This window comes from Abyssicoccus albus (assembly GCF_003815035.1).
Classification (GTDB): Bacteria; Bacillota; Bacilli; order Staphylococcales; family Abyssicoccaceae; genus Abyssicoccus; species Abyssicoccus albus.
Genome location: NZ_RKRK01000003.1, coordinates 230,685 through 288,355, shown reverse-complemented (window position 1 = coordinate 288,355; position 57,671 = coordinate 230,685). Strand labels below are relative to the sequence as shown.

At 35.9% G+C, this 57,671-nt stretch carries 59 protein-coding genes, 1 pseudogene and 2 riboswitches (2 of these 62 cut by a window edge); of the genes and pseudogenes, 41 read left to right on the top strand and 19 right to left on the bottom strand.

Going from position 1 to position 57,671, the window contains the following annotated elements:
* The 3 genes from ldmS to EDD62_RS06625 all read right to left on the bottom strand — a co-directional run.
* A protein-coding gene (ldmS, locus tag EDD62_RS06635; protein WP_123808021.1) for an L-aspartate--L-methionine ligase LdmS crosses the window boundary here: on the bottom strand, positions 1–629 show its 5' portion. It extends 580 nt beyond the left edge of the window; only the first 629 of its 1,209 coding nucleotides appear in the window; its start codon is at positions 627–629; its stop codon lies beyond the left edge, outside the window.
* Complete coding sequence (locus EDD62_RS06630) at positions 613–1,803, bottom strand: M20 family metallopeptidase (RefSeq protein WP_123808020.1); 1,191 nt, start codon at positions 1,801–1,803, stop codon at positions 613–615. Before EDD62_RS06630 ends, ldmS begins: the two co-directional genes overlap by 17 nt.
* 71 nt (positions 1,804–1,874) lie before the next feature.
* A riboswitch (SAM riboswitch) is annotated at positions 1,875–1,970 on the bottom strand.
* A 156-nt stretch (positions 1,971–2,126) separates the two neighbouring features.
* Positions 2,127–2,399, bottom strand: a complete 273-nt coding sequence (locus tag EDD62_RS06625) for an FAD-dependent oxidoreductase (protein ID WP_282957926.1) — start codon at positions 2,397–2,399, stop codon at positions 2,127–2,129.
* 123 nt (positions 2,400–2,522) lie between these two features.
* Between EDD62_RS06625 and EDD62_RS06620 the strand changes: the two genes are divergently transcribed.
* Both EDD62_RS06620 and EDD62_RS06615 read left to right on the top strand, forming a co-directional pair.
* Positions 2,523–3,149: a nitroreductase family protein gene (locus EDD62_RS06620; RefSeq protein ID WP_123808018.1), complete on the top strand. Its 627-nt coding sequence runs from the start codon at positions 2,523–2,525 to the stop codon at positions 3,147–3,149.
* A 161-nt stretch (positions 3,150–3,310) separates the two neighbouring features.
* Positions 3,311–3,715: a pyridoxamine 5'-phosphate oxidase family protein gene (locus EDD62_RS06615; RefSeq protein ID WP_123808017.1), complete on the top strand. Its 405-nt coding sequence runs from the start codon at positions 3,311–3,313 to the stop codon at positions 3,713–3,715.
* Between the two features lie 56 nt (positions 3,716–3,771).
* Here the strand turns inward: EDD62_RS06615 and EDD62_RS06610 are convergent, their stop codons facing one another.
* Positions 3,772–5,388, bottom strand: a complete 1,617-nt coding sequence (locus EDD62_RS06610) for a BCCT family transporter (RefSeq protein ID WP_123808016.1) — start codon at positions 5,386–5,388, stop codon at positions 3,772–3,774.
* 115 nt (positions 5,389–5,503) lie between these two features.
* Between EDD62_RS06610 and EDD62_RS06605 the strand changes: the two genes are divergently transcribed.
* The gene (locus tag EDD62_RS06605) at positions 5,504–5,875 is read left to right on the top strand and encodes a DUF1722 domain-containing protein (protein ID WP_123808015.1); all 372 of its coding nucleotides are present in this window, start codon (positions 5,504–5,506) and stop codon (positions 5,873–5,875) included.
* Positions 5,876–6,196: 321 nt separating this feature from the next.
* Here the strand turns inward: EDD62_RS06605 and EDD62_RS06595 are convergent, their stop codons facing one another.
* Complete coding sequence (locus tag EDD62_RS06595; RefSeq protein ID WP_077139553.1) at positions 6,197–7,120, bottom strand: mechanosensitive ion channel; 924 nt, start codon at positions 7,118–7,120, stop codon at positions 6,197–6,199.
* 152 nt (positions 7,121–7,272) lie between these two features.
* Here EDD62_RS06595 and EDD62_RS06590 point away from each other — a divergent pair, with 152 nt between their 5' ends.
* The 3 genes from EDD62_RS06590 (at position 7,273) to EDD62_RS06580 (ending at position 8,217) form a co-directional block, all read left to right on the top strand.
* Positions 7,273–7,461, top strand: a complete 189-nt coding sequence (locus EDD62_RS06590) for a hypothetical protein (RefSeq protein WP_077139554.1) — start codon at positions 7,273–7,275, stop codon at positions 7,459–7,461.
* 178 nt (positions 7,462–7,639) lie between these two features.
* A complete protein-coding gene (locus tag EDD62_RS06585; RefSeq protein WP_123808014.1) occupies positions 7,640–7,894 on the top strand; it encodes a hypothetical protein in 255 nt (84 codons plus the stop codon).
* Between the two features lie 65 nt (positions 7,895–7,959).
* Complete coding sequence (locus EDD62_RS06580) at positions 7,960–8,217, top strand: hypothetical protein (protein ID WP_123808013.1); 258 nt, start codon at positions 7,960–7,962, stop codon at positions 8,215–8,217.
* Between the two features lie 53 nt (positions 8,218–8,270).
* Here EDD62_RS06580 and EDD62_RS06575 read toward each other — a convergent pair whose 3' ends face one another.
* Together EDD62_RS06575 and EDD62_RS06570 are read right to left on the bottom strand one after the other, a co-directional pair.
* Positions 8,271–8,636, bottom strand: a complete 366-nt coding sequence (locus EDD62_RS06575; RefSeq protein ID WP_123808012.1) for a hypothetical protein — start codon at positions 8,634–8,636, stop codon at positions 8,271–8,273.
* Between the two features lies 1 nt (position 8,637).
* Positions 8,638–9,072: a hypothetical protein gene (locus tag EDD62_RS06570; RefSeq protein ID WP_123808011.1), complete on the bottom strand. Its 435-nt coding sequence runs from the start codon at positions 9,070–9,072 to the stop codon at positions 8,638–8,640.
* 255 nt (positions 9,073–9,327) lie between these two features.
* Between EDD62_RS06570 and EDD62_RS06565 the strand changes: the two genes are divergently transcribed.
* The 6 genes from EDD62_RS06565 to tenA all read left to right on the top strand — a co-directional run bounded on the left by EDD62_RS06565 (position 9,328) and on the right by tenA (position 15,930).
* Complete coding sequence (locus EDD62_RS06565; RefSeq protein WP_249037344.1) at positions 9,328–11,007, top strand: DUF2075 domain-containing protein; 1,680 nt, start codon at positions 9,328–9,330, stop codon at positions 11,005–11,007.
* Positions 10,988–11,284: a nucleotide pyrophosphohydrolase gene (locus EDD62_RS06560; protein WP_123808010.1), complete on the top strand. Its 297-nt coding sequence runs from the start codon at positions 10,988–10,990 to the stop codon at positions 11,282–11,284. Before EDD62_RS06565 ends, EDD62_RS06560 begins: the two co-directional genes overlap by 20 nt.
* An 84-nt stretch (positions 11,285–11,368) precedes the next feature.
* Positions 11,369–12,403, top strand: coding sequence for an ABC transporter substrate-binding protein (locus EDD62_RS06555; protein WP_123808009.1), 1,035 nt, complete (start codon positions 11,369–11,371; stop codon positions 12,401–12,403).
* 5 nt (positions 12,404–12,408) lie between these two features.
* Entirely contained in the window at positions 12,409–14,070 is a 1,662-nt protein-coding gene (locus EDD62_RS06550) for an ABC transporter permease (RefSeq protein WP_123808008.1), read from the top strand.
* Positions 14,070–15,083 (top strand): ABC transporter ATP-binding protein, encoded by a 1,014-nt coding sequence (locus EDD62_RS06545; RefSeq protein ID WP_123808007.1) that lies wholly within the window; start codon positions 14,070–14,072, stop codon positions 15,081–15,083. Before EDD62_RS06550 ends, EDD62_RS06545 begins: the two co-directional genes overlap by 1 nt.
* 37 nt (positions 15,084–15,120) lie before the next feature.
* A riboswitch (TPP riboswitch) is annotated at positions 15,121–15,219 on the top strand.
* Positions 15,220–15,261: 42 nt separating this feature from the next.
* Entirely contained in the window at positions 15,262–15,930 is a 669-nt protein-coding gene (gene tenA / locus EDD62_RS06540) for a thiaminase II (protein WP_123808006.1), read from the top strand.
* A gap of 29 nt (positions 15,931–15,959) precedes the next feature.
* Here tenA and EDD62_RS06535 read toward each other — a convergent pair whose 3' ends face one another.
* Positions 15,960–16,472, bottom strand: coding sequence for a pyridoxamine 5'-phosphate oxidase family protein (locus EDD62_RS06535; protein ID WP_170152790.1), 513 nt, complete (start codon positions 16,470–16,472; stop codon positions 15,960–15,962).
* Between the two features lie 313 nt (positions 16,473–16,785).
* Between EDD62_RS06535 and dhaK the strand changes: the two genes are divergently transcribed.
* The 10 genes from dhaK (at position 16,786) to EDD62_RS06490 (ending at position 31,832) form a co-directional block, all read left to right on the top strand.
* Positions 16,786–17,748, top strand: a complete 963-nt coding sequence (gene dhaK / locus EDD62_RS06530; protein ID WP_123808004.1) for a dihydroxyacetone kinase subunit DhaK — start codon at positions 16,786–16,788, stop codon at positions 17,746–17,748.
* Between the two features lie 15 nt (positions 17,749–17,763).
* Positions 17,764–18,324, top strand: coding sequence for a dihydroxyacetone kinase subunit DhaL (gene dhaL / locus EDD62_RS06525; protein WP_123808003.1), 561 nt, complete (start codon positions 17,764–17,766; stop codon positions 18,322–18,324).
* Between the two features lies 1 nt (position 18,325).
* Complete coding sequence (gene dhaM / locus EDD62_RS06520) at positions 18,326–18,685, top strand: dihydroxyacetone kinase phosphoryl donor subunit DhaM (RefSeq protein ID WP_123808002.1); 360 nt, start codon at positions 18,326–18,328, stop codon at positions 18,683–18,685.
* A gap of 229 nt (positions 18,686–18,914) precedes the next feature.
* A complete protein-coding gene (locus tag EDD62_RS06515) occupies positions 18,915–20,057 on the top strand; it encodes an FAD/NAD(P)-binding protein (protein WP_123808001.1) in 1,143 nt (380 codons plus the stop codon).
* A gap of 44 nt (positions 20,058–20,101) precedes the next feature.
* Complete coding sequence (locus tag EDD62_RS06510; RefSeq protein WP_123808000.1) at positions 20,102–20,914, top strand: ZinT/AdcA family metal-binding protein; 813 nt, start codon at positions 20,102–20,104, stop codon at positions 20,912–20,914.
* Between the two features lie 219 nt (positions 20,915–21,133).
* Entirely contained in the window at positions 21,134–21,790 is a 657-nt protein-coding gene (locus EDD62_RS06505; protein ID WP_123807999.1) for a metal-dependent transcriptional regulator, read from the top strand.
* Positions 21,791–21,902: 112 nt separating this feature from the next.
* On the top strand, positions 21,903–23,447 hold the full coding sequence (pruA, locus tag EDD62_RS06500; protein ID WP_123807998.1) for an L-glutamate gamma-semialdehyde dehydrogenase: 1,545 nt from the start codon (positions 21,903–21,905) through the stop codon (positions 23,445–23,447).
* An 84-nt stretch (positions 23,448–23,531) separates the two neighbouring features.
* Positions 23,532–23,690 carry a hypothetical protein gene (locus EDD62_RS09200; protein ID WP_170152789.1) on the top strand — a complete coding sequence of 53 codons (159 nt, stop codon included), beginning with the start codon at positions 23,532–23,534 and terminating at the stop codon, positions 23,688–23,690.
* 445 nt (positions 23,691–24,135) lie between these two features.
* Complete coding sequence (locus EDD62_RS06495; RefSeq protein WP_123807997.1) at positions 24,136–30,105, top strand: collagen-flanked surface repeat-containing protein; 5,970 nt, start codon at positions 24,136–24,138, stop codon at positions 30,103–30,105.
* A gap of 107 nt (positions 30,106–30,212) precedes the next feature.
* Positions 30,213–31,832: a glycoside hydrolase family protein gene (locus tag EDD62_RS06490; protein WP_123807996.1), complete on the top strand. Its 1,620-nt coding sequence runs from the start codon at positions 30,213–30,215 to the stop codon at positions 31,830–31,832.
* A 43-nt stretch (positions 31,833–31,875) separates the two neighbouring features.
* On the opposite strand, the gene nhaC is transcribed toward EDD62_RS06490, so the two are convergent.
* The 3 genes from nhaC to EDD62_RS06475 form a co-directional block, all read right to left on the bottom strand.
* On the bottom strand, positions 31,876–33,327 hold the full coding sequence (gene nhaC, locus EDD62_RS06485; protein ID WP_282957922.1) for a Na+/H+ antiporter NhaC: 1,452 nt from the start codon (positions 33,325–33,327) through the stop codon (positions 31,876–31,878).
* Between the two features lie 122 nt (positions 33,328–33,449).
* Positions 33,450–34,502: a 2,3-butanediol dehydrogenase gene (locus EDD62_RS06480; RefSeq protein ID WP_123807994.1), complete on the bottom strand. Its 1,053-nt coding sequence runs from the start codon at positions 34,500–34,502 to the stop codon at positions 33,450–33,452.
* A gap of 75 nt (positions 34,503–34,577) precedes the next feature.
* On the bottom strand, positions 34,578–35,108 hold the full coding sequence (locus EDD62_RS06475) for a DUF4256 domain-containing protein (RefSeq protein WP_123807993.1): 531 nt from the start codon (positions 35,106–35,108) through the stop codon (positions 34,578–34,580).
* An 87-nt stretch (positions 35,109–35,195) separates the two neighbouring features.
* On the opposite strand from EDD62_RS06475, the gene corA reads away from it, so the two are divergent.
* From corA to EDD62_RS06455, 4 genes are all read left to right on the top strand, one after another.
* On the top strand, positions 35,196–36,143 hold the full coding sequence (gene corA, locus EDD62_RS06470) for a magnesium/cobalt transporter CorA (RefSeq protein WP_123807992.1): 948 nt from the start codon (positions 35,196–35,198) through the stop codon (positions 36,141–36,143).
* Between the two features lie 320 nt (positions 36,144–36,463).
* Complete coding sequence (locus EDD62_RS06465) at positions 36,464–37,510, top strand: quaternary amine ABC transporter ATP-binding protein (RefSeq protein ID WP_123807991.1); 1,047 nt, start codon at positions 36,464–36,466, stop codon at positions 37,508–37,510.
* Positions 37,503–38,345 carry an ABC transporter permease gene (locus EDD62_RS06460; protein ID WP_123808125.1) on the top strand — a complete coding sequence of 281 codons (843 nt, stop codon included), beginning with the start codon at positions 37,503–37,505 and terminating at the stop codon, positions 38,343–38,345. The genes EDD62_RS06465 and EDD62_RS06460 overlap by 8 nt, the downstream gene beginning before the upstream one ends.
* 25 nt (positions 38,346–38,370) lie before the next feature.
* On the top strand, positions 38,371–39,252 hold the full coding sequence (locus tag EDD62_RS06455) for a glycine betaine ABC transporter substrate-binding protein (RefSeq protein WP_123807990.1): 882 nt from the start codon (positions 38,371–38,373) through the stop codon (positions 39,250–39,252).
* A gap of 35 nt (positions 39,253–39,287) precedes the next feature.
* Here EDD62_RS06455 and EDD62_RS06450 read toward each other — a convergent pair whose 3' ends face one another.
* Positions 39,288–39,827 (bottom strand): recombinase family protein, encoded by a 540-nt coding sequence (locus EDD62_RS06450; RefSeq protein WP_077139574.1) that lies wholly within the window; start codon positions 39,825–39,827, stop codon positions 39,288–39,290.
* 128 nt (positions 39,828–39,955) lie between these two features.
* Here EDD62_RS06450 and EDD62_RS06445 point away from each other — a divergent pair, with 128 nt between their 5' ends.
* Entirely contained in the window at positions 39,956–41,407 is a 1,452-nt protein-coding gene (locus EDD62_RS06445; protein ID WP_123807989.1) for a SulP family inorganic anion transporter, read from the top strand.
* Between the two features lie 17 nt (positions 41,408–41,424).
* Positions 41,425–41,835: pseudogene (locus tag EDD62_RS06440) on the top strand (universal stress protein).
* Between the two features lie 345 nt (positions 41,836–42,180).
* On the opposite strand, the gene EDD62_RS06435 reads toward EDD62_RS06440, so the two are convergent.
* Complete coding sequence (locus EDD62_RS06435) at positions 42,181–43,773, bottom strand: BCCT family transporter (RefSeq protein WP_123807988.1); 1,593 nt, start codon at positions 43,771–43,773, stop codon at positions 42,181–42,183.
* 185 nt (positions 43,774–43,958) lie between these two features.
* On the opposite strand from EDD62_RS06435, the gene EDD62_RS09380 reads away from it, so the two are divergent.
* The 5 genes from EDD62_RS09380 to EDD62_RS06415 are packed head-to-tail and all read left to right on the top strand — an operon-like array spanning position 43,959 to position 47,446.
* The gene (locus tag EDD62_RS09380; protein ID WP_264080374.1) at positions 43,959–44,093 is read left to right on the top strand and encodes a hypothetical protein; all 135 of its coding nucleotides are present in this window, start codon (positions 43,959–43,961) and stop codon (positions 44,091–44,093) included.
* A 25-nt stretch (positions 44,094–44,118) separates the two neighbouring features.
* Positions 44,119–44,595, top strand: coding sequence for a cytochrome c oxidase subunit II (locus EDD62_RS06430; RefSeq protein ID WP_123807987.1), 477 nt, complete (start codon positions 44,119–44,121; stop codon positions 44,593–44,595).
* A gap of 1 nt (position 44,596) precedes the next feature.
* A complete protein-coding gene (locus tag EDD62_RS06425) occupies positions 44,597–46,234 on the top strand; it encodes a cbb3-type cytochrome c oxidase subunit I (protein WP_123807986.1) in 1,638 nt (545 codons plus the stop codon).
* Between the two features lie 25 nt (positions 46,235–46,259).
* Positions 46,260–46,886, top strand: coding sequence for an SCO family protein (locus EDD62_RS06420; protein ID WP_123807985.1), 627 nt, complete (start codon positions 46,260–46,262; stop codon positions 46,884–46,886).
* Positions 46,883–47,446: a hypothetical protein gene (locus EDD62_RS06415; protein ID WP_123807984.1), complete on the top strand. Its 564-nt coding sequence runs from the start codon at positions 46,883–46,885 to the stop codon at positions 47,444–47,446. The genes EDD62_RS06420 and EDD62_RS06415 overlap by 4 nt, the downstream gene beginning before the upstream one ends.
* A gap of 7 nt (positions 47,447–47,453) precedes the next feature.
* Here EDD62_RS06415 and EDD62_RS06410 read toward each other — a convergent pair whose 3' ends face one another.
* Positions 47,454–48,128 carry a Crp/Fnr family transcriptional regulator gene (locus EDD62_RS06410; RefSeq protein WP_123807983.1) on the bottom strand — a complete coding sequence of 225 codons (675 nt, stop codon included), beginning with the start codon at positions 48,126–48,128 and terminating at the stop codon, positions 47,454–47,456.
* A gap of 117 nt (positions 48,129–48,245) precedes the next feature.
* On the opposite strand from EDD62_RS06410, the gene EDD62_RS06405 reads away from it, so the two are divergent.
* From EDD62_RS06405 to EDD62_RS06380, 6 genes are all read left to right on the top strand, one after another.
* Positions 48,246–49,481, top strand: coding sequence for a carboxylate--amine ligase (locus tag EDD62_RS06405; protein ID WP_123807982.1), 1,236 nt, complete (start codon positions 48,246–48,248; stop codon positions 49,479–49,481).
* A gap of 77 nt (positions 49,482–49,558) precedes the next feature.
* Positions 49,559–51,031, top strand: coding sequence for a malate dehydrogenase (quinone) (mqo, locus tag EDD62_RS06400; protein ID WP_123807981.1), 1,473 nt, complete (start codon positions 49,559–49,561; stop codon positions 51,029–51,031).
* Between the two features lie 114 nt (positions 51,032–51,145).
* Positions 51,146–51,349, top strand: coding sequence for a helix-turn-helix transcriptional regulator (locus EDD62_RS06395; protein WP_077141092.1), 204 nt, complete (start codon positions 51,146–51,148; stop codon positions 51,347–51,349).
* On the top strand, positions 51,349–52,038 hold the full coding sequence (locus EDD62_RS06390) for a DUF3169 family protein (protein ID WP_123807980.1): 690 nt from the start codon (positions 51,349–51,351) through the stop codon (positions 52,036–52,038). Before EDD62_RS06395 ends, EDD62_RS06390 begins: the two co-directional genes overlap by 1 nt.
* Positions 52,039–52,055: 17 nt before the next feature.
* Entirely contained in the window at positions 52,056–52,955 is a 900-nt protein-coding gene (locus EDD62_RS06385; RefSeq protein ID WP_123807979.1) for an ABC transporter ATP-binding protein, read from the top strand.
* Positions 52,948–54,171 (top strand): ABC transporter permease, encoded by a 1,224-nt coding sequence (locus EDD62_RS06380; RefSeq protein WP_123807978.1) that lies wholly within the window; start codon positions 52,948–52,950, stop codon positions 54,169–54,171. The genes EDD62_RS06385 and EDD62_RS06380 overlap by 8 nt, the downstream gene beginning before the upstream one ends.
* A 228-nt stretch (positions 54,172–54,399) precedes the next feature.
* Here EDD62_RS06380 and EDD62_RS06375 read toward each other — a convergent pair whose 3' ends face one another.
* The 4 genes from EDD62_RS06375 to EDD62_RS06360 are packed head-to-tail and all read right to left on the bottom strand — an operon-like array spanning position 54,400 to position 56,483.
* Entirely contained in the window at positions 54,400–54,651 is a 252-nt protein-coding gene (locus tag EDD62_RS06375; protein ID WP_123807977.1) for a hypothetical protein, read from the bottom strand.
* A 58-nt stretch (positions 54,652–54,709) separates the two neighbouring features.
* On the bottom strand, positions 54,710–55,435 hold the full coding sequence (locus EDD62_RS06370; protein ID WP_123807976.1) for an SDR family NAD(P)-dependent oxidoreductase: 726 nt from the start codon (positions 55,433–55,435) through the stop codon (positions 54,710–54,712).
* A gap of 48 nt (positions 55,436–55,483) precedes the next feature.
* Entirely contained in the window at positions 55,484–56,155 is a 672-nt protein-coding gene (locus EDD62_RS06365; RefSeq protein ID WP_123807975.1) for a hypothetical protein, read from the bottom strand.
* On the bottom strand, positions 56,148–56,483 hold the full coding sequence (locus EDD62_RS06360; RefSeq protein ID WP_123807974.1) for a PadR family transcriptional regulator: 336 nt from the start codon (positions 56,481–56,483) through the stop codon (positions 56,148–56,150). The genes EDD62_RS06365 and EDD62_RS06360 overlap by 8 nt, the downstream gene beginning before the upstream one ends.
* 139 nt (positions 56,484–56,622) lie before the next feature.
* Between EDD62_RS06360 and EDD62_RS06355 the strand changes: the two genes are divergently transcribed.
* A complete protein-coding gene (locus tag EDD62_RS06355; RefSeq protein ID WP_414731061.1) occupies positions 56,623–56,922 on the top strand; it encodes a rhodanese-like domain-containing protein in 300 nt (99 codons plus the stop codon).
* A 1-nt stretch (position 56,923) separates the two neighbouring features.
* Positions 56,924–57,091 carry a hypothetical protein gene (locus tag EDD62_RS09195; RefSeq protein WP_170152788.1) on the top strand — a complete coding sequence of 56 codons (168 nt, stop codon included), beginning with the start codon at positions 56,924–56,926 and terminating at the stop codon, positions 57,089–57,091.
* A 28-nt stretch (positions 57,092–57,119) separates the two neighbouring features.
* On the opposite strand, the gene EDD62_RS06350 is transcribed toward EDD62_RS09195, so the two are convergent.
* Positions 57,120–57,671 carry the end of a potassium/proton antiporter gene (locus EDD62_RS06350; RefSeq protein WP_123807973.1) on the bottom strand. The gene runs 918 nt beyond the window's last position, so only the last 552 of its 1,470 coding nucleotides appear in the window; its start codon lies off the right edge, out of view; it ends in the stop codon at positions 57,120–57,122.

Sequence of the window (57,671 nt, the reverse complement as noted above, 5' to 3'; positions counted from 1 at the left end):
AATAAATCACTTTCTGTTGAACACGCTTCGATTCTCTGTTTTGCGTCGTATAAGTCTTCATCGTTATAACAAATCATCACCCCATAACCACCGGCTGTAGGACGTTCATCTCCTGGTTTAATGACGAAAGGATAGTTCCATGTTTTGAGTGTTTCTTCTAATGTATGATGTGGAATAATCAATCGCTTCGGTAAATGTTTTGGATCAACGAATTGATGAATCTTTGACTTATTGTTTAAATCAATAAATATTTGCTTGTCAATTGTATAATGCGATGGATCTAGTATTGAATCATCATGAATATACTGGAATTGAATTGTATTTTGACCGTCATGTGTCAGCTGTGTCAGTAAAGATTCATAACTTTGTCGATCTGTGAATGTGTGTACGTTTGATGGTACGGTTCTGTCGACGAGTTGATAAAGTGTTGCAAGCTTATCTGTAATGGAAGCTTCATGTACAATGACTGGAAGCTCAGCGATATGTAATTCCCTAGCAGATAAGAAGTTCAGTTGATGTTCTTCTGCGGCCAACCAAGGACTATCTTCATAAGATGGTCTTGACGAGTAGATGGTTGTAACCGGATAGGCATCTTTCATTGTGACTGTTAATTTATTCGTTAGATTCATCGTGGGCTCCTTTGAGTGCAACTTCGTGTTCTGATTTAATTCGGTTTAGTAGGTCAGCATCTTGAATGAGTCGATATCCTACTTTGGATAATATTTTAGCCCCATTGATTAGGCCTTGATCTCCCTCTTGACTGATTGCGGCTTCTCTGAATTCATCGGTATGACCTACGAGCGTAGAAGGGCCGATTTTGATATGTGGGTGAATCGTCGGAATGATATGACTAACATTACCTGTATCTGTTGAGCCGTAACGTTCTTCAACGTCATCTATTGTAATTCCGAAAGTATTCGCCGCTTCTTTATAAAGCGCATCAAGTTGTGGTGTTCTAATGAACTCGTTCACACCGTTTTGTATAAACTCGAATTTCACTGATGTATTCGTAGCGAGTGCTGCGCCTTTTGCAATTTCTTTCACTCGATCGGTCAATGCATTGAGTGTTGTTCGCTTTCTAGAACGTGTATAAAATCTAGCATGTGTTTTCTCTGGAATAATATTGGCTGCATCTCCACCATTCAATATGACCCCATGAATCAAGTCGTTTGGTGCAGTATGTTGTCTAAGTAATGATATGCCGTTGTAAAATTGGATCATTGCATCGAGTGCACTTTGTCCATCGATAGAAGGATTTGCAGCGTGCTGTGATTTACCATGGAAGAACACATCGAATACATCGACAGCGAGTGTCGGCTGAGTCAGTGAATGCTCGTGACCTGGATGAGCCATTAATGCGACATCAGCTCGATTGAATAGTCCATCGTCTGCATATTTTGCTTTGGCACTGCCGTTTGGTCCTCCTTCTTCAGCAGGCGTACCGTAAACGATGACTGAACCACCAATTGAATCAATATGTTGCTTTAAGTTAATCGCTGCCAGTACACTCGTCACACCAATAATATTATGTCCACAAGCATGACCTAAGCCTGGTAATGCATCGTATTCAGCTAAATATCCAATCGTTGGTCCATCTTTGTCAGATTTATATGACGCAATAAACCCTGTTTCATAACCTGATATATTGCGCTCAACTGTAAAGTCATGTGATTTCAAAATGGTTGTAAGTACATCAGAGGCATAATATTCCTCATTACCAATTTCAGGGTGTGCGTGAATATCATGGCTGTATCGAATAAATTCATCGCGATGAGTTTCTATAAAGTCTGTAGTATGTGTCATGAAAAATCCTCCTTAAGTAATGAATTAAATAAAAAAAGAGTCTACCTAAGAAGATAGACTCTTTAAACGTCGTATTATCTCTCAGGATTTACCTGCAGGATTTAGCACCTAATTGAATAGGTTGCTGGGTTTCATCGGGCCAGTCCCTCCACCGCTCTGGATAATTTTTTATTTAATTATTTACTAATATAAATGCATCCGTTGTATTTGTCAAACTATTTTTTAAATAAAATCAATTTAATAAATTTTGATTATAAGTAAAATAAGATTTCATGTTCACTAAATATTGCTTAAAGTTATACTCCGTTACAATCAGGTCGCGATCATAGATATAATCGTAGCATTCTCTCATTCAACCCAGTGACTGCAGCGTGTATATCGAACAATTTTACAACGCTTGAACCAATGACTTTTTGTAGCATCACTTCAATGGCATAGATGTTTTCATCATTCGTTGGATAATAAGGATTTACCGAAATACCACCAAGCGATCCAACGGTAAGACCACTATCGACCGCAAGCGACGTTTCATGTAAGACACCAATTGCCATATTGACCATATCTGTCTTAATCGAATGATGATCTCCAAATTCTATATAATCATAAGGATGAAGGTTAATCTATTCAACACAGTTCAAAGCATAATATGTGAAGTGATGACTAAAATACTTCATAATATTAAAGGATGAAATAATTATAATTTAAAGGAGTATCAACATATGAACTATAACAATATAGAAGAACTTATTAACGACCGTCATTCGGTAAAGCAATTTGACCCAAATTATAAAATTCCACATGAAGAAATGGATGAAATGATTCAGCTCGCAACGAAAGCACCATCATCAGTCAATATGCAGCCATGGCGATTTGCAGTGGTAGAATCTGATGAAGCAAAAGCTAAATTACGACCTCTCATTCGATTTAACACACCACAAAACGATACATCGAGTGCGATGATCGTGATCTTCGGTGATTTACAATGCCTTGAGAACAGTGAACATATATACAGCAGTGCCGTTGAACACGGTATGATGCCAAAAGAAGTAAAAGAAAAGAACTTACCAATCATCCAAGGGATGTATAATCAATTACCACGACAAGCGATGAGTGACATCGTCAAAATTGACAGCACACTCGCAGCGATGCAATTGATGCTTATCGCTAGGACATATGGTTATGACACGAATCCAATCGGTGGGTTTGAACATGACAAAATTGGTGAAGCGCTCGGTTATCCATTAGATCGATACGTCCCTGTACTTATAATTGCCATCGGTAAAGCCGTCAAAGAAGGCCGTCCATCATACCGTATGTCAGTTGAACGTGTAGTAAATTATTTATAGTCAAAAGATAATCTGTGTAACATCAAACGAATGACGACTGATAAGGATGCTATTTACTGTAGCTTCAACATCGAATGATTAAAAATTTAAATAGTGGATATACAAACAATAAGAATGAAATTTATTCTTTGATTTAATACATTCGTTAAGGAGGCATACAAATGAATGCAAAAGACATCGCACAAAACGTCATCAAAGAACATCGAATCGGCGTCTTATCAACGTCAAAAGACGACAAACCAAATGCACGTTATATGGTATTTTATAACGATGGATTAGAGTTATATACGAAGACAAGTGATGAAACAAATAAAGTGGATGAAATTGAAGAGAATCCAAATGTTCATGTGTTATTAGGTTATAGTGAACCGAATAAGAAAGAATATATCGAAGTACGAGGAACAGCGAAAATCGTTGACGATGAGAAGACAATTGAATGGATTAAAGACGTTCAACAGAAGACACGTATTGAAGATTCAGCTACACTTCAAGTAATCCATATCAAGCCAGAACAAATGATTGTACACAGTCCTTCATTAGATCAACCTGAGGTTGTGACGGTGTAACTTACTACATTTAAAAAAATTAAAATAAAGCCGATAGTAGAACTATCGGCTTTATTTTATTCCCACCATCGATCGTCTTTAGCGTATCTAATAGAAAGTGTTTTTCTTTCTTTTTCTTTAAATAGCCGTGACCTTTCTTCTAGCTTTATACGATCTGAGCTTAAAGTTTTCATAAATGAAACCATTAGAATGATAAAAATGATAATTAAAGGTGCTCCAGAAACGATAGATGCTGTTTGTAGCAATGTTAGAGAATCGTTACCACTAATAATTAATAAGGCTAAAGGGATAAAAGATAAGGCAAATGCCCAAAATAAACGATTAAATCGATAAGGTTCTCCGTCAATTTTCTTTTGAGTTGCTCCAGCTAGAATATAAGAACCAGAATCAAAAGTTGTAGATAAATAAATGATTGCAGTTAATACAAAAATTATAATTGCAATATTAGACATTGGTAATTGGCTAAGAATTGACATAATCGCTGCAGGACCTGATTGCTCTTTTAATACTTCTGTTACTGAAAATGTACCAGATAATTCTAACCAAAGTCCGAAATTACCTAATATCCCAAAAAATAGCGTACAACCTAAAGTTCCGTAAATAATCGTGCCAAGTATTACTTCTTTAATTGTGCGTCCTTTTGAAATTCTTGCAATAAACAATCCAACAAACGGTGAGTAAACTAACCACCATGCCCAATAGAAGACAGTCCAACTTTGTGGGAAATTAGTTTCTTCAATGTCATTATAACCACCGAACGGCTCTAGCCATGTCGCCATTCTAAAGAAGTCTCTAAATATTAACCCTAAGCTGGATAAAGTTGTTTCCATAATAAACACTGTTGGTCCAACAATAAAAACAAAGGCCAATAATATGAATGTTAACCATATATTGATATCGCTTAACTTCTTTATTCCTTTTTTAATTCCTGTATATGAACTAAATGCAAAGATAATTGTAGATAATAATAAAATTAATATTCGTAACCATAAAGCTTCACTATTTACGCCTGTTAAAACGCTGACACCTTCTGCAATCATCGGTGTCGCCAGTCCTAAAGTTGTTCCAGCACCACCAAGTAGGCCGAAAATAAATAGTACGTCTATAATTTTACCAAGCCATGAATCAGTGTATTTTCCTAATAGTGGTCTACACGCATGTGATATTCTAATGATGTTTTCGTTTTTTATAAATAATGCGTATGCAATCGGAAGTGCAGGCAATACATAAATCGACCATGCTAAAGGTCCCCAGTGAAAGATACCATAAGAAGCAGCATAATTTATAGCTTCTTCACTTCTTGGACTAATATGGAAAGGAGGACTATCATAATAGTAAGCCCATTCTATAATGCCCCAATACAATATACTTGAACCTATACCAGCACAGAATAACATGGCCGCCCAACTTAAAGTATTAAATTCAGGTTTATCATCGGAATGCCCTAGTTTAATACCGCCATATTTCCCAAACGCTAAATATAAGCAATAAATAAAGATGACTAAACCAATTGCGAGATAAGCCGTACCTAATTGATTCGTCACAAAGCCATTTAAATCCATAATAATTTCACTACTTGCCTCTTGAAATAAGATTAAAGGCAATACAACTGCTAATAAAACGATTAATGCAAGAATGAATGTTGGCCAATCCATTAATTGATATTTTTTCATGAAACCCCTCCTTTATAGTATGTTATTAACATAACAAAAGAGGTACCATTGTCAATAGAGTGTATAAATATTAAATTTAAAGAGTATATTGATTTATATAAGAAATGAGGTTAATATGTCCAATCGAAAGACAATTGAACAACTATGGGCGATACATAAGTATGAAGTGATGCTTCACTCGCAACGTCATTATAATGCAATTAGACAAGCAATGAAGTCGAATCCGACTGAACAGGATATCAGAAAATTGATTGATGAAGCGCTTGATATAGAAACCACTGAAGGGTCTCTGAAGAATACAGCGGATCATATATGGGGTTACTTTAAGAAGTGCGCAACAGAGGAAGAGAAAGCGAAATATTTAACATTGAAGGCACGATTAACAATTGACGAAGCGGATGAGATGTTGGCGATGTTGTATTCATTCAGTGTAAAATATGACGTGAACTATTTAATTCAGTCGAGTATTTTCAGAAGATATCAGTAAGTGATTAATCACTCATTTGTTTCAATACGTCCCCAAACGACACATCAAGTGCGATGATTCTAATCTTTGGTAATTTAGAATGCTATGAAAATGGTGAATGCATTTATAATGAAGTGGTACGAAATAAAATGATGCCAGAAGATATGAAGCATTCGGTTATCCACTTGATCGTTATGTGCCCGTTATGATTATTGAGATAGGTAAGAAAATGCAAGAAGCGCATGCATCTTAGCACATGCCTGTTGATAATGTAATAGATTACAAATAAAATAACCCATCTAGAACAGTTAGATTGTTCCAGATGGGTTTGTTTTATATAGACTACTTATCAAATTTATTAGAAATTTTATTCAACTGCTTCTCAGCAAATGACTTACCACCTATACCGAACGCAATAGCAAATGCCACTGCAACAGCACCTAAGATAAGCAAGAATGCAACATTGACAATGCTTTGAGCGAAGTTCATTTGATCCAATGCCATAAATACTGACATTACTATTAATAAATACTTCACAATTTCAGCAAATAATTTATTTCCTGATGATTTGAAGATAATATTTGATAAAATATTACCACCAATGATACCTAGTGCTAAAATAATAATTGATGAAATAACAAGTGGTAAATAACCGATAATAGCAGCACCAATTTCATTCAATACTGTTAAATTAATTGTATTTAACGCTTGTACAGCAAAAAATAAACCAATAATTGTCGTAACCGTCCAACCAATAGCTTGTGGAATATCAATACTATCTTTCTTATCTCCAAAGTTTACATAATGATTGAAACGACCAACATTAAATCCTTGAAGTAAATTTTTCACCAAAGTTCCTAACATCTTTGCAATGAATAAACCAATAAATAAAATAATCGCAGCAACAATTACACGAGGAGCAAAGTTTAAGATGTTGTCCATCATGCTCTTAATTGGAGCAGATACACTCTCCATCTTCAATGCATCAAACACACTTGGTAAGAATAATAAGAAGATTAAGAAGTATGCTAATTTACCTAACGTCTTAATCAACCCTTGTGATTCATTCGACTCACCATCAACAAGCCCCTTCTTCACCAACCAGTTGTCTAAGCCTAAAGCATTTAAGCCTTTCACAATCACATTCTTAACGATTGTAGCTAAGATCCATGCTAATAATAAAAATAGTAATGCACCGATTAAATTCGGAATAAAGCTTATGATATTGTTAAAAACATCCATAAAAGCAGCTTTAAATTCATACATAATATGTACCTCCTTAAAATTGTTTTACGTTAATATATACCCAAGTGGATAGTTAGTTAAACCTTATTAGAATAGAATATTTGGTATTTTGTCCACAATTTGAAAATGAACACATTTTGTTTACAATTAAAATAAAGGGTGGAGCAATCAGTATGAAAACCAAAATCACAATAAAACTCATAATATTCGTCATTATATCTGTATGTATCTCTGAATTCCTAATCATCCCATTCGTTTTCGAAGATAACGTTCATCCAATACTACGCATCATGATGGACTTAGGCTTTGCACTCATCGCATATGGTGGGTATGCCAGTGCAAGAGGAAGTAAAGAAGAATAATGAATATGAATCCAAACCCCAAGTAGACGTTCTATCTACTTGGGGTTTGTAATACATAATTATTACGGTCAAACCGTTTACTTATTATGGATATTACATACAATGAATATATAGGCTAATCAATATGTCTATGAAATAGTAGCGAATGATCAGTATGAATGAAAGGGGTGAAATGGTCATGGAAAAGTTAGACAAATCAAAAATGATTCAATCAAAAATCTTATTATATGAGGAAACTGAGGATTATCGTAAAGGATATACCGAATATCGAGGTTGCTTAATTAATGAAAATGATGACAAAGTATTCTCTTCAAAAGAAGAAGTGGATGAATTTATGGAGAAGCTTGTTGCGAACTCAAAATTTGGCAAACTAGATGTTGAATTAACTGAGGAAGAAATTAAGGAAGTTGAAGAGGCGAATAAAGGGTATTAACTGTAGATGTCTATGATGGTCATGTGTCAATAAGAAAATGTATAGAAAACAAAGGGGTGGTTTTCATGAAAAAATTAGACAATAAAAAAGCGGTGTATTCAAGGGTGTTAATCAGTCAAGAAACAAAAGATTATTTAAAAGCGTATGAGCGTTATGAAGGATACTTGATTAATCCTAATGATCCACGGGTGTTTCATTCTAAAGAAGAGGTGGATCAATTTAAACGAGATGCCGTTGAATACATCGAGTTTTCGTTAGATGACGTTGTGCTAACACCTGAAGAGATTGCTGAGATTGAACAAGCTAATCGGGAATTTGAGTGATGAGTCAGTAGAATACCCCACCGTCATAGATTGTTATGGCGATGGGGTTTAAATCATTGTGTATGATGGTATTCGTGGTGCTTAAATTGATGTGTCTTAACTTGATCCATATAATCCAGTTCGAAAGTGATAGAGAAATCTTCATTACCATAATGGATCTCTTCATATTTAATATTTTTAGGCACGCCAAAGTGCTTAGCAATCTCTTCCTTTGAAGCACCTGTCCAATCTTTTTGGTCGTATATTTCCTTCATCTCATCAAGTTTATCATTACGATCTTGTAAATTCTTATCGATAAGTAGAACCCCACGGTCGTCATTGTATTGATTCTGTATCGTCGTGTTCATGATTAAATACATTGCACCTATAAAGGCGACGAGTATGACAATATATAAGATTAAGCCAGTATGTTTATTCATATTAAACCCCTCCACCCATAGCTTGTGACAATGCATACAGCAAAAATAACATGATCCCCATCCCGATAATCCCGAGAATGAGTATAATGTTTTCGATAATGTGAAATGGTTTTTTAGTATCATTCTTATCGTTAAAATTCATAAAAATTTTGACGATACTTAAGAATATTCCTATGGGGACAAGTATAGTTAGAAATTGATAGACTGAACTCATGAAATCGTATGGGAAAACTTGAGATCCAGACATTGTTAAGTATGATTGTTCAAAATGATTCTTCATTAAGAAGAAACTTACAAGAATGATAAAAACACCAGTAATCGCTAGGATGGTATTGATTCTTTCACTGTATTTTAGAACCGATTTCAACGGTTTGTAGACGGTAAAGTAGAGTATCGGATATAACACGATCGGTAAACTGAGTATAAGAATTTGCATGAAATCACCTCGCTGGGGTTGTTTGGTTATATTATATAGGAATTGTGTAAGAGGGGGAAATGATATAGGGATACTAAAAAAGAGAAGGCCCTAACTATAAGGGATGAGAACGGATAATCGGTTTCTAAATCTAAAAATTTATCCAAAAAGAGAAGCATTTCACCAAAAAAAGGAGACGAGTATTCTGTTATTCTCTAATCACGTTGAAAAATTTGTTATAATTATTTAGACCAATGATATAAAGAGGTGACTCAATTGTCTGAACTTATGATCGAGTATTTCAATTTTGAGAAAGACTTGCCAGAGAATATCAATAATGAGAAATTACATTCATATCCTATAGTCTATATATTGAACAATGGTCAGAAGAATCCTATGGCGTACATTGGACAAACCGTTCAGGCTAGGAATCGGATGAAATCTCATTATGCGAATCCTGATCGTAGAAAATTAGATAAGGCGATTTTAATTGGTCATGAGAAGTTTAATCAGTCTGCGACGTATAATATAGAGACGAATTTAATTAATCATTTCATAGCAGATAATAAATACAAATTACAAAATAGAAGTCAATTTGCATCCCAGAAAACGCATAACTATTATGAAAAACCTTATTTTCATTCTCACGTGTTTGAAAAGATTTGGGAGGAGCTTCGTGAGAAAAAAATTGTTCAAAATAGTATCGAAGAGATTCGTAATCGTGACGTGTTTAAGCTGAGTCCGTATAAAGAATTGTCGGAGTCTCAAATGGAGTTGAAAAACGCGATTATTAAGTATTGTAATCAGCATATACACGATGATCGTAAAGCGGTATTCTTGATTAAAGGTGAAGCTGGGACGGGGAAAAGTGTTGTGTTGAGTTCGACGTTTAATACAATTCAAGATTTAGCGAATGATAAGGATAGTTTTTATTCGATGGATGATTTAGAGAATAACTTATATGGAACAGAAAATTATTTACTCGTAAATCATCAGGAAATGCTAAAGACATATGAAAGTATTTCAACAAGCTTGCCTAATTTAAAAAAGAAAAATTTCGAAAAACCTACACCATTTATTAACAAAATGCAAAAAGAAAATCGTATGGCTGATATCACGTTAGTAGATGAAGCTCATTTGTTATTAAGTCGAACGGATACATATAATAATTTCCGAGGAAATAATCAGTTAGAAGAAATCATAAAGCTTAGTAAAGTCACTGTAATTGTTTATGATGAAAAGCAGTTTTTGAAAGTAAAGAGTCATTGGTCACAAGACTTATTAAAAGGTATCGTTAAAGATTTTCATCCTAAGACATTTGAATTGAAGGATCAATTTAGAATGCAAGCGAGTCCTAAAGTTGTGAATTGGATTGATCGTTTTGTACAGAAGGAATTATGGCCTATTCCTGAAAGTGAAGAAAACTTTGAGATTAGAGTGTTTGATGATGCAACAGAGATGCATGAGGTCATTGTTGAACGGAGTAAGTCACATGGTTTAAGTCGCGTTGTATCAACTTTTGATTATGTCCATAAAAAAGATGGTGCAGATTATTTCGTTGAAGAACCTGGATTTAAGAAAGTATGGAATCGTACACATTATAAGGAGACATGGGCGGAAGTGCCTGAGACGATCAATGAAGTCGGCTCTATTTATACGATTCAAGGGTTTGATTTAAACTATGTCGGTGTCATACTCGGTCCAAGCGTTACATATAATAAAGAAAAAGATGAATTAGAAATTGATACTTCTAAATATAAAGATACTGGTGCATTAGCAGGTGAGAGTGGTACTGGGGAACAGAATTTAGAAAAGGTTAAAGAGAGGATCATCTTAAACTCAATTAATGTATTGATGAAACGTGGTGTGAAAGGTCTATTCATTTATGCAAGTAATCCAGAGTTAAGAGAGAAATTAATGGAAAGGAAGATGAATAATGAATTCAGAGGTTATTAAATTAATCAATGACTTTCGTGACGCACGTGGGTGGAAGCCGTATCATAATCCTAAAGATCTAGCACTTTCGTTGAACCTTGAAGCAGCAGAATTATTAGAATGCTTCCAATGGATTGACAGTGATGAAGCAATTAAGAAAAATGAACAAGAAATTAAAGAAGAACTCGCAGATGTATTTATATATGGTATTACCTTGGCTGAAGAAATGGGACTTGATATTGAAGAAATTATTCGAATGAAAGTGGAGAAGAACGGGGAGAAGTATCCAATTAAATAAAACCTTCATACTTCCTTTACACAAAATTAATATTTAAAGTCTATACTTCTAAATAGAGTGCAAATCATAGGAGGTATATAGGGTATGAAATGGTTTAAGTTATTATTGGTATTGAGTATTGCATTAATATTGACAGCTTGTGGTTCTGCTAAAGATGTAGCAGAAGAGGGTAGCGAATCTAAAGAGGAGGCTTCTTCTGAGGAGGGTGAGCAGGTTGTTGAGTTCTATACTTCTCAACCGGATGAAGATGCGTCTAAGCTTGTTGAGGCGTTCAATGAGAAACACCCTGATATAAAAGTGAACACTTTCAGATCTGGTACTGAAGAGGTTATTGGTAAATTAAACGCTGAGAAAAAAGCGGGAGAGATTAAAGCTGATGTATTACTTGTTGCGGATAGTGTAACGTTTGAGCAGTTGAATGAAGATGAGTTATTGATGTCTTATGAATCAGAAGAAGCGGGTGAGTTACCTGAGGAATTTATCGGGACTGATAATACGTACTATGGTACAAAGGTGATGGCGACTGCGATTGCATATAACACGGATAATGTTAAAGAAGCACCAAAGTCATGGTCTGACTTAACCGAAGAAGATGCGAAAGACAAAGTCATTATGCCAAGCCCATTATATTCTGGAGCGGCGGCTTACAATGCTGGTGTCATTAGTCGTAACGATTTAGGTTGGGAATTCTATGAAAAATTAAAAGAAAACAACACTACGGTTGTTAAAGGTAATGGTGGTGCGCTTCAAGAGGTTCAGTCTGGTAATAAAGATTATGCAATGGTAGTAGACTTCATCGTTGCGCGTGCGAATCAAGAGGGTTCACCGGTAGAACTTGTATACCCTGAAGAAGGTGTTCCAGTAATTACTGAACCGATTGGAATTATGAAAGACGCGAAAAACCCTGAAGCTGCTAAAAAGTTTGTTGATTTCGTATTAAGTGAAGATGGACAAAAGCTTGCAGCTGAAATTGGTTACACACCAATTCGTAAAGGTGTAGACGCTCCTGAAGGATTAAAGACTGTTGATGAAATGGATATTATTGATGCTGACATAAAAGAATTAGTGAAAAGTCGTGAAGACGATAAAAATAAATTTAAAGATATTTTCGGTGAATAATCGTTATGAAATTAAATGAAATGATTAAAGAGCGTAACATACGCTCTTTTTTCCTATGGTTTTTTATTGTAGGAACAGTCTTTGTCTTTTTCGTCTATCCATTTATAAGAATGATCTCACTCAGTTTTATCGGTGAACACGGGATTACTTTAGAGCATTTAAAATTTATATTAAAAGACAGTAATGTCGAATCGATAGTAAATACACTCATTATCGGATGTTTAGCGACGTTGTTAAATACTGCATTAGGACTTTTATTTGCATTTATTATATCCTACACAGATGTACGTTTTAAAAAATTGATGCAAATATTTATTATACTACCTTTATTAGTCCCATCATATATGATGAGTATTTCTTGGACTGAGTTTGTAAGAAGTATCCCGTTGATTGATATAGATTTATACAGCTTAGGAGGTATCGTGTTTGTACTTGGCATTAATCATTACGCACTCGTTTATTTAATGAGTGTTCAAGTGTTTACACGAATTCCTAAATCATTAGAGCAAGCGATACAAGTCAACGGAGGCAATCGATTAGATGTACTGAAACAAGTGACGATTCCAATGGGGATGACTGGAATCATTGGTGGAATGATGATTGCAGCGTTATCAAATATTGATAATTTCGGTGTCCCAGCCTTTCTTGGGATTCCGGGTGGTGTTGATGTACTAAGTACGTCGATTTATCAAGCGGTCATTTCATATGGAGATGACGCATTTTTACAAGGCAGTATTCTTTCATTAGCGTTAGTATGTATAACATTTTGTATTTTACTCATTCAGTGGATATTATTGAGACAGTTTAAACCGAACCCATATAGTTCAACAGATAGATCCCCGAGAATTCATTTAGGAAAGTTTAGATTGTTCATTGAAGTATTGATATGGTTATTTTTTATAATCACTTCAATCATGCCACTTGTTGCTCTAGTGAAGACCTCTTTAACTAAGACGTACGGTGCAAAATTGACAATGGATACGTTGACGTTAAAGAACTTCCAGTATATTTTATTTGAATATGATAAATCAGTGTCAGCAATTCAACATAGTGCAATGCTTGCGATTAGTGCAACAATTATATCATTCATTATAGCAATCATTCTCGGGTACATGATCGTTAGATATAACAAGTGGTACATGAGATTTACTGAAATAGGGATTGCAATACCTTATTCTTTACCAGGAACCGTTTTAAGCTTGAGTTTAATTATATTTTGGATTGAGCCAATACCTGGTGTTAAACCAGGCATATACGGCACAGTATTCATATTATTAATCGCTTATATTTTAAGATTTACGATTTTGCCATTGCGTAGTGCAATATCAACATATTCACAAATCCATATTTCCTTAGAACATGCGGCAAGTGTATCAGGGAATAATATTTTGTTAAGATTCAAAAATATCCTTTTACCATTACTCACTTCAGGTATGATTGGTGGATTACTATTAATGATGTTTACAGCTTTAACTGAGTTAACATTGAGTGCTCTTTTATGGGCAAGTGGTAGTGAGACGATAGGGGTCGTTATTTTTAGCTTTGAAAGTGCAGGTTATAAGCAATACTCTAGTGCATTTTCAGTCATTGTCATTATCTTGTTATGTCTTGGTGGGCTATTGTATCTATTATTACAATCTATGTTTAAGAGAAAGGATTTATCATAATGAAAACGGAATTAATCAATGTATCTAAACAATACGGTCAAACACAGGTGCTACATGATATCAATGTGACGATTGATCATGATGAATTTGTTGTGCTCATTGGCCCATCAGGATGTGGAAAGACAACATTATTAAAGTTAATTGCAGGCTTTGAACCGTTGAGTGATGGTGACATTATGATGGATGAACAAGTCGTTGCAAGTGTTCATAAGACGATACCACCGAATAAACGAAATCTATCGATGGTATTCCAACAATTCGCACTGTGGCCTCATATGAACGTAAGTAAGCATGTGGAATATCCTTTGAAAAATCATCAATTTACATCTAAATTGAATGATTCACAACGAAAGGAACGCATCGAACATTGCTTAAAGCTTGTAGGATTAAGTGACTTCCATAAAAGATATCCTCATGAATTGTCAGGTGGACAACAACAAAGGGTGTCCATTGCAAGAGCCATTGCTCCTAAGCCAGGCTTGCTTTTGATGGATGAGCCGCTAAGTAGTTTAGATGCACATTTAAAGAGAGACTTACGTTATCAAATAAAAGAAATATTTAATAAAGAAAGAACATCATTTTTATATGTGACACATGATCAGTCAGAAGCATTAAGTCTTGCAACGAAAGTGATTGTCATGAATGCGGGACGAATTGAACAAGTCGGAACACCTGAGGAAGTTTATAATCATCCAGTGAATTCATTTGTCGCAGAATTTGTTGGTGGACATAATTTAATCCATGGTGAATGGAATGATAATCATTTTGAAGTGAATGGAATGCACTGGCATAAGGAAGTGACGCAACACTTTAAAGAAGAAGGTATTATCCCTCTTAAGCCACATGAGTTATCGTTAAATGACAATCATGGAATTAAAGGAGAAGTTGTCAATATTTTATTCGAAGGTGGTTCCTATGAATATACGGTGGAAACTGATCAAGGAAGACTGAAAGTGATGACACACGATCATAGGTCCCAAATGAATGATATTATATATGTGAATATGAAATGATGAAATGTATGTTATAATGTACATAAATCAAATACAACCTATACACTAGGGGTGCACAATTGTGCTGAGAGGATATGTTCCGACCCTTTGAACCTGATTGATTAACACCAGCGTAGGGAAGTGGGTCTTCATACCTATACCTACGTGTATAGGTATTTTTTTATAGGAGGAGAAGTATATGTTTACTGAACGTATTTGGAAACGTGTTGAACCGATTTGGTCATCGTACTTAGAACATCCTTTCGTCAAAGGATTAGGTGACGGATCTTTAGATGAGGAGAAGTTTAAACATTGGCTGAAGCAAGATTATGTGTACTTAATTGAGTATGCCAAGTTAATGGCGATTGGGAGTAGTAAAGCGCGTGATTTGAAGACGATGGGGATGTTTAGTGAATTACTGCATGGCACTTTGTTTATGGAGATGGATTTACATCGAAAGTTTGCGCTTGAATTCGGAATTAGTGAAGAGACGTTAGAAGCAACAGATGCTGCGGCGGTGAATACAGCGTATACGAGTTATATGTTGAATCACGCTCAACGGGGTGGTCCTGAGCATGTCGTGGCGGCGTTGTTAGCGTGTGCGTGGAGTTATAATTATATCGGAAAATCTTTAGCGGAACAATCAGTGGAAGGGAATCGTTATGCTCAATGGATTGAGATGTATTCAGGCGATGATTTTACTGAATTGACGAATAGTGCCATTGAGTTAATGGATCAACTGACAGCAGGGAAACCTGAACGTGAACTCGCTGAACTTGAGGAGATCATTGTGAAGACGAGTTATTATGAATATATGTTCTGGGAGATGTGTGAAACGTTAGAAGAGTGGCCTGTTGCTAAAGGATGAAAAAAAGCCGAGGTTTATGACCTCGGCTTTTATAATGTATGGATTGTCCAATCTGTTGGATTCGTATATTCAAACCGTTTGAACCCACCTTCAGTCAGACTTTGATAAAATTCATAACGCGTTGGTTTGATCTGGACTACAGTTAAATCATCACGTGTTGAAGCATCTAGATAGTCATTGATTTGTTCGGGATATTCAAACGAAGCGATCCCTTGAATTCTCACTTGTCGACCCGTCACCGGCCAATAAAAATTCACAGCCACTTGATTGTGTTGACGAAGTTGATCAACCTTTCGACGCGCCGTTCGACTCTCGATAAAGAGAGATTCATTATGGATCGCTTTCAAAAGTACGATACGAGAATCGACGGTCCCGTCGTGTTGTGTTGATAAAACTAACGTATTCCCTTCGGTTTCTTTGTGGACCGCATCTGTTAACCACTGCTCGAAAAGGTCGAAAGGATTAGAAGGGTATTCATCAGGTAGTGTTGGGTATGAAGTTTGAGATAATCTTAATGACTTAAGTTGGTTGTTGATGAACATCGTGAGACTCCTTTTTATTTTATTATGACAGAAATCGGCACTGATTGAAATATGGTGCGCGCAAATTGGAAATATGCGCACCATAATGAAGGAATTGGTGATTTTCAAGGATATGGTGCGCGCAAATAGAAAATACGCGCACCATAATGAAGGAATTGGTGGTTTTCAAGTATATGGTGCGCGCAAACTGGAAATACGCGCACCATAATGATATTGAACATATTGTGAACAAGTCTATAAAACCATGATATCTTTTTTAATTATTTGAAAATAGGAGTACAATATAGATATATAATAAAAAGGAGTGATTTCAATGAAAAAATTAATCAAAGACCGTACTTCAGTTTTAAGTGACATGTTAGAGGGATTGAAACTAGCAAATAGTGATATTGAGATCATCGAAGACACAGTTGTTGTTCGTAAAGAGAAGAAGGCTAAAGGAGTTGCTTTAGTTTCAGGTGGTGGTAGTGGTCATGAACCTGCGCATGCAGGATATGTGGCTAAGGGAATGTTAGATGCTGCTGTGTGTGGTGAGATATTTACATCTCCAACACCTGACAAGGTGTTATCTGCGATTAAAGCAGTTGATAATGGTGATGGTGTGTTATTAATTGTTAAAAATTACGCTGGTGATGTTATGAATTTCGAAATGGCACAAGAGATGGCTGAGATGGAAGGCATTCAAGTTGAAACAGTGATTGTCCGTGATGATATTAGTATTGAAGATGTTGAAAAACGTCGTGGTGTCGCGGGGACTGTGATTGTTCATAAATATGCAGGGTTTTTATCAGAGCAAGGACTGCCACTCAATGAGATTAAAGATAAAGTTGAGCAGTTGTTAGTTGATGTTAAGTCTATTGGGATGGCGCTCACAGCACCGATGATTCCTTCTACAGGTCAAAATGGTTTTGATATTCAAGATGATGAGATGGAGATTGGTATCGGAATTCATGGTGAAAAAGGATTGCAAAGAAAACCTGTTGAATCTGTTGATAAAATTGTTGAACAATTAGGTGACTTATTACTAAAAGAAGTCGAAAGTAAATCTGTAGTTGTCATGGTTAATGGAATGGGTGCAACACCACTTACTGAATTAAATATCGTCGTGAAGTACGTACATGAATATTTCCAGTCCAAAGGTTTGAATGTACAGCAATGGTTGGTTGGAGATTACATGACATCTTTAAATATGGAAGGTTTCTCAATCACGATTGCACCTAGTCATGATGAACTATTAACAGCGCTAAATGCTCATACAGAAAGTCGATATTTTTAAGAAAGGGTGATTGTGATGGACGCACAACAACTTAAAGAAAGATTACTTAGTCTAGTGACTGTCTTTGAAGAAAAGGAAGGATTATTAACATCTTTAGATCGTGAAATTGGTGATGGAGATCATGGTGTTAACATGCTGCGAGGATTTAAGTCTTTAGAGGGATCTATAGATGATGCATCGGTTCAAACGGTATTGAAAACAACAGGTATGACTTTAATGTCTAAAATTGGTGGAGCCAGTGGTCCGTTATATGGTTTTGCTTTTGTTAAAATGTCGAATGTCGAGTCTGATGATATCCATGATTATTTACAAGCTTTTAGTGAAGCGGTCAAAACACGTGGGAAAGTTGAATTGAATGAAAAAACAATGTATGACGTCATTGAAAGAGCTAGGCAAATGAAAGAGAAAGCAGAAAAAGTAACGATAGATGATTTGCAGCAATTGGCAGATAATACGAAAGATATGATAGCGACTAAAGGTCGTGCATCATATTTCAATGAGAACTCTAAAGGTCACATTGACCCAGGAGCTCAAAGCAGTGTTTATATTTTGAATGCTTTGATAGGAGATGATTAAAATGACGACAATTGTTCTCGTCAGTCATAGTGAAGATATTGCAAACGGCGGTAAAGCACTTCTAGAGCAAATGGTGGAAGGTATTCCTGTAATAGCTATTGGTGGACATGAAGGTAATATTGGAACTTCATTTGATCGTATTCAAGAAGGATTGAAAGGTTTAAAAGAAGATGCTTTATGTTTTTATGATATAGGGTCAGCTGGTATGAATTTAGATATGGCGATTGAAATGTATGATGGCCAGTATCGTGTAGAAAAACTCGAAGCACCGATTATTGAAGGAAGTTTTTTTGCAGCGGTCAACCTTTCAACTCAAAACAATATAGATGAAGTGATAGAGAAGATATCTAAAAAATTTTAAAGATAGGGTTTAGCCCTATCTTTTTTAATGCACACAAATTTACAATACACGCACGATAATGATGACAAAGATTATTTTTGGAAAAATTCTGCGTGTAAGTACGGTTTAAAAACCACCGTCATGATTCGAAATGGCTCCTACCTTCTAATCATTAACCCTTGAATTACCAGCCAAAATAGTTTAAACTCTTTAAAACGTAACAATTACGATTTAAGGAGCACGAATAAAAATGAACTATACAATTATTGGTGGTGGGATTCACGGGATTACAGTGGCTGCTCATATGATTGAACAAGGCATAGCTCACCATGAATTGACAATTGTCGATCCGAATCCATCACTTGGCAATCATTTCATTCAACAAACATCAAAACTCCACATGGAATACTTGCGTTCCCCATATGTTCATCATTGTCATCCGGAAGCATTCCATTTGAAACAATTCGCGAAACAATCTCACTATGAAAATCCGACGAAAGGTCAATACCAAAGGCCTCGGTTAGATTTATTTATAGCCCATATGAAACAAACGATTGAACTATTTAATCTCAATCAATGTCATGTCCACCATAAAGTCACTTCGATTGAATACAACGACAATCGATATGTGATCCAACTCGACGATCATTCCATCATCACTACGGATGTCGTTATTTTGGCTATCGGCTCTAATGTCACGAAATATATGCCGATAAGCACTCAATCATTAGACAATGTATTCCATGTAGATGATATACATCCGAATGAACAATTAGACGCATCACATGTTATTGGGTGTGGTATTAGCGCAGCTCATGTCGTATGCAGGATACATAAGGAAGATCCAATTAAAACAATTCATTTATGGGTGAATAAACCGCTAGCGTGTCACGCATTTGATGCTGACCCTGGATGGCTAGGCCCGAAGTTAATGAATCATTATTTGAATCAAACAGTGACTAAGCGACTGTCACTCATCAAACACTCTCGCTATAAGGGGTCCATGCCGAAGGAGTTGTATCGCCAATTACATCAATTGGAGAAAGAGAGTCGACTCATTGTCCATAATACAGAAATACAAAACATAAATAATAAATATATTTATTCGAACGAAGAAAAAATAAAATATGACAAAATCATTTGTGCAACTGGATATATATCGAATGTTGAGCATCTAACATTTCTACACGCTCTCATTAAACAACAGTCCCTTCAACTGATTAATGGATTTCCGAGAACGTCCGTTAACTTAGAATGGACAGACAGACTATATGTTACAGGATTTTTGGCAGATATTGAAGTGGGTCCGTTCGCTCGAAGTATTCACGGTGGACGAGTTGCGGCGAAAAAAATATGTGAAGATTTAATTGACAAGTACAGTAGAACATCGTAAAATTATAAAACGTAATAATTACGATTTACAGGAGATGAAAGCAGATGAAGAAATTAAAATATTTAGTACCATTATCACTTGTGTTAGTGCTTGGTGCTTGTCAAAATGACGAGTCAGAACAGCCGAAGGAAGAGAAGACGGCAGAAGACACATCAGAGGATTCACCAAAAGAAGCCGAAGTACACAATCATGACCATGAAGGAGAAGCGCATGATCATGACCATGAAGGAGGAGCGCATGATCATGACCACGAAGGAGAAGCACATGACCATGGGGATGAAGAGGAACATGATCACGCGCATGGTGAAATGAGTGAAGATGAGCAAAAGATTTATGATGGCTATTTCAAAGATGAGCAAGTGAAAGACCGTGATTTATCTGATTGGGAAGGTGATTGGCAGTCTGTATATCCTTATTTAAAAGACGGATCACTTGATCCAGTCATGGAGAAGAAAGCAGAGGAAGGGGATAAATCTGCTAAAGAGTATAAAGAGTATTACACAACGGGATACAAAACAGATATAGAACATATCGGTATCCATGATGGTGAAGTGACATTCAAAAAAGCAGATTCAGAAGCAAAGGGGCAATATGAATATGAGGGAAAAGAAATTTTGCAGTATGAAAAAGGAAACAGAGGGGTACGATTTATTTATAAAAAAATAAGTGGTGATGGTGAAGCGCCAGGTTACATACAATTTAGTGATCATGCCATTGCTCCAAATAAAGCAGGTCATTTCCATCTTTATATGGGTGATGATAATGAAGCATTACTTAAAGAAATGGAACATTGGCCAACGTATTATAAGGATCACTTAAGTGCAGACGATATTGTACATGAAATGAATCATCACTAACAATATATAAGTCAACGAAAAAAGAATTCATCTATTGAATTCTTTTTTTGGTTGACTGAAAATAAATTTGTAATCCATTTCTAGCACAACCGAAATTAAAAGTAAAGGGCAGAACGTTATGTTTTAAATTGAAAAATTTCAAAAGATCCAAAATTTTTGAGGTAAAAACTTTTCTTCATGTATAATGGTTTTAGACCGTTAAATAGGGAGAATAACGTCATGAATGAAAAAAAAGAGGACTATATTAAAGTACTATTTGATTTAGGTGGATCACGTAATAGAATATCGAATAAACTAGTGGCAGAAAGACTCAAAGTATCTCCGTCTACTGTAACAGAAATGATGGTTAGCCTAGAAAAAATTAATTGGGTTAATACTTTACCTTATAAGGGATCGATATTAACTGAAGAAGGCAAAGCACTGGCTAAGCAATTGATTTATAAACATCGATTATGGGAAGTTTTTTTAGTGAATCATTTAGGGTATGATATCAATGAAGTTCATGATGAAGCAGAGTTATTAGAACATTCGACGAGTCTATTGTTAGCAAAAAGACTAGAAGCGTATCTCAAATTTCCTGAGTATTGTCCACACGGTGGTGCAATTCCATTAAATCTTATTGAAGCACAAGAAGATGAAATAATACCACTGACTGAATGTCAAGTGGGTGATATCGTCGAAGTACAACGGATGACTAATGAAGAGTACGTAGCAGATTATTTTTCAAATAAAGATGTTAAAATAAATGATATTTTAGAGTATTTGGATGAAAATAAAATGGTGGATACAATAACGATACGGAATGTAAAGTCTGATAATACAATCGAACTGAATTCAACGACTGCAAGCTACTTATTTGTTAAAAGCAAGCGTTAGTGTCTAACAGGTTTTGTTGATTTAACGTGGAAATATTCAATATGTTATGTTTAATTCATCAATGATTAGGCAACAGAAATTATAAGACATATTTTAAAGGAGTGTATTATTTATGGTACAACCGTACAAAAATGAACCAGCTACTGATTTTACAATCAAAGAAAACAAAGAAGCATTCGAAGCCGCATTGAAGCGAGTGAAGGAAGGGTTCGGTTATGACGTTCCGTTAATCATTAACGGTGAAGAAATCATGACAGACGATAAGTATACGTCTTACAACCCAGCGCTAAAAGATGAAGCATTAGGTCATATTTCGAAAGCGACGACAGATCATATCGAACAAGCGATGTCAGCAGGTAAAGAGGCATTCAAAGCATGGAGAGATTGGACAGCTGAAGACCGTGCGAACTTGATGATTCGTGTGGCCGCATTGATTCGTCATAAGAAGCACGACATTTCAGCGTTGATGGTTTATGAAGCAGGGAAACCATGGAATGAAGCGGATGGAGATACGAATGAAGCGATTGACTTCATAGAATATTATGCACGTTCAATGAAAGATTTAGCAGATGGTAAGCCTGTAGATGACCGTGAAGGTGAGCACAATCGCTACTTCTATCAACCAATGGGTGTCGGTGTAACGATTACACCATGGAACTTCCCGTTTGCGATTATGGCGGGAACAACATTAGCTCCAGTCGTTGCAGGGAATACAGTATTGTTAAAGCCAGCAGAAGATACACCGCTTGTTGCATATGAATTAATGAAGATTCTTAAAGAAGCAGGTCTTCCAGATGGTGTCGTTAACTTCGTACCAGGCGACCCGAAAGAGATTGGTGACTATATGGTCGACCACATCGATACGCAATTTATCACATTTACAGGGTCTCGCCCTGTCGGTGTAGGCATTTATGAGCGTGCTGCGAAAGTACACGAAGGTCAAACACACTTGAAGCGTGTCATTGCTGAAATGGGTGGTAAAGACGGTATTATCGTTGATGCTGACGCAGATACAGACCTTGCTGCAGAAGCAATAGTATCCAGTGCATTCGGATTCAGTGGACAGAAATGTTCGGCATGTTCACGAGCGATTGTACACAAAGATGTATACGATGAAGTGTTGAAGAAGTCAGTTGAACTGACGAAAGAGATTAAACTCGGTAACACAATAGATAATACTGAGATGGGACCAGTGATTAATCAGAAGCAATTTGATAAAATCAAAGGTTATATTGAAGAAGGTAAAAAAGATGGAACGCTTGAAGTTGGTGGCGGTGCTGATGATTCGAAAGGTTACTTTATCGAACCAACGATCTTCTCAGGACTTAAGTCAACAGACACAATTATGCAAGAAGAAATTTTCGGACCAGTTGTTGGATTTACGAAAGGTGACAACTTTGATGAAATGTTAGAGATGGCGAATGACACAGATTATGGTTTAACAGGTGCTGTCATTACGAATACACGTGAACATTGGCATAAAGCTGTGAAGTACTTCGACGTTGGTAACTTATACTTGAACCGCGGTTGTACAGCAGCAGTGGTTGGATATCACCCATTCGGTGGATTCAAAATGTCAGGCACAGATCAAAAAACAGGAAGCCCAGATTACTTATTGAACTTCTTAAACCAGAAAGTTGCATCAGAGCAGTTTTAAATTAGACATTCTAAATCTTATGAGTACTAGTTTAATGACTTTTATAGTAAAGTAAAGGAAACGATAAGATGAGGAGGATAAAAAATGTCTGAAGAAAAAAAACATACTGAGACACATACGGTGAACAACGGGAAGATTCAAGGGAAAGTTGTGAAACGTGAATTTACTTCACGTAAAGACAATGAGAAGTCTAATCAAATCTCTGGAACTTCAAGTCAGTCAGGATCAAAAGAACAAAAGTAAATTTCTGACAGTGATTCAATACTTTTTATATTCACTAATTAAGCCAATACCTATATATTAGGTGTTGGTTTTTTATTTGGAATTTAATTGAGTAAAAAATCAGATATAAAATTAAAATGAGATTAACAATGTGAAAAAAATTATCATAAATATTAGAAAAATGCTCTGAATTTAGTCTCTATTTCAAGATATATATACATAGTTAAAATAGCAACAAATCAATTTTTTAATCGTATTATTATATATTTTCAATTTTATTTTAATTAAAATGAAATATTATGTAAATTAAGAGAATATTTATTTTAAATTACTATTTATATGCTATACTTTTTAGTATACAAAGATACATTCTCTGTCTATATTTTTTCCAGTTCAAGAAGTGCCATGAGCATATTAATTATTTATTTACTAAATATCATCTTTAAAATGCGAAAGGAGTGCAAACATGAAAAACCAAAAAAACAAAATGGATTTAAGTTTTCTGCCACATATGCACAGTAAGTTTTCGATTCGTAAATTTACTGTCGGAACCGCTTCGATTTTAATTGGGACATCATTAGTGTTCGGTATTAATAATGAAGCACAAGCTGAAGAAGGGGATGCGACGGTTCAATCAGAAGAATCAACTGAAAGTGAACAAGCCGCCCCGGACTCATCAACTGAAACAACAGAGCAAGCAGTGACAACAGAACAACCTACTACAAATGAGTTAGCGCCTTCGACTCAACAACCTTCAACTGAACAAACTGTTGAGCAATCAACAACAGAAGCAACAGTTATGCCTTCAACAGAAGCTGTTACAGCTGAACCTTCAGTAGAAGAAGAGACTCAAGAAGCAACGACAGAAGTGACTGTAGAAGAACAGTCAACTGAAGAAACGACTGAGGCATCTGTTGAACCATCAACAGAAGAAGTAAAATCGTCTGAAGAAGTGACATCTGAAATAATGACAACTGAAGGTGTGTCGACAGAAGATGCATCATCTGAGGATGTGTCGACAGAAGAAGCATCAACGGAAGAAGTGACATCTGAGGATGTGTCGACAGAAGAAGCATCAACGGAAGAAGTGTCATCTGAGGAAGTATCAACGGAAGAAGCATCAACCGAAGAAGTGACATCTGAAGATGTATCGACAGAAGATGCTTCAACCGAAGAAGTAACATCTGAGGATGTGTCGACAGAAGAAGCATCAACCGAAGAAGTGACATCTGAAGATGTATCGACAGAAGAATTGACAACTGAAAACCCTTCAACAGAAGCACCTGATGAAGCGAAGGAAGAATCATCTAAAGCGTACGTTGAATATATTAAGAGTATATATGACAAAGTCGACTTCTCTAACCCGAATACGTTAGGTAGCTTAGCGCTACAAGCTGGCTATTATACTGAAGGGATGACAGACGAAGAGAAGATTCAAGCTGCTAAAGAGGCAATTACGCAAGTTGAAGAAGAGCGTGGAGTAGCTCAAGAAGAGTCGGTTATTCAAGAAGGCGCGACTATCGAAGAGATTAAAGTTCCGTCTGAATTTGTAGAGCGTATTGAAACAGAGTCAGATAAAGAAAAGGTAGTTCGTGAGATGCTTGAAGAATTTTATAATCCTGAAGATGTTGATGGGATTATTGCGTTAATTCAAGGTGATTATAATGCGTTAAGACCGGAGGATTTATATAAAGAAGCATTACAAGCTGGTGTGACGTATTCACAAGGTATGACGACAACAAATAATACATTCCAAATGAGATCGTTGACAGCTGGATTTGCAGCTGTAGCACCAACAGGTGTTGATGTGTCAGAACAGTTGACGAATGTGGTTATTGATATAAAAAAACAACCTGCTTCGGATAATCCTAATACGCCTAATATTAACGAGTCTAGTCCCACTACATTATATGCAGATCAAGGGCAAGCAATGGAATTCAACTTAAATTTTTCGATACCAAAATCAGTAAATTCTGGTGATTATTTTACTGTTGAAATTCCTAATGAATTATCACCTGCAGGCTTAGATGATCCATACGCACCAGGTATAATAACGATGGAAAAAAATGGTGTCGTGATTGCTGAAGGTCGCTATAATCATGATACAAAACAGATTGTTTATACATTTACGGATTCGTTAGATTTGTTAAATGTTAAAAATGTGACATCTAGAACAAGTTTACCAATTGATAGAGAGAGACTCCAGTATGACAATCCGGCGCAAGATTTTACAGTGTCTATGGGAACACATTCAGATACAGAAACTATGAAAGTTGTATTTGGGAAATACTCACGGTCTGCAGATAATCGTTTAGTATTAAAAGAAATGTTAGGAAGAATTAATCAAGAAAATGGAACGCTCGAGGAATATATATCTATTAATCCAAATGGAACATCTTTAATTAATCCTTGGGTTCAGTTAGATAATGCGGACAGTTCAATAAATTTTGATAAAACTAATACTAAAATAACTGTACATAGGCCGAAGGAAGGATTATCTCAAAGTGCAGCTTATCCACCTGAAGATTTAACTTATATTAGAGATGCTAATTGGTCTGTTGATTCTAATGGAAATGTCATAATAAATAATTTCCCTTCTAATGAACCGGTCGTATTAAAGGTAGAAACTACGTTTGATAATACAAAAGATAGATCTGATTTAAAAACAAATGTTTATTTACTAGAAGAAGTAGTGAAAACAGATACAAATGGAAATCGATTCTATAACAACACATATATTGGTTCATTGGTAGTTATACACGATAGTACAAGTGATTCAACACTTGCAAATTATTACAATATCGGTGACTATGTTTGGGAAGATTCAAATAAAGATGGATTACAAGATGCCGAAGAAAAACCTGTTGCAAATGTTGAAGTGAAACTTTACGACAGTACCGGAACAGAAATCGCAACAACAACAACAGATGAAAATGGTAATTACTCTTTTGATTCTGTTGAAGAAGGTACTTATATTGTTGAATTTATAGTACCTGATGGATATGTCCCGACAACACCAGAAGTAATGGGAGATTCTAAATCGGGTAAAGACTCGAATAAACTTAAATCTGTTGTGCAATTAACAGCTGATGATAATACAATTGACTTAGGATTAGTGATACCACCATCATATTACGAAATGATCGTTGAAGACGTTCCGTTTGAAACAATTACACGATTTAATCCTGAATTAAATAGCTCAACACCAGTTGTTGTACAATCAGGTATTGAAGGGCAAGATCGTGTCATTTATAAGCATACTGAAATTACTGGTGATGAGACGACATTCGAAGGTGGAGACTACTTTGATACGTACTACACTGAAGTTGATCGTAAGCGAATCAATGATCCACGTCAGGAAATCTTAGAGTACGGTGTGCCTAAACAATTAGAAGAAGTACCAAGTACAGACCCGAATAATCCAGGAACTACAATTAATGAATATTACATCGATCCCAATACAGGTGAGAAAGTTATTATTAATACCGTGTTTGTTCCAGATACACCAGCAGAAACTTATCCACCACGAGTTACTGTAGAAGATCAGGATCCTAATGATGGTGTTCGTGATATCGTTGTGGAAGTATATAATCCAGATACTGGTCAATATGAAGAAACAGATCGTACGACTGTATCAGACGGAATCGATGGTCTTGATGGTAAAGATGGAATCGACGGTCAAGACGGGATCTCAACAAGAACAGAAGTAGTAGATAACGGAGATGGCACGTACGATATCGTGACGTATGAAATTGACCCAACAACAGGTAAAGAGACAGAGACAAATCGTGTAACGGTTAAAGATGGAGCAGACGGAAAAGACGGTGTTGATGGTCAAGATGGAAAATCACCAACAGTAGACGTTGTAGATAATGGTGATGGCACACATACGATCACAATTACAAATCCAGATGGAACAACAACAACAACAATTGTTAACGATGGAGAAGATGGAAAGTCACCAACAGCAGACGTTGTAGATAATGGTGATGGTACACACACGATCACAATTACAAATCCAGATGGAACAACAACAACAACAATTGTTAACGATGGAAAAGATGGAAAAGACGGTCTTGATGGTCAAGATGGTCAAGATGGAAAATCACCAACAGCAGACGTTGTAGATAATGGTGATGGTACACACACGATCACAATTACAAATCCAGACGGAACAACAACGGAAACAATTGTTAACGATGGAGAAGATGGAGAATCACCAACAGCAGACATTGTAGATAATGGTGATGGTACACACACGATCACAATTACAAATCCAGATGGAACAACAACAACAACAATTGTTAACGATGGAAAAGATGGAAAAGACGGTCTTGATGGTCAAGATGGTCAAGATGGTCAAGATGGTCAAGATGGAAAATCACCAACAGCAGACGTTGTAGATAATGGTGATGGTACACACACGATCACAATTACAAATCCAGATGGAACAACAACGGAAACAATTGTTAACGATGGAGAAGATGGAAAGTCACCAACAGCAGACATTGTAGATAATGGTGATGGTACACACACGATCACAATTACAAATCCAGACGGAACAACAACGGAAACAATTGTTAACGATGGAGAAGATGGAGAATCACCAACAGCAGACGTTGTAGATAATGGTGATGGTACACACACGATCACAATTACAAATCCAGACGGAACAACAACAACAACAATTGTTAACGATGGAAAAGATGGAAAAGACGGTCTTGATGGTCAAGATGGTCAAGATGGAAAATCACCAACAGCAGACATTGTAGATAATGGTGATGGTACACACACGATCACAATTACAAATCCAGATGGAACAACAACAACAACAATTGTTAACGATGGAAAAGATGGAAAAGACGGTCTTGATGGTCAAGATGGTCAAGATGGAAAATCACCAACAGCAGACGTTGTAGATAATGGTGATGGTACACACACAATCACAATTACAAATCCAGATGGAACAACAACAACAACAATTGTTAACGATGGAAAAAATGGAGAAGATGGTCAAGATGGAGAATCACCAACAGCAGACATTGTAGATAATGGTGATGGTACACACACGATCACAATTACAAATCCAGATGGAACAACAACAACAACAATTGTTAACGATGGAAAAGATGGTGAAGATGGAAAAGATGGTCAAAATGGCCACACAATTCATATTGAACGCCGTGAAGATGGATCATATGATATTGTCATCTTGCAACAAGACGGAACTGAAATTTCTCGTGAGAATATTCGCGATGGAATTGATGGAAAAGACGGAAAAGATGGAAATAGTGTAATCATCGAAAGAAATCCAGATGGCACATTTGATGTAGTTGTAATCGATGGAAATGGTCAAGAAATCGATAGACAAACTGTTGAAAATGGAAAAGATGGTAAATCAACGAAGACTGAAATCATTGATAATGGTGACGGGACTTATGATATCGTTACTTCTAAGCAAGATGATAACGGTGAATACGTTGAAGTTGACCGTGTGACAGTAAAAGATGGAATCGATGGTCAAGATGGTAAATCCATTGAAATTATTCGTCAGACGAAAGATGATGAAGGTAATATTACAATTGAATTTAACGATGGACGTATCATTACGATCCCAGGTCAAAATGGTGAAGCGAATGAAGTGACGAACTACTACATTAATATTCACGGAGACTTAGTTGTATGTTGTGAAGATGGAACTGAAATTACAGTGCCAAACATCAATATTGAGAATAATAATACAAACAACAACAATAATAACTCTAGCGCGGAAGCAGATAGCGATAGTGAAGCAAATGCCGAAGTGATCGTGAATACAGGAGATGGTCAAACATCATCTGACGCTTCAAGTTCATCAAGCTCAAATGCAACAGCAAAAGATGGAGAAGCAAGCAGTAGTTCATCATCAAGCTCAAGTGCAACAGCAAAAGATGGAGAAGCAAGCAGTAGTTCATCATCAAGCTCAAATGCAACAGCAAAAGATGGAGAAGCAAGCAGTAGTTCATCATCAAGCTCAAATGCAACAGCCAAAGATGGGGAAGCAAGCAGTAGCTCATCATCAAGTTCTAATACAACAACAAATGATGGAACTGTAAGGCAAGAGACAACTTCGAATGAATTCGAACAACGTGTTGCAAAAGTACAACAAACTGCTCACACTACAAACGAACAATCTGTAGAACGTGCAATGAATAAATTATTCTTCGCCACACCACAAAATGTACAAACATTTGCGACAGGTAGTGACGTTGAAGTAGCAGCAGATCAAGAAGTAAATGCAACAGATGTATCAGGGAAATTACAAAAACCATCTGCTGAGATGTTACCACAAACAGGTGAATCAGACGCATATGATAAAGCACTTCTTGCATTATTAACACTTGGTGCAGGTGCGACAATGGTTCTATCTACTCGTCGTAGAAAAGAACAAAACTAAGCCAGTGTATGAACAGTTAAAAAGCCATCAGGTTAAACCTGATGGCTTTTTGTACACTATGGTAAAATAAGTATGTATAAACAATTGAGTGATAAGGTGGATATTAAATGTCGAAAATTAAAGAACGTGAAGCGTTAGTTAAACATTTAGAAGAAACATATGATCAAATCGATCGAATATTTGTCAGTTATGGTAAAAAGAATGAAAGAGTTCATGTTCAAATGCTTAAATATAACGACAATTTGTTAAGCCAATTAAATGATACCGAAGAACGCTTCAAAGCAGAGTATGGAAGACCTATCGGATGGATGAAAATTGATGTTGTGACTCAAGTGAAAGCAATGCAATTCGATGAATTGAAATTAGCGATGGAGCATTTAATCCGTAACTATATTCCATTTGGGATATCGTTTGATGAACGTTTTGAGTATGCATTTATTTCCGAGGAAATAACTTCGAATGCGTTTGTCACTTGGACAAGTGATGATCGACAAGCCCTCCAATTGAATGAACGCAATATCAATGATTATATTGTTCAAAGGAAACCTTATTTGAATCAATTAGATTTAACTGAATATAAAGGGCAATCTGTGCTAATGTTTGAAACAGAAGGGTTCTACTATGATCATGATAAAGTTTATGAACTGAGTAAAGAATACCTTACTAAAGGGATGCGACTTATTACTGGTCAAGACGAACAGAATGATGAATTTAATAACATTGTTCAATCATTAGTCAAGTTTTTAAAAAACGAACAACGTCCTAACGGCCAATTTACTTATGGATATTTTCCACATTTTGATGAAGAGATTGATCACTACAATACATTGCGTCACTTATCATCTACTTATACATTGTTAAAAGGATTAAACTATACTGATCAAAATACGAGTAAAGTGAAGAAATCAATAGACTATATTACAAAAAATTTCATTCATATTGATGGCGATGAAATGTATGTCTTTGATACGACAAATGATATTAATGAGATTAAGTTTGGACAGAATGCAATGTTCATTCTTGCAGCAACAGAATATTTGTCCATCGATGAAGATGATGAATTACGAGATATTGTATATGGCGTTGCTGAAGGAATGAAAGCAATGTTGAACTTGAATTCGATGGATTCTATAGACATATTGAATTATCCTGATTTGACGATTAAAGAAAGCGAGCGATCAATTCAATACGAAGGCATGGCAATGTTATCGTTTATGAAGGTTTATGCACTAGAAGAAGATGAGGAATGGTTGGACATCGTCTATGATTTATTAAATAAATTCGTTGATGAACAGTACAGTCAATATCATGACCATTGGATTATTCTAGGATTACTAGAACTCATTCGACACGATCCAACAATTATGAGTGTTGAATGTGTCATGGCATCGATTGAACATATTATGGATAACATTGAATCATATACACCATCATATACGCCAATATTAGAAATGTTAGTTGCTGGATATGAAGTCACTACGATCGCATTAGATGAAGGGATAGACTGTAGCATTGATCAAAGTCGATTATTAGAAATCATTCAGCATAGAGCAAACATACAACGTGCAGCATTTTTCTATCCTGAACTTGCAATGTATTTCAAAAATCCGAAAAGAATCGTCGGTAGCTTTTTTGTAAAAGAAGCAGGGTATCGCGTAAGAATAGATGATATCGAGCACGCATTAAATGGATATATGATGTACTTGCAATTGATAGATGACTTATAAATGACAAAATCCACTCATTTGATTATGAGTGGATTTTAATTTGTTAATCTTTCAAATATTGAGCTGTAAATTCTTCTTTCTCTTGATCTGTAATCTTTGTAATACCGATACCTGTTGCAGCTAATAGAAGTGCAATCAATGGAGATGTGAAGTTCAGAATCGCATACATACCATACTCCCAAGCAGGTACACCGAGTGTCGCTAAGATGAACACACCACAAGTATTCCAAGGGATGAACACACTTGTCATAGTTCCTCCATCTTCTAGAGTTCTAGATAAGTTTTTAGAGTGGAGATTTCGGTCGATAAATGTTTTTAAGAACATACGACTTGGTACGACGATTGAGATATATTGCTCAGAACATGTCGCGTTCACGGTAAATGCAGAAGCAAGTGTTGCCGCAATGAGACCGAAGGTCCCTTTCGCGAGGAATAGGATTTTATTCATAATTGATTGAAGCATGCCTGTAAATTCCATCACACCAGCGAATGTCATTGCTACTATGGTCATTGAAATCGTATACATCATATCATGCAATCCACCACGATTGAATAATTCATTGACCATATCATTTTTAGATTCAATAGAGTAACCGTTCGTTAACGTATCGAATGCAACAGAAGCGTCTCCGCCTTGGACAAAGATATGACATAAGAATCCTAATACTACACCTAAAGATAATGCTGGGAAAGCGGCAAGCTTGAACATAATGGCAACGATAACGATGACAGGTACAAGGAGTAACCACGGTGAAATAATGAAATGTTCTTGCATCGAAGCCATCATCGCTTGTACATCTTCTTGTGAACTCTTTGACGTATCTCCAACGTTAAACCCAATGATTGTGAATGCAATCATCGCAATAATAAAACTTGGGATTGTTGTAAAGAGCATGTGTTTAATATGTTCGAATAAGTCAGTATTTGTAAGACCTGAAGCTAAGTTTGTCGTATCTGATAATGGAGATAATTTATCTCCGAAATATGAACCAGAGATAATCGCCCCTGCAACAATACCGGGATTGATCCCCATACTGACACCAATCCCCATCCCAGCGACACCAATCGTCGCCATTGTAGACCATGAGCTCCCAATCGCTAAAGCAGTTAAAGCACAAATCGCACTAATAGTAATTAAGAAGTATGTTGGATTGATCAACATTAATCCGTAGTAGATCATTGTCGCAACAATCCCACCACCAATCCATGAACCAATCACAAGACCGATCAAGAGAATGATGACAAGTGCAGGAAGTGCTAAGCGAATTCCTTTGAACATCATATCTTCGACATCTTCCCAATCATATTTACCATATAAGAATGCAATTAATGAAGCCGTTACGGTCCCCATAATTAAAGGAATATGCGGATCTGTTTCGAATATGGTTACTGCAATGTACATCAACCCAACCATGACAATGAATGGAATTAATGAAAGGAAAAATGGAAATTCACGTTTTAGATTATTGTTAGATTTATCTTTATTTTCACTCAATTCAATCACCTCAATTTTATTATACATAATATAGGTGACTTTACAATCTATTTTTGTAAACGTTTACAAATTATTTTTTTCATAAAAAAAGAGGCCTACGTGGCCTCTTAAAAAACAAGTAATTATTCCTCACCAGATAATTTGACTAAAATTTTCGCTTGTGATTTATCATTTGTTAATGCTTTAAATCCTTTGTCGACAATTTCATCAAGTTCAATCCGATCTGTAATGACAGGTGAAGGATCAATTTGACCAGATTCAATCATCTTAATTGTTGCTTCGAAAATATCATCTTCGTATGCAAGTGTTGATGCTAAATGTACACCTGATGTTGTTAAAATCATTGGGTTGAAATCCATAACTTTTTCGAAGATTGAAACGACCGTCACGACACCGCGAGGGCGTGTTGATAGAATGGATTGTTTAACTGTAATCGGTACACCGGCTACTTCGAATGTTCGGTCAACACCGTCTGGATAGTACTGTTTAATGTACTCGATAGGGTTTTGTTCACCGCTATTGACGATATGCGTTGCACCAACTTCTTTTGCCTTCTTTAGACGTTCTTCACTTAAGTCAAAAACAAAAATATCTTTTGCACCAGCTGCACGTGCAGCAATAATTGTTAATAATCCAATGGGACCGGCGCCGTATACTGCAACTGAATCACTAAACTCCATACGAGATTCTCGAATGGCTTGTAATGCAACCGCTGTTGGTTCAACGAGAGCACCTAATTTAAGGGATGTATCGTCTTCTAATTTAATCACGTGCTTCTCTTCTATTATTGCAAATTCAGCAAACCCTCCATCTGTTCCAAGACCATAGAAAGTAGAGTCATTATACATATCATACAATCCATTTTCATGTTCACCACTAATGATTAATGGATTAACAACGACTTTATCTCCCGATTTAACAGTAGTTACGTCTTGTCCAACTTCTTCAACGATACCACTAAATTCATGGCCTAATGTGACAGGAGCTTTGTCATGTGTTAGAGTATTTTCTTCATTTAAAGGAACAAAAATAGGACCTGCTAAATACTCATGTAAGTCTGTACCACAAATACCTGCCCATGCGACTTTAATTTTAACACCAGTTGAGGACAATTCTTTTAGCTCAACATCTTCAACGCGTACATCTTTTACATTATGAAATACTGCAGCTTTCATATACATCTCTCCCTTTCTTATTATAGTTTCATTATACTATATTTTGAAAGGGTTTTCATCGAATCTGCCTGCTTACTATACTTTGACGAATCCTCTGAACGCTCTAGAACTGTAGTATGAATCCGCTCCGTTATGATATATAAAGACACGTCCATAACGATAATCCCCAAATAGTGCACCGCCTAATGAACGAACATCGTCTGGTGTTTTGATCCAACTGGATGTCTTCGTATCGAATGGACCGGCAACTTCTTGGAGTTTTCGATAGAGCTGTTCATCACACAGTTCAATGCCCATGTTATTTGCAACAGAGATGATGTCGTTTTCTGGTGGGTACTTTTTACGTCCTTCCAATGCCTCTCTGTCATAGCAATACTTCACACGTCCTTTAGGAGATTGTAACGCACAATCAGCGAACACGAGTGTATCTCCATCTTCCCATACGAAATCGACTTCACCTTTCGTCTCTTCCATTTGAATGAGTGTGTCGAGTTTGTCACTTTGTAGCAGTTTTTCTTTAATGTCATCGAATGATTTATCCGTTCTCGTATGGCTTGTTTTGTTGAATCTTTTTTCAAGTAATGCAATCAATTCTTCATGTGTCATACGTTAGACCTCCTTACCGTTATAGTAACATGGAATGATATAATTTATGGTAAAATAAAAACGCTCTAAAACGTTTGAGGTGATGGCATGATTCGAACTTTATATATGAATGAACAAAATGAATTGCATCGTTGTAATTCGCCAGAAGAAATACAGACTGAAATTAAATGGATGTGGGTAGATTTCGAAAGTGCAACGTCTGAAGAAATGCGTCTATTACGAACGTATTTTAACTTTCATCCGATTTCTATAGAAGATGCGACGTCCGTCAATCAACGGCCGAAGTTTAAAGAGTATGATTATTATTTGTTCTTTGTATTCCAAGCGATTGATTTGAAGTCGATGAAACCTGAAGAAATTGATGTCTTTATCAATAATGATTATATCGTGACATTTCATAAAGAAAATGCCGAAGAAGTGGATAAAGCGTGGCGAAATTTACAAAATAGTACTTTGAAAGCGAAACATAGTACGCATGATATTATGTATTCGATTTTAGACGCAACAGTTGATAATTATTTCCCGTTTGTTTACGAGTTGGAGGAGAAAGTATTCTCATTCGAAGATCGACATTCTGTTAATATTTCGACCGAAGAATTAATCGAAGAAACCTTTGATTTACGAGAAGACTTATTAATGATTCGCCGAACGGTAAACCCAATGAAAGACTTAGTGTATCGTGTACTTGAAGGACGACTCGTTAACCTATCGAAAAAACAAAGAATTTTGTTACACCATATTAATGATCATCTTGTCAGACAAGTTGAAATGATCGAATCGAGTCGAGAAATGACAGCAGATATTCGAGATAACTATATTTCTTTGAACTCATTTAAGATGAATAACATTATGAAAATTTTAACGATTTATTCCGTCATCTTCATGCCACTTACATTAATTGTAGGAATATATGGAATGAACTTCGATATCATGCCAGAGCTTCATTGGAATTTTGGTTACTTAGCGGTGTGGTTGGTGATGATTTTTATTACGATTGGAATGATTATTTATTTTAAAAAGAAACATTGGTTTTAATGTAGTGCATAATCAGAATAAATGGGAGAATACTTTGATTACGGATACGATGAAATATTATTCGTTATGATATTGAGAAGAAACATAGCCAAAAAAATAGACATTCTATAATTTGAATGTCTAGTAAAGTATTGAAATTATTTTTTTATCAAAAATATCGTATCCCTTTTTTGATTAACAAAATTAAAATATATTTCATAATTTTAATTTTATCCATCAAATTTTAATGTTATTCATCAAATTTTAATGATTTTTTGTAAGAAGTTTAAAACTATGTTATGGTAATTAGTGTTATGTCAAGTTGATTAAGGATGGTAATGATGAGTTTTATTCGAGTTGAAAATTTAACCAAAGTTTTTGGTGGTTATAATGATGAGGTTAAGCAATTAATTGACAAAAACGCATCTAAAGAAGAAATCCTGTCTCAAACTGGATCTACTGTAGCTGTAAATAATGCAACATTAGATATTAATGAATCAGAAATATTCGTTGTCATGGGGCTTTCGGGAAGTGGTAAATCAACTTTAATACGATTGATTAATCGATTGATTGAACCAACAGTAGGTGAAATCCATATTAAAGATCGTAATGTATTAGAGTTAAATGCAACAGATTTAAGAGAATTTAGAAGAGAAAACTTTAGCATGGTGTTCCAAAGTTTTGCACTGTTTCCGTTTAGAACAGTATTGGACAATGCTGCATTTGGTTTAGAAGTTAAAAATATACCTAAAAGCAAGCGTCGTAAAAAAGCACAAGAAGCTTTAGAACTTGTGGGGTTAGGTGAGTATAAAAACCAATACCCTTCACAACTTTCTGGAGGGATGCAACAGCGTGTTGGCCTTGCTAGAGCATTAGCGAATGATACGGATATATTATTAATGGATGAAGCGTTTTCGGCTCTTGATCCTTTGATTCGTAAAGAAATGCAAGAAGAGTTATTACAATTGCAACAAGATATGAAAAAGACAATCATCTTTATCACCCATGATTTAAACGAAGCATTAAGTATAGGTGATCGGATCGCATTAATGAAAGATGGTAAAATCGCTCAAATTGGTAAGCCTGAAGAAATTGTCACGAATCCAGCGGATGATTATGTTCGTGCATTTGTTCAAGATATTGACCGTTCGAAAGTATTGAAAACAAAACACATCATGACAGAAGTAAAACAACCTGTTTCAATCGATTCAACTAAGGCGCAACGGACAATAGATAAGAATGCGTTATTGTCTGAAACATTTAATCTATTTGATAAAGACCACGATACATTGATTATCACAGATAAAGATTCAGTCGTTGGTGAGTTACGTTATGACCAAGTACTCAATGTGTTATCTGCTGGAAATGAGGTGGTTACAAATGATTAGTTTAGGGTTACAGAAGTTGCCAATTGCCGAATGGGTGAGTTCGTTTGTCGATTGGATTACTAAAACGTTTAGTTTTATATTTGATCCAGTGAAGTCAGGTTTAGGATCGATGATGGAGTGGATCACATCAATCCTGGAATTTATTCCACCATGGTTATTTATCATCATTATTATGGTGTTGTCATTTATATATATGAAAAAAAGTTATATCACACCGTTTATTGTCGGACTTGGATTATTTTATATATATAATCAAGATTTATGGCAACAAATGTTAGATACTTTAACGCTAGTGATAGTCAGTGCATTGGTTGCTGTTATCATTGGTATTCCGTTAGGTATTTTAATGTCACGTAGTGATATTTTTGAAGCAATTATGAAACCAATTTTAGACTTCATGCAAACCATGCCTGCCTTTGTATATTTAATTCCTGCCGTAGCATTTTTCGGCATTGGCACAGTTCCAGGGGTATTTGCTTCGGTGATATTTTCAGCACCTCCAATTATTAGGTTAACGAATTTAGGTATTCGTCAAATATCGCAAGAATTAATAGAGGCAAGTGATTCATTTGGTACAACAAGAAGTCAGAAATTATTCAAAGTGCAGTTACCATTAGCCAAACCATCCATTATGGCTGGTTTAAACCAAACGATAATGCTTGCATTATCTATGGTTGTGATTGGTTCAATGATTGGTGCACCTGGATTAGGAAGAGATGTTTTAAGTGCACTTCAACGCGCTGATGTTGGTAAAGGATTTGTTGCAGGACTTGGTATTGTAATTTTAGCGATCATTATTGATCGATTTACACAATCAAGTTCTGATAATAAATAAATAATATTTTTAAGGAGGAATTTTTATGAAAAAGTTAGGAATTTTAGCCCTAACATTAGTTATGTCCATCGTCCTAGTTGCATGTGGCGGAGATGAAGAGAAGAGTTCTTCAGATGATCAAACTTCCGGTGATTTAGGTAAGAAAGATCTTACATTATCATATGTTGAGTGGGATTCAGAAGTTGCGTCAACACACGTGATGCAAAAAATTCTAGAAGAAGCTGGTTATAATGTCGAAGTAAATCCACTTGATAATGCGATTATGTGGGAAGCAGTAGCAAATGGTGAAGCGGATGCTTCAGTTAGTGCATGGTTACCTGTAACGCATAAAGACTTATATGAAAAGCATAAAGATGACATTGATGATTTAGGAGAAAACTTAAAAGGTGCAAAAATTGGTTTAGTTGTACCTAAAGATTTCCCAGTGGATAGCATTGAAGATTTATCAAAAGAAGCAGATCAAAAGATTACAGGAATTGAACCAGGTGCTGGTGTAGTTCAAGCGGCAGAAAAAGCAGTAGAAGAATATGATAATCTTTCAGATTGGGAAGTTGTCACTTCTTCATCAGCAGCAATGGCTCAATCATTAGGCGATTCAATCGATAGTGAGGATGAAATCATTGTGACTGGTTGGTCACCACATTGGAAATTCCAAAAATATGACTTAAAATATTTAGATGATCCTAAAGGAGTGTTTGGTGAAGAAGAACATATTAACACATTCGCACGTAAAGGATTAGAGGAAGATAGTCCGAAAGCATATGAAATTTTAGACAACTTTGAGTGGTCAACAGAGGAAATGGAAAAAGTGATGTTAGATATTCAAGAAGGTTCTGAACCTTCAGAAGCTGCTGAAAAATGGGTAGAAGATAATTCAGATAAAGTTAAAGAGATCATTGGAGAATAATTTACAAAAGCCGTAAGCATTATGCTTACGGCTTTTTATTGATCTAAATGTCGATATAAAGTTGAACGACTAATATTTGTATGCTTTTTAATTTCATCGAGCGTATAGTCTTTCGATAAATACATATCAATGGCACGCCTTAAATTTTCATCATTACGTTTTGGACGGCCCGTTTTTTGTCCTTCTTTTATTGACTGTTCAACACCGAGTTTAGTTCGAAATTTAACGATATCACTTTGAAATTGTGATAAAATTTCAGCGGTCTGTAGAAATGTTAAAGACTCATACCCATCGATAATGAGTTTTAAGTTGATGATGTGAAGACGAATATTTTTGTGGTTCAGGTGGTTTAATACATCTACTAAATGTTTGCTCGAATCAGCTAAAATACATAAATCTGTAATATATAAATTGGAGAGTTGAGCATTATCATTTAACAATCGATCTAATTCAATTCGATTTTTGTTAGAAGCATGGTTTTCTTCGATGATGTAATCAGTATGCTGAGAAATTTTTAGACGTTGGGTGTCGACATCATCATAAAGTGTTACCGGTCGTATATAACCATAATTCATAAAGTCACCTTTTTCATCTTAGAGTAAAATAAGTATATCATACCTAGTTAAAGTTTCAAAAAGGGGTATACATTTGGTACTTATTTGTTATACTTAACCATGTTGAAAAATTAAAAAGGAGATTTCTTATGTCAGAACAATTAAAGAAAGAGTGGTTTCAAGACCCTGGCAAAAATATATTAGCAGGAATTGTGGTGGCATTAGCATTAATTCCAGAAGCGATAGCGTTTAGTATTATTGCAGGTGTAGATCCAATGGTTGGATTATACGCTTCATTTATTATTGCGGTAGTCATTTCGTTTGTTGGTGGAAGACCTGCAATGATTTCAGCTGCAACAGGTGCAGTCGCGTTACTCGTTGTACCGTTAGTTGAAGATCACGGTGTTGAATATTTACTTGCAGCAACAATTCTCATGGGTGTCATTCAAATTATTTTAGGAATACTTAAAATAGGTCGTTTGATGAAATTTATCCCTAGAGCAGTCATGATTGGATTTGTAAATGCACTTGGTATTATGATTTTCATGGCACAAATAGAGCATATTTTTGGGATAAATATTTCGACTTATATTTATGTCATTGTCACATTAGTTATTTTATACGTATTACCTAGATTTTTCACATTAATTCCAGCGCCTTTAATTGCGCTTGTTGTGTTAACTGCAGTCTATATGTATACAGGACATGATGTTAAAACAGTTGGAGATTTAGGTGAGATTAAAAGGCAGCTTCCACAATTCTTTATTCCAAATGTACCATTCACGATGGAGACTTTGATGATTATCTTGCCGTACTCTATTTCGATGGCAATCGTCGGTCTTGTTGAGAGTCTTCTTACAGCTAAGATTGTCGATGATGCGACCGATACGTACAGTTCGAAAAATAAAGAATCAAGAGGACAAGGGATCGCAAACTTCATCACCGGATTCTTTGGTGGTATGGGCGGTTGTGCAATGATTGGCCAATCAGTGATTAACGTACGATCTGGGGCGAATAGTCGATTATCTACTTTTGTCGCAGGTATGTTCTTAATGTTCTTGATTATTGTCCTTGGAGACTTAGTTGTTCAAATGCCGATGCCAGTCCTTGCTGGCATTATGGTCATGGTATCTATTGGGACATTTGATTGGGGTTCATTTAAATATTTACAAAAAGCGCCACGAACGGATGCATTTGTGATGTTGATTACGGTACTCATTGTGTTATTCACGCATAACTTAGCGATTGGTGTGATTGTCGGTGTTGTATTTAGTGCATTATTCTTTGCAACGAAAATTGCCAATGTCGATGTCGAGCAACATACTGATGAGAATGTACACCACGTATCAGTTAATGGACAAATCTTTTTCGTCTCTATTGATGCGTTAATGACAAAGCTAGATTTCAATGTATATAATAAAATTGTAGAAATTGATTTTGGTCATGCACACATATGGGATGACTCAGCGGTTGATGCAATCAATACGATTGTGTCGAAGTATGAAGAGAAGTCCAACCAAGTCATTGTGAAAAACTTGAACAAAGACAGCCATAAGATCGTGAAAGAACTGAGTGAATTGAACGATGAACATTTAGCTTAAAAGAAGAAGTGAATACGATGTATAGAACTTTATTACTCGCCGCAGATGGTTCGGAAAATAGCTATCGTGCTGCGGAAGAATTGTTGAATTTTGCACAACCGGGTGAGACGATTGTCACGATTTTGAACGTTGTTGATGTAAATGATTCTAAATCAAGTGTGTTACACGGGACGTCATCGAGTGTTGCTGAAAGTAAGAAGAAATTGAATCATATTACAACATTATTTGATGAAACTGGAATTCAATACGAATTGAAAGTTGAGCACGGTTCCCCTAAAGAAGTTGTTGTGGAAGCGGCAAATTCAGGAGCATATGAAGCGGTAGTACTTGGAACTCGTGGTTTGAATGGGTTACAATAAATGGTATTAGGAAGTGTCAGTCACAAAGTAGCGAAACGCTCATCGATTCCAGTGATTATTGTGAAGTAGAGATAGATTGGATTGTTCGTATTCAGAGTAAACAAGAAATACTCTGAATACGGAGTGGAAAAGCTCTAAAATGATCTGGTATTCAGAGTAAACAGGAAATACTCTGAATACGGAGCAGAAAAAGCTCTAAAATGGTATGGTATTCAGAGTAAACAGGAAATACTCTGAATACGGAGTGGAAAAAGCCTGAAAATAATCTGGTATTCAGAGTAAACGAGAAATACTCTGAATACGGAGTGGAAAAAGCTCTAAAATGATCTGGTATTCAGAGTAAACCCCAAATAATCTTCTGAATACGACAAAGAAATCCCCTAGTTCTAAAATAGAACTAGGGGATTATTATGTTTATAGTTCGAATTCATCACCATGTTTTTCACGATGTTCTTCTGATTCTTCAATATACTCGTTCATACGTTTTTTGTTCGGTGTAATAGATAAACCTAGATATTTACGTTCATTATTAGCATCTTTGAAGAAAGATACCATCATCATGGCGATAATAAAGCTGAATGGGAATGCAGAGATAATCGCTGCTGATTGCAACGCATTTAAAGCTTTATCCCCACCTGCAAATAATAGGATAAATGCGATAAGTGATAAAAGAATGCCCCAAATAACTTTGATTTTGTTAGCAGGCGTCATAGAACCATACGCTGTTTGCATTCCGAGAACAAATGTCGCTGAATCGGCACTTGTTACAAAGAATGATGATATCAATAATACAGCGATAATTGATAAAATCATACCCATAGGTAGGCTGTCAAATACACCAAATAATTGAGTTGATGCACCTAATTCAAATATTTCAGAAGATGTTTTACCAGCTTCAATGCCTGTCACTCCAAATATACTGAACCAAATAATACTAATAACTGTAGGGACTAGTAATACGCCACCGATAAATTCACGGATTGTTCTACCAAGTGATACACGTGCGATGAAGATTCCAACAAATGGAGACCAACTCATCCACCAACCCCAGTAGTAGATTGTCCAATCACCTAACCATTTTCCTTTTTCTCCATCTAATGGTCCTGCATCAAAACTGCGTAGTAAGAATGTATCTAACAATGCGCCTGTTGAAGTCGTCATCATGTTAAGAATTAAAAATGTTGGCCCTAACACTAATGCGACTAACATGAGAATTCCTGCCAAAATCATGTTTAAATTACTTAAGTATTGGATTCCTTTACTTAATCCAGTCCAAGCGCTGAATAAGAAAAGAATTGTTACAACGAAAATGATAATACCTTGTACCCAAATTGTATTAGGGACTCCGAATAAAAATTCTAATCCACCATTAATTTGAATTGTTCCAAGTCCAAGGGATACGGCAACACCAATTACGGTTGCGAATACTGCTAACACATCGATCACGGTACCTAGTATACCGTCAACAGCTTTACCAAGAATTGGTCTTAACGTACGTGAAATTAAACCTTTCTCACCTTTTCTAAATTGGAAATAAGCTAATGCTAATGCAACAACCCCATATATAGCCCAAGCATGAATTCCGTAGTGGAAGAAACTAATTCTTAAGGCTTCAATCATTGCAGCATTACTTTCATCCTCAGCATTTGGTGATGTTAAGAAATGTGTAATCGGTTCATTTGCTCCGTAGAACACAAGTCCGATACCCATTCCTGCACTGAATAACATTGCTAGCCATGATACGGTACTAAATTGTGGTTCATGGTATGGTTTACCAAGTTTTAATTTACCAATCGGACTAAATAGTAAGAATACACAGAAAAATACGATGATTGTAGTAAGAATTAAATAATACCAACCAAAATAATCAATCACCCATCCACTAATTCTACCAGCCCATTCACCGAGCGCTTCAGGTGCTAGAGCACCGAATAAAACGAGTATACCGACGATTATACTTGCATAGTAAAAGACGGGACTCATTTTTTTGCCGCTATCTTGTTCCATTAAAAACCCTCCTTATAATATTTAAAACGTAAATTCACATAGGTATACATGATACTACAGAAGTAGCATATTGTAAAATCCACCCAAATGTATTGTACCGTGATATAAATCACAATGCATATCATTTGCATAAGATATAGTGGAAATAAATCAAGTGATAACAAACATGAAAGGGGCGTAACATAATGGAAAATAAATCAAAAGTGAATGATGAACTGATGTCGCTTAAAGGGACATTGTTCTCAACACTATTCTTTGTTGGCGGAAGCATCATGCTATGGACGGGCGTGTTACTTGCGTTATATCTATTACGATTCTAATTGAAATGAGAGAAGGAGGATTAAGATGAAAATCCATAAACTTGAAGAAATATGGCTTGTGTTAAGTGTTGGTATTATCGCATTAGCTGTTATTATTACCGGATATCAAGCATTCCAATTAAATATGGCACCACCGAGCCATAAAGAAACGATTGACCCACAAAAGGTCAGTGAAACGGCACCATTTGATCAACCTGGTGTGTATAAAACTGGTGATAATGAATACGAAGTCATCATGACGCTTCAAACATTTAGCTTCGAGCCGAATGAAATTAAAGTACCGAAAGGTGCGAAAGTGACATTCACGATGACGAGTAAAGATGTTGTCCATGGTATAAACGTTCCTCATACGAATATCAATACAATGGTTGTCCCAGGATATATCCAAAAAATCACTCAAACATTTAATGAAAGTGATGAATTTATATTAATTTGTAATGAATATTGTGGAATCGGTCATGATCAAATGTCTGCCAAAATTATTGTAGAGGAGGGTGCATAAGATGGAGGCCATTCAACGGATTAAAAATAATCGATTTGCACTCACGAGTATAGGACTTAGTTTTGTTATATTATTTATTGGAGGATTTTTAGGTTTATTACAAGGTTTGAACAGAGCAGGATTTTTAACAATTCATACAGGACTTGATTATTATCAAATTTTAACGTTACACGGCATATTGCTTATCATTGCATTTACACTGCTCTTTATGAATGGTTATTTGTACGCAGCGTGTGATTACGTCCTTGGTGGACTGTCTAGCACCGTTCAAAATCTAGCGTGGACAGGACTTGTGAGTTTTTTAGTTGGTGCGGTATTGGTCATTGGGACTGTCATTGCCGGTGATGCAAGTGTATTATATACATTCTATGCACCGATGCAAGCGTCACCTTGGTTCTATATCGGTCTCGTATTTGTTGTATTGAACATTTGGCTATGTGCAGCCGGTGTGTTTATCTCAGCATTTCAGTGGAAGAAAGCGCATAAAGGAGAACATTTACCGTTATTTGCATTCTTTGCAGTCGGTGTTTACATGTTGATTACACTCGGTAGTATCGGCGTAACCGTTGAAGTATTAATGTTAATCGTGTGGGCATTCGGTTGGATGGAAACGATTAACGTATTGCTCACGAGAACATTATTTTGGAGTTTCGGACATACATTAGTAAACGTTTGGTATCTTGTCGCAGTGAGTGCATGGTATCTAGTGTTACCGAAAGTGATGGGCGGAAAGGTTTTCAGTGATGGATTAACGAGACTTGTTATTATTCTCATCGTCGTGTTAAACGTACCCGGTGGTTTCCACCATCAAATCGTCGATCCTGGATTTGGTGAAGGGTTGAAGTTCATGCATTTAATCATGAGTCTTGCGATTGGGTTCCCGTCACTGATGACAGCATTCGCTATGTTTGCCGTGCTTGAGCGAACAGGTCGAAGAAATGGTGGTCGTGGATTACTCGGTTGGATATGGAAATTACCTTGGGGTGATGTTAGATTCTTAACGATTATGATTGCGATGATTGGATTTATATTTGGGGGTGCAGGTGGTATTGCACAGACAAATAACCAATTAAACCAAGTGGTTCATAATACTTTATGGATTGTAGGACATTTCCATGTGACCGTAGGTATATCAGTCGTGTTAACATTCTTCGGACTTGTGTACTGGCTTGTGCCTTATTTATCAGGGCGTGTATTAACGAAGAAGATTCACAATTTAGGAATCTGGCAAACAGCGTGTTGGGTTGTTGGGATGATTTTCATGTCAGGTTCAATGACGTTCGTCGGATTAATTGGTGCACCTAGACGTACACAATATACAACGTATCAAGATGCAGCGCATGCACTTGATTGGAATCCATACTTACTCTTTGTCGGTGCAGGTGGAACACTTTTATTTATTGGAATCATATTAATGTGTTACATCGTCTTTAACTTAATGTTCTTAGCACCGAAAGGACAGACAAAATTTATGGTCGCAACTGAACTTGAAGAGCCAATGACAACTCCAAAATGGACAGAAAACTGGGGATTGTGGCTTGTCGTTGCATTGCTGCTCATCGCGATGGGTTATGTGTACCCGATTGTAGATTTAATTCAAAATTCACCACCAGGATCTCCTGGTTATAAAACTTGGTAATATCATTTCAAAGGAGGGATGTTGTATGAAAAAAATAGAGTATATCGCATTACTTATTATTTTCATCAGTGCATCCTTCCTATTTTATTTTACGACAGATGGTTTCACTGCATTTACGATTGAACAACAGCGTATTCAAGATTTGAAAGAACAGAAACCGAAGATACGTAACGTTCGAGTGACAGACCATTTAGGCGAGTCACACCAGTTCAGTGACTTTAATAACCACTATAAGCTCGTCACATTTATCTATACATCATGTTCGACAGCTTGCCCACAAATGGAAACGAATATGCAACGTGTCTATGATCAAATGGATATGACAAAGCATAAAGATGAATTGATCTTTATGAGTATTACATTCGATAGAGAACGCGATACAGTCGATGTACTGAACAAATATGCGACGTATTTCGAAGCAGATGGCACGACGTGGAAAATGCTCAGAACGAAATCAGGAGATGGATTACAACAATTGCTTGATCAATATGGTGTCACTGTTATTCCAGATGGCGATGCGGATTTTCAACATAATACGTCATTTTATTTAATTGCACCAGATGGCACACTTGAGGAAGTATTGAACTTTAAAGATGTCGAAGGAACTGTTGATACATTAGAAGCGGTCTTGAGAAAGGGGGGGACATCTTGAGATTCGTAAAGTATGGATTTATATTATTATTTGTACTTGCAACACCACCAATGAGGTCACTACTCGAATCAATTATGGTTACACATATGCATATGCAAATGATGTTATTGTTTGGCGTTGGAATCTTGATTGCCCCTCTTTTTCAATATCGCTTGAATATTGGACTAGATACATGGAATGCATCAGGATATCCAGGTATGGTGCTATGTTTACTCATCATCAGTTACTGGATGCTACCACGCACGATGGATGAATCACTCGAGTTATGGTGGGTTGAATTATTTAAGTTTATTTCATTGCCATTCTTAGCAGGTATGATGTTCCGAGATAGTTGGCCGAAGTTAAATATGTTATCACAAATGATGGTCATGATTTTTTGCACAATATTATTTGGTATACTCGGTTATTTGTATATTTTTGCTGAGACAAATCTATGCAACAATTACGTCACAAGTGACCAATTAGCTGTTGGTTGGGCATTTATGTTTCTTACAGTCACATTAATCTTATATATGTTACTCGTATTGTTTACAGATCAGTCTCAATATTATGAATCGTAATCTCATTTTACCATTTAATCTTAGATTGATTAATAATTAAATAACCGTCTTGGTCCTCTTCAACGATGCCTTCGGCTTTGAAGTGGGATACATTTCGACTCACTGTTTCACGTGTTAGACCTAGCATATTTGCTAGGTCTTGTTTTGTCAGTTTGAGACGAATCAATGTCCTGTCATGATCAATTGCACTGCCATGTGATTTACACAAACGTCTTAGTAAATGTAAAATTTGTTGCGTTGTTGAGGATAGTACTTTTTGTTGTAATCGTTTCTGTAAATCAACGATTAAATCGCCTAAATAACGCACCATCTTGATCATCACTTCAGGTTGAGCGATTAACATTTCTTCGAATTCACCTTTCTCGATTGTAATGAATTCTGTGTCGCTTACGGTAATCGCATTGGCTGGATATTGTCCTGTTCGAAACAAAGCATGATGTGGAAACATCTCATGTGTTCCAAAGTAATTAATAATTTGTTCGCGACCTTCTTGGTCAACGCGATAAATTTTGACATCGCCAGATAATATGAAATAGAAATGCGTCAATGTTTCTTGCTCATAAAACAAATGAGTTTGACGGACAACTCGACGTGTTTTACATATTTGCTCTATGGACTTTAGTTCTTGGTCTGTTAATGTTTCAAACATTTTAATTGATTTTAAATGTTTAGATAGAGACATTGAATCACCTTTGAATGTGTCATTTATTTTTCATCATACACTATTTTTTTTAAACTCAAAAGGTTAATATATTATTATATACTTTAGAGAATTATTTAATATGAAAGGATTGTTACTTTGGAGCAAAATATTTTACCTGTAATTTTAGGCCCCACAGAACATGCATATTCGTACGCAGTAGACTTTGATAAACAATTTGGAATGGAATGTCTGATTGTTGCACAGGACTATTTGAAAATGACTAAATATTCATCATTATTTAAACGTTACGAAGTATGTCCTAATATATATGAAGATGAATCGTTTTTGAATAGTTTAATCGAGGTTGCATCAAAACACCCTAAACAAACATTAATCTTGTTACCGACGTCTGACAAATATTTATCTTTGGTCGTTAAATATCAAGATGAATTAAAAAAATATTATAAATTAAACGTTCCAACAACGGATCAATTTAATAAATTATTTTATAAACGCAATTTTTATGAAACGTGCAAAGCATTTAATGTTGATATTCCAGAAACATATGTTCATCATTTTGGAGATCCTTCTTTTAATGAATCAATTCAATTTCCTGTTATATTAAAAGTTGATGATTCATCAACTTATACAGAGTCTTTTGAAGGGAAGCAAAAAATTTATTATTTAAATTCATATGATGAAATCAATGAAACGATTCAATTAATATATACACAAAGTAACTATAAAGGTGCACTGATTATACAAGAATATATTGAAGGATCAGATACCACTTTATATGATATTGTCTATTATGCGAATCAATCCAAAAAAGCACAATTTATATCATTTGCTCAAGTACTTTTACAAGACCCTGAATTAATTAGCGTTGGCAACTATTTAGCAATGATTAGTCGATATAATAAGACTGTAATGGATCAAGCGAAATCTTTGATGGAGGGGATTGGATATCAGGGATTTGCTAATTTCGATTTAAAATATGATAAAAAAGACGGGAAATATAAATTTTTTGAAGCGAATTTAAGAATAGGTAGAGGAAGTTCTTACATTAATAGTTCTAAACGTTCAATGTCACAATTACTGATTGATGATTTAATTGAAGAGAAATCAAATAAGTTATATTACATGAATAATAAAGTGCTATTTAGCTTTATACCTATTCCTCTATTAAAGAAATATATTAATGAAAATTCATTACATCTTGAGGTAAATGAACTTTCTAAACAAAAAGCAATTTATCGACCACTTAAGTATTATAATGAAAAATCGTTAAAACACAAAGTTTATTCAACATATAGACTCTATGTTTATTATAAAAAGCTTAAAAAAAGTGCATGGCAAAAAGAAATATATGGTAATGATGATGCGATGTAGATTTTGAAAACGCTTTTTAAACGATGTGAAAAGCGTTATAATAAGTATGATGAAATTTACTAGGGGGCAATATTATCATGAATAAGACAGATGTCATATTAATTGGTGGGGGCATTATGAGTGCAACGCTTGGAACGCTCCTAAAAAAATTAGACCCAACACTTTCAATTAGAGTGTTCGAGAAATTAGATGGACCAGCTCAAGAGTCATCGAATGTGTGGAACAACGCTGGAACAGGACATTCAGCATTGTGTGAATTGAACTATACGAAAGAACAGCCGAATGGTGTCATTGATATTAAGAAAGCGATCAATGTCAATGAGCAATTCCAAGTGTCTAAACAATTTTGGAGCTATTTAGTGAAAGAAGGGAAGTTACAAGACCCTTCACGATTTATTATGCCGGTACCACATATGAGCTTCGTTCTTGGTAAAGAGAATGTCGAGTTCTTAAAGAAACGTGTAGAAATGTTAAATGGGAATGTTTTATTCGAAGGCATGGAATTCAGTGATAGTAAATCTGAGCTGAGCGAGTGGGCACCTCTCATGATGGAAGGTCGTACATCGGATGAGCCAATTGCGATGAGTAAGATGGATGCTGGAACAGATGTGAACTTCGGTCAATTGACGAAAGATTTATTTGAAGATCTTGAGGCACAAGGTGTTGAAATTCATTATTCACATGAAGTGAAGAACTTTAAAGAAGTAGAAGACGGAAGTTGGCAACTAGAAGTCCGAGATCGTCAATTTGGTAAGACAGACTATTACAACGCGGACTTCGTATTTATTGGAGCAGGTGGTCATGCATTACCGTTATTACAGAAAACAGGTATTAAGCAATCTAAACATGTTGGAGGATTCCCAGTGAGTGGTGTGTTCTTAACGTGTTCAGAAGAATCGATCGCAGATCAACATTTAGCGAAAGTTTACGGTAAAGCTGAAGTCGGTGCACCACCAATGAGTGTACCGCATTTAGATACGCGCTATATTGACGGAAAGAGAACATTATTGTTCGGACCATTCGCAGGGTTTTCACCGAAATTCTTAAAAAGTGGATCGTACCTTGATTTGATTCAATCAGTGAAACCATATAATGTGACGACGATGCTCGCATCTGGTGCGAAAGAAATGCCACTGACGAAATACTTAATCGGTCAATTAATGTTATCGCATGAAGATCGAATGGAAGATTTACGTAAGTTTGTACCAACAGCGAAGGATGCAGATTGGTCAACGACCATCGCAGGTCAACGTGTACAAGTCATTAAAGATACAGAAACAGGCGGTAAAGGGACACTTCAATTCGGAACAGAAGTCGTCACAAGTGACAACGGTTCAATCGCCGCATTACTTGGTGCAAGTCCAGGCGCAAGTACCGCTGTATCTGTCATGACTGATTTACTAGGAAAGTGCTTCCCAGAACGTATGGATGAATGGGACGCTAAATTAAAAGAAATGATTCCAAGTTATGGCCAATTATTAACGGATAACCCTGACTTGTTTAGAGAAATCAATAAAGACACAGCAAAAACGCTCGGATTAAATGAATAGATGAAAGGAATCCCTCGTGAGAGGGGTTTTTTTATGAAAGAATTTATCATTTTGACAAATATACTTGTCAAAATGATAAGTATATTGTACATTAATTGTGGAGGTGTAATGTATGTGAAGACTAGATTGAAAGAATTACGAGCACGTCACAACATGAATCAAACTGAATTAGCTAAAAAGGCTAAAATTTCTAGACAAACAGTAAGTTTGATTGAGCGTGAAGAATACATTCCGTCTCTCATCATTGCGAAAAGGTTATCCAAAATACTCGGCGAGTCCATCGATGATATTTTTATATTTGATGAGGAGGAATTATAATGATAAAGCGTACGATTTTGTATATGATCATCGGCGGTATTCTTGGTGGTATATTAGGTGTTACATTTATAGGGGAAACTGAATTTGATATAGTGAATTATATTGATTTATGGACTGTTATTGTCATTGTTTTTACGTTCGGGTTATTTTTATTTGCTCTATCGATTTATTTCTCGTATTCACTAAAAAGATCTCTTAAAGCTAGAGGCTACGAGACGGATAATGATGAATATCAAGTTTGGTTATACAATCGATACTTATATATGATGTATTGTATAGAGGTATCCATGTCGATAGACTTTTTTACCTTATGTACTATTTCTTTTACGTTAAACCGTTATTTATTTTGGGCTATTGTTTTAAGCCTTATAATCAAGGTGTTCATTGTTATAAAATTTTTTGAGATGATGAATTTAATTTATCCAGAACAGAATTTGCCATCTGTTAAGGATCCTAAGTTTCAAGAGAAGTTATTTCAAGCAAGTGATGATGGAGAGAAACATGTAATGCTAAACGGCTTGTTTTCATCTTATAAAGCATTTAATACGACATTAGTGTTTGTCATGGTTATTCTATTTTTATATGATGTGAATAGTGGACAATCACAAGTTGTTGCCATTGCATTAATTACACTCGTTTTAATTATTGGCAAAACTACTTACTATTTAAAAATTCGTGACAAATTATAACAAAGGGGAGAAAGCGCATGACATTAAAGTTAGAAGGGTTGACGAAGCGGTTTGGTGAGTTCACAGCCGTAGATAATGTCAATTTAACGATTGAACCGGGGAGAATGTTTGGCTTCTTAGGGGGAAATGGTGCTGGTAAGACGACGACCTTCAGAATGATTCTCGGGTTGTTACCGATTAGTGAAGGGACTGCAACGTTCAATGGTCAGCGTATAGATTATGGAGTAACGGACACGATTGGTTACTTACCTGAGGAACGAGGGTTAAACCCTAAGCTGAAAGTCGAAGAGCAGTTACAATACTTAGGACAACTGAAAGGCTTAAGTAAGTCGAAGTGCAACCAAGAGATTGATTACTGGTTAGAGCGTTTCGAAGTGACTGAGAATAAGTCGAAAAAAATCGAAAAGTTATCAAAAGGAAATCAACAGAAAATTCAGCTGATCGCATCCATTTTACACCGTCCGAAATTAATGATTCTAGATGAGCCATTCAGTGGATTAGATCCTGTCAACGTTGAAATCTTGAAAGGTGCAATTAAACAATTGAATGAAGAAGGTGCGACGATTATCTTCAGTACGCATCGGATGGAACATGTCGAAGAATTATGTGAAGAGATGTGTATACTTAACAAAGGAAAACAAGTTGTGAGTGGAAATATCGAACAGATCAAACATGATTTCGGTCAGAAGACATTAGTCATCGAAGGAGAGCATCCAATTGATTTCGTTCGTGAAATGCCAGGTGTACTATCAATGAAATCAGTACGCAATAAGCATACGATTAAACTGGAAGATGAATCATACGCAGAACCAATCTTTAAGAGAATTATTGAACTTGGATACTTCAAACGTTTCGAAGTTCAAGAACCTTCAATTAATGATATCTTCATACAGAAAGTAGGTCGTGTCGATGAATAAATTTTGGATTACATTCATGCAAACGTTCCTCGGCAAAGTGACGAGCAAAAGTTTTATCGCAACAACGTTAATTACCATTTTACTCATTGTAGCAGCGAGTAATGCAAACAAGATTATTGAACTGTTCCAAGGTGAAGATGACACGGTAAAAGAAGTCCATCTCGTAGGAGATCAGAATAAACTTCAACCGGTTGAAGCGCAGCTGAAAGAAACGCTGAAAGACTATGATGTATTGCTTCATGATGAAGCACCGAAAGATGCGGAAGGTATTGTCGTCAATATTGGTGATGATTTAAATGAAGTGACAGCGACAGCGAAAGAAGAAATCGGTGAACCTGAGAAGCAATCAATCAATGGAGCGATTACAACGTTGAAACAAGGTGAAGTCATGCAAGAATTAGAGCTTTCACCGGATGATATGAAGAAGTTAAGTGAAGTGCCAGAAGTTAAGTTCGAAGTCGAATCAGATGGAGAAGACGGGCCGAAAGAAGGATTCGACTTCGATGAAATGAATATTCTTAATTACATTATCGTGTATGGTGGCATTATTTTAATGTTCTTTATTATCATTAACTATTCGAGTCAAATTGGAATGGAGATCGCAACAGAAAAATCATCACGCGTTATTGAGATGATTGTCTCGAGCATTAAGCCAGTGCATCACGTGATGGCGAAAGTATTTGCCATGATTAGTGTTAGTTTATTGCAAGTTATTATATTAGCCGCAACATCATATATTTGTATGCAAGTATTTGATATCTCTGAATTTACGAAAGAAATTGGACTTGAAGCGAATGAACAAACAACACCACTTGTCATCTATACAATTATCTTTACTGTATTAGGACTTGTTTTTTACTTAAGTGTTGCCGCATTACTCGGTTCATTTGTAAATCGTATGGAAGACTTCCAACAAGCGTTCATGCCACTGACATTTGCGTTATTAATCGGATTCTATATCGCGATCTTTAATACCGCATCACCAAGTAGCAAAATCGTAGAAATCGCAAGTTACTTCCCACCATTCACACCATTGTTGATGCCACTTCGATCTATAAGTAGTGTGACACCAGATTATATGATTTGGATTGGGATTGCCTTAATGGTCATCTCATGTATTATCATTGTTTGGTTTACTGGTAGAGTATACAAGAAGAGTGTATTGTCAACAGAAAGCAGTTTATGGAAGTTCTTTAAGAAAAAGAAGAAAGCTTAATGAATATGGTGCGCGCAAATCGTATTTGCGCGCATGATAATAGCGAAAAAGGATAAAAAGCAGGGAATGGTGCGCGTAAATTGGATTTGCGCGCATGATAATAGTGAAAAGAGTTGAAAAGTGAGAAATGGTGCGCGCAAATTGGATTTGCGCGCATGATAATAGTGAAAAGAGTTGAAAAGTAAGAAATGGTGCGCGTAAATTGATTTTACGCGCACCATTTCCGTTTTATTTCAATAATTTCAATTCTTCGTCTCTTGAGTGGATTTCATTGACGATTAAAATACTTGAAGCGTAATCAACAAGTTGATCACGATCAATATTATTAGATTCTAAATCATTTTTCATCTTCAAAATGATTTGACCCATAATATTATGATCGCGTTTTAACTGTTGAATCGCATCATGAAGCTCAGGGCGTTTTTTCTCACATTCAGAATATAATCCGTTCTCTTCTTCTTCACTCTCTGCATGAGCCATAATTCGGCCTTCGATGAATTCGATATATTCCTGACATAATTAAACACCTCGTATTATATTATTGATCCAATGGGATTGGATTTGTTGCCCACATTTGGCTTGTTTTCATCAATGTACGTTGTTCAAGCTTTAATTGGTTGACGATAATATCCGCGACATCACTTGCGTGCATCATTGATTCTTCTTTTAGTTTACCACGTGTTCGGTCTGTCAAAATCGCTGACGGCGTAATTGTCGAAATTCTAACATTATCTGTTCTAACATCTTGCATCGCACCTTCACTCAATCCAATCACTGCATATTTTGTTGCTGAATACAGTGCACTCCCTTTCGTTCCTTTCAATCCTGACATCGAGGAAACATTAATGATATCCCCAGTTTGACGTTGTTGCATAGAAGGTAGCACAAGTTTCATCGCGCGATACATACCGAATACATTCGTCTCCATCATTTCGCGAAAACGCGCTTCGCTAGATTCCATAAATGGTGTGTAATCCATTTGACCAGCGTTATTAATCAAAATATCGATTTCACCGAGCTCTGAATTAACAGTATTCACCATCTGTTGAATGTCTTCTTCAACAGCCATATCTGCTTTAATCGCGATAATTTTACTATCTGATATTTCCTGAGAAATTTTTTCTTTCGCTGCGTTCACTTCATCAAGGTCTCTAGAAGTGATTGCCACATGAACGCCTTCTTGAGCAAGACCCATTGCAATCGCATAACCTAACCCCTTTGAAGCTCCGGTAACAAGCGCAACTTTTCCTTTAATATTTTGCATCGTGACACTCCTTAAAGATTTGTTGATACAAGCGTACCATAGACGAGTTTATTTATTAAATCGATAAGCAATGTAGGCACTTAATAATAGTATTGAACCGACTACCATTTTCAGGAGTGAAGGAAACTCAAAGGTAGCTCCTTGATTCATTTGAAGGATCAGGAAATATGCGCCGATTAATATTAATGTAAATAATGAAGATATAACCCATATAAGTAAAAATTCAGTAAGCTGAAACTTCACTATAAATGGGATGTGTTTTATGAAAAATACTACCCCTATAAAGAAAAATACAAATGAAATCAATGTCACAAAAATCCCCGTTATAAAAGGAATAATTCCATAAGTTGTTTGTGGTGGAATATTGAAAAAGAAATCAACAATATAATCTGAAATACCACCACCCATAAAGTAAAATCCAAAGAAAATCATGATGAGTGAAATGATTGGCATGACTAATTTTCTTGGATAAGGTAAGGCATCTGTAATTTCCTTAGCATAAGCTTTTGGATTATCGCCAATCATTGTATGGATATCTTTTCCTTGTTTTTGAGCTTGTATTGTATGCTCTAAAACTTCCATGAGTACTTCTTCAGTTTCTTTAGATGTTCTAAGAGAAGTTCTAATGTACATTAATATATTTTCATAAACCTTTTTATTGTACTTAGTGAGTTGTTTACGGAGCTCATTATTTTCATGAGCAAGTTGATCTTCATTCATTGACTCCATCCCCTTTTAAAATATTTTGAATCGGTTCATGAATTTGCTGCCATTCATGAACCATTTGTTCAAGTTCTTCTTCCCCTTTGCTTGTGATGAAATAATATTTTCGCTTTGGCCCTAAGTCAGATTTGCGGTATTCACTATAAATCAAGTCGTTTTTTTGTAGTCTCAATAATACTGGATAGATTGTCCCCTCACTAATATTATCTAATCCATATTGTTGCAATCGTTGAGATAATTCATACCCATAGATTACTTCCCGACTAATGATTTTAAGAATACACGCATCGATGATCCCCTTTAATAACTGTGTTCTTTTAGCCATTCTCCCACCTACTTTGTATTACAAGGTACCCTGTATAAAGTTAGCTACTATGTATAGCAAAGTAGCTAACTACATCGTACTTTATTTGTTTTGTGATGTCAAACATCTGTATAATGGTGAAATAAGGAAGGTGTTTATTATGGAAATCAAAGAAATTCAAATGAGTGAATTAGAGTCTAAAATTTCATTAGGTGAATCGTTAAATATTATCGATGTGCGTGAGGATTTTGAGGTACAGTTCGGGATGATTGATGGGGCAGAGCATATCCCAATGAATGATGTACCGAATCGTTTAGATGAATTTGATCAGGATCAAAAATATTACATTGTATGTAAAAGTGGTGGACGAAGTGCGGATGTTGCGATGTTTTTGAATCGGCATGACATTGATGCGGTTAATGTAGACGGTGGTATGATGGAATATAAGGGAGGTCAGTAAAATGAATGAGCGTTATCAGAAAGTGCTTGTATTATATTTGTTAGCAAATGCAGTGGTAAAGGTATTGAATGGTGAGTTTAAAATTTGTAAGTGGATTAAAGATTCACTCGTTGGGTATACGATATTTTCAATTGGCTTACGTGAGATGACAAAGCGAAAAAATAAATAATAAAAGCTCTCCATTCAATGGAGAGCTTTTATACGTTCTTCGGTGCTTGTTGAATATTTTTAGCCATATACGATTTAATATACTGATGCGTATCTTTACTCGCTAAGATATATACGATGTCATTTTTCTCAAGCACTAATGAACCTTCAGGCATTAACAATTGATTGTCTCGGACGACTGCATTAATATTCACACGTTCTGTAAAGTCTAAATCTTGAATCGCCTTATTTTTCCAAGATGAGTTCGGTGTAATAATGTATTCACGAATATCCATTTCCGAAACTTCACCGGCGACCATATCGAAGTGGTATGGTGAGCTAATCGATTCACCTTTATTTAACCCGAGCCAATTAGCAAGAGGCAAGAGTGTCATCCCTTGGAGCAATGCACTGAGTAGCACGACGAAGAAGACGACGTTAAAGATAAGTTCGGAACTAGGTACTTCTGCAAGCAATGCATACGTTGCGAGAATAATCGGTACTGCGCCTCGAAGTCCAGCCCATGAAATGAATGTGAGTTGTTTTGTAGTTAAGTCGGTCCAAAAGAGTGTCGTAAAAACACTGATTGGTCGAGCGATAAA

Excerpts from the sequence above, each read along its gene's own strand:
- EDD62_RS06490 (WP_123807996.1), top strand. The coding sequence starts at position 30,213 with ATGTCGAAAATTAAAGAACGTGAAGCGTTAGTTAAACATTTAGAAGAA.
- EDD62_RS06365 (WP_123807975.1), bottom strand. The coding sequence starts at position 56,155 with ATGAATGAAGATCAACTTGCTCATGAAAATAATGAGCTCCGTAAACAA.
- EDD62_RS06510 (WP_123808000.1), top strand. The coding sequence starts at position 20,102 with ATGAAGAAATTAAAATATTTAGTACCATTATCACTTGTGTTAGTGCTT.
- dhaM (WP_123808002.1), top strand. The coding sequence starts at position 18,326 with ATGACGACAATTGTTCTCGTCAGTCATAGTGAAGATATTGCAAACGGC.
- EDD62_RS06360 (WP_123807974.1), bottom strand. The coding sequence starts at position 56,483 with ATGGCTAAAAGAACACAGTTATTAAAGGGGATCATCGATGCGTGTATT.
- EDD62_RS06370 (WP_123807976.1), bottom strand. The coding sequence starts at position 55,435 with ATGCAAAATATTAAAGGAAAAGTTGCGCTTGTTACCGGAGCTTCAAAG.
- EDD62_RS06475 (WP_123807993.1), bottom strand. The coding sequence starts at position 35,108 with ATGACACATGAAGAATTGATTGCATTACTTGAAAAAAGATTCAACAAA.
- EDD62_RS06575 (WP_123808012.1), bottom strand. The coding sequence starts at position 8,636 with ATGAATAAACATACTGGCTTAATCTTATATATTGTCATACTCGTCGCC.
- EDD62_RS06420 (WP_123807985.1), top strand. The coding sequence starts at position 46,260 with ATGAAAAAAATAGAGTATATCGCATTACTTATTATTTTCATCAGTGCA.
- EDD62_RS06585 (WP_123808014.1), top strand. The coding sequence starts at position 7,640 with ATGGAAAAGTTAGACAAATCAAAAATGATTCAATCAAAAATCTTATTA.
- EDD62_RS06465 (WP_123807991.1), top strand. The coding sequence starts at position 36,464 with ATGAGTTTTATTCGAGTTGAAAATTTAACCAAAGTTTTTGGTGGTTAT.
- EDD62_RS09195 (WP_170152788.1), top strand. The coding sequence starts at position 56,924 with ATGAATGAGCGTTATCAGAAAGTGCTTGTATTATATTTGTTAGCAAAT.
- EDD62_RS06555 (WP_123808009.1), top strand. The coding sequence starts at position 11,369 with ATGAAATGGTTTAAGTTATTATTGGTATTGAGTATTGCATTAATATTG.
- EDD62_RS06430 (WP_123807987.1), top strand. The coding sequence starts at position 44,119 with ATGAAAATCCATAAACTTGAAGAAATATGGCTTGTGTTAAGTGTTGGT.
- EDD62_RS06570 (WP_123808011.1), bottom strand. The coding sequence starts at position 9,072 with ATGCAAATTCTTATACTCAGTTTACCGATCGTGTTATATCCGATACTC.
- EDD62_RS06560 (WP_123808010.1), top strand. The coding sequence starts at position 10,988 with ATGAATTCAGAGGTTATTAAATTAATCAATGACTTTCGTGACGCACGT.
- EDD62_RS06545 (WP_123808007.1), top strand. The coding sequence starts at position 14,070 with ATGAAAACGGAATTAATCAATGTATCTAAACAATACGGTCAAACACAG.
- dhaK (WP_123808004.1), top strand. The coding sequence starts at position 16,786 with ATGAAAAAATTAATCAAAGACCGTACTTCAGTTTTAAGTGACATGTTA.
- dhaL (WP_123808003.1), top strand. The coding sequence starts at position 17,764 with ATGGACGCACAACAACTTAAAGAAAGATTACTTAGTCTAGTGACTGTC.
- EDD62_RS09380 (WP_264080374.1), top strand. The coding sequence starts at position 43,959 with ATGGAAAATAAATCAAAAGTGAATGATGAACTGATGTCGCTTAAAGGG.
- tenA (WP_123808006.1), top strand. The coding sequence starts at position 15,262 with ATGTTTACTGAACGTATTTGGAAACGTGTTGAACCGATTTGGTCATCG.
- EDD62_RS06535 (WP_170152790.1), bottom strand. The coding sequence starts at position 16,472 with ATGTTCATCAACAACCAACTTAAGTCATTAAGATTATCTCAAACTTCA.
- EDD62_RS06355 (WP_414731061.1), top strand. The coding sequence starts at position 56,623 with ATGGAAATCAAAGAAATTCAAATGAGTGAATTAGAGTCTAAAATTTCA.
- mqo (WP_123807981.1), top strand. The coding sequence starts at position 49,559 with ATGAATAAGACAGATGTCATATTAATTGGTGGGGGCATTATGAGTGCA.
- EDD62_RS06375 (WP_123807977.1), bottom strand. The coding sequence starts at position 54,651 with ATGGCTCATGCAGAGAGTGAAGAAGAAGAGAACGGATTATATTCTGAA.
- EDD62_RS06445 (WP_123807989.1), top strand. The coding sequence starts at position 39,956 with ATGTCAGAACAATTAAAGAAAGAGTGGTTTCAAGACCCTGGCAAAAAT.
- pruA (WP_123807998.1), top strand. The coding sequence starts at position 21,903 with ATGGTACAACCGTACAAAAATGAACCAGCTACTGATTTTACAATCAAA.
- EDD62_RS06460 (WP_123808125.1), top strand. The coding sequence starts at position 37,503 with ATGATTAGTTTAGGGTTACAGAAGTTGCCAATTGCCGAATGGGTGAGT.
- EDD62_RS06595 (WP_077139553.1), bottom strand. The coding sequence starts at position 7,120 with ATGTATGAATTTAAAGCTGCTTTTATGGATGTTTTTAACAATATCATA.
- EDD62_RS06410 (WP_123807983.1), bottom strand. The coding sequence starts at position 48,128 with ATGTCTCTATCTAAACATTTAAAATCAATTAAAATGTTTGAAACATTA.
- EDD62_RS06450 (WP_077139574.1), bottom strand. The coding sequence starts at position 39,827 with ATGAATTATGGTTATATACGACCGGTAACACTTTATGATGATGTCGAC.
- EDD62_RS06590 (WP_077139554.1), top strand. The coding sequence starts at position 7,273 with ATGAAAACCAAAATCACAATAAAACTCATAATATTCGTCATTATATCT.
- EDD62_RS06605 (WP_123808015.1), top strand. The coding sequence starts at position 5,504 with ATGTCCAATCGAAAGACAATTGAACAACTATGGGCGATACATAAGTAT.
- EDD62_RS06550 (WP_123808008.1), top strand. The coding sequence starts at position 12,409 with ATGAAATTAAATGAAATGATTAAAGAGCGTAACATACGCTCTTTTTTC.
- EDD62_RS06380 (WP_123807978.1), top strand. The coding sequence starts at position 52,948 with ATGAATAAATTTTGGATTACATTCATGCAAACGTTCCTCGGCAAAGTG.
- EDD62_RS06495 (WP_123807997.1), top strand. The coding sequence starts at position 24,136 with ATGAAAAACCAAAAAAACAAAATGGATTTAAGTTTTCTGCCACATATG.
- EDD62_RS09200 (WP_170152789.1), top strand. The coding sequence starts at position 23,532 with ATGTCTGAAGAAAAAAAACATACTGAGACACATACGGTGAACAACGGG.
- EDD62_RS06480 (WP_123807994.1), bottom strand. The coding sequence starts at position 34,502 with ATGAAAGCTGCAGTATTTCATAATGTAAAAGATGTACGCGTTGAAGAT.
- EDD62_RS06580 (WP_123808013.1), top strand. The coding sequence starts at position 7,960 with ATGAAAAAATTAGACAATAAAAAAGCGGTGTATTCAAGGGTGTTAATC.
- EDD62_RS06390 (WP_123807980.1), top strand. The coding sequence starts at position 51,349 with ATGATAAAGCGTACGATTTTGTATATGATCATCGGCGGTATTCTTGGT.
- EDD62_RS06515 (WP_123808001.1), top strand. The coding sequence starts at position 18,915 with ATGAACTATACAATTATTGGTGGTGGGATTCACGGGATTACAGTGGCT.
- EDD62_RS06425 (WP_123807986.1), top strand. The coding sequence starts at position 44,597 with ATGGAGGCCATTCAACGGATTAAAAATAATCGATTTGCACTCACGAGT.
- corA (WP_123807992.1), top strand. The coding sequence starts at position 35,196 with ATGATTCGAACTTTATATATGAATGAACAAAATGAATTGCATCGTTGT.
- EDD62_RS06435 (WP_123807988.1), bottom strand. The coding sequence starts at position 43,773 with ATGGAACAAGATAGCGGCAAAAAAATGAGTCCCGTCTTTTACTATGCA.
- EDD62_RS06455 (WP_123807990.1), top strand. The coding sequence starts at position 38,371 with ATGAAAAAGTTAGGAATTTTAGCCCTAACATTAGTTATGTCCATCGTC.
- EDD62_RS06610 (WP_123808016.1), bottom strand. The coding sequence starts at position 5,388 with ATGAAAAAATATCAATTAATGGATTGGCCAACATTCATTCTTGCATTA.
- EDD62_RS06505 (WP_123807999.1), top strand. The coding sequence starts at position 21,134 with ATGAATGAAAAAAAAGAGGACTATATTAAAGTACTATTTGATTTAGGT.
- EDD62_RS06385 (WP_123807979.1), top strand. The coding sequence starts at position 52,056 with ATGACATTAAAGTTAGAAGGGTTGACGAAGCGGTTTGGTGAGTTCACA.
- EDD62_RS06630 (WP_123808020.1), bottom strand. The coding sequence starts at position 1,803 with ATGACACATACTACAGACTTTATAGAAACTCATCGCGATGAATTTATT.
- EDD62_RS06620 (WP_123808018.1), top strand. The coding sequence starts at position 2,523 with ATGAACTATAACAATATAGAAGAACTTATTAACGACCGTCATTCGGTA.
- EDD62_RS06615 (WP_123808017.1), top strand. The coding sequence starts at position 3,311 with ATGAATGCAAAAGACATCGCACAAAACGTCATCAAAGAACATCGAATC.